Here is a 56,084-nt window from a genome sequence, read left to right as displayed (position 1 = left end):
CGAGAACGGTCGCCGTACACATCAGTAATTTGCGCAAAAAAATCGAGGCTGACCCTGCCAATCCGGAGAGAATCATTACGATTCGGGGAGCCGGATATATGCTGGTTGCCAGAACTGCGTTGTAAGCTAACACACGAACAACAAAATTGCAAGCTGAACTGATGGATCGGGGTCGGTCAAGATCCAGAAGAGATGCTTGATCAAACTAATCGGGAAATCACCAAGCTAAAAAAATCCCGCTTGAAAGGACTAGCCTCAAGCGGGATTTGATCTGATCATTACTCCTTGTATCCGTCTATCCTATCAAACACTTGCAGCGTCCGAATCAATACAACAGCGGCCTGCGCGCGTGTCGTTTCACCTTTCAGACTGAACTCGTTTTCGCCCGTGCCTGTCATAATGTGAAGCTTGACCATCAGGCGAACGTCTTTCAAGTAGGCGGAGTCCGCCTGGGCGATGTCCTTGTAGCCATTCAAGCTTACAAAATCCTTGGTAAGCGGCAGCTCCTCAAGTTTTACGACCGCCGCCAGCATATTTGCCATTTCTTCACGGGTCAGAGGTTGTTCTGGATTGAAGCTTGTACCGCTTACGAAGTCTAGCAGTCCAAGCTCCCTTGCTGTCGCTACCTCCTCGTAGTACCACGCTCCCGACTTCACACCGACATAAGACACTGCACTGCCGATCGATAGGCCGCGTCCGAGCGCCCGGATGAGCATGGCGGTGAACTCCGCTCTCGTAACGGTTTTGTCGGGTTCAAACCGTCCGTCCCCAACGCCTTCGCCAAGTCCCTTCGCCGCCGCAGTTCAACAAACGATTTGCCCCAATGTATGAGCAAAGCTAGCGGAAAGAACAAAAAATGTGTCAGTGCGAACTTAAAGATTTCTTTATGTTTCATATATAGAGCAATCTACTATGATAAATTAGAAGTAATATTTTGGGTTTTTGACGAAGAACAGCTAGCTGTCATGGGAGTGGTATATACAACCAGATACTTGGACTAAGGCATCGTTGCATGTGACGACATTTGTAATTAGGGGGGAATGGCGTGAATGTAAAATCCGTGCAGCCGGTCAGTGATTATTTCAAAGCGATGCAGCAATGCAAGGACGCACGCGCGACGAAGGATCAGTCGTGTTTGGCGTCTATTCGAAATATACTCATGCTGGGCAAGAAGCTACGCACCGACGAAATGGATTATTTACAGCGACATGATCCCCATCTACATGATCAAGCAATAAGCCTCTCGATGGAACGCCAAGCGTATGAGGATGCATTGCAGCATAGCCGTAACAAAGCGGATGCGAACTATTATAACACGTTCAAGCTGATGCAGATTGCCGGACAACTGAAGCATGGTGGTTCCGAGGAGCTGCTGATGCGCGCGAACGCGATTCAGGAAGCCCATCGCGAGTTCGTGCGATCGAGCAAGTATGCCTCACTGAGGTCAGAAGGATACGCACCCCGTAAATTACGATGATGAAACCATAGCAAATTTATATTGATCCAGAAATTAACATTATATATTGTGCGACAGTATGGAGGGGTAGACGGATGACGTTATCGATTAACTCGTATAACTTGATGAATTCGATTGGCAGAACGACGTCTTTGAGTTTCCAATCTTCCAATAGTTTGGGTGCGAACCCTTTATTCTCAAAGTTCGTTTCGAAGAGCAAGCCTAATGAGCAATATATCAAGACAGCAGCGACTGGGATTGTGAATTTTTTGAAATCTGTGCAGGATATGCAAGCATCGGCGCAAAAATTAATGCAGAAGGAATAACGATACGAACGCTCAAGCGTTGACCAAGCTAAGAGATGCGGTCCATGCAGCGAAGACGGGCGTAACCGCCGGTATTGTAACGGATGATAAAACAGGCAATAAGAAGCTTGAGTTAAGCAGCGACAAGACAGGAGCGGATCAGGCTTTCGAGGTTGAAGATATTACCGGCAACGCGATGTCGGCAACCGGCGTTAAGAATGCAACCCAATTAGCATCCAATGCGTCCTACAGCGTGAACGGCGGCGCAACTCAAACTTCGCAGTCGAACACGATTGATCTGGAGAAGGGCAAAGCTACGGCGACACTAATGGCACCGTCGATGAAAGCTGTAAAAATTCAAATCAAACCGGACGAAGACAAAGTCATCGCACAAGTTAAAGATCTGGTGTCGAGTTACAATACGATGCATGATCGCTTGAAAGAAGCCGGTGGAGTTATGAATTCATCTGTCCGTAAAAGCATGGAATCGTTAGTCAGCTCATCTAACTATGAGCGAATCGGTATTCACCGTAACGGCGATGGTACTCTCAAGCTGGATGAAGAGCAGCTTAAGATGAGCTTAAGCTCCAATTTCGATCAAACAACGAAAGCGATTAGCGGCAACTATGGCCTAGCTGACCGTCTAACATCAGCAGCAGAAAGATACAATGAAGTCCCGGCAAGCAGCCTGCTGAACTCGAAGGCTCGCCAGGTGCAGCAATTCGCTATGTACCAGTCATCGATGCAAATGGCTATGCTGACACAGGCAAGCGGGTGGGTCGTGAATTTGCTTTATTAACTAGATACAGGCAATAAACAACAATTTATAGATAAAGGATATAGTAGTTCAAAACCCGTTTGAGTAGATAAAAATCTATTCAGGCGGGTTTGTCCATGTAGTTGGTAGTGAAACCGACTCAGGCGGTAGCTGTGCAGGGCAGCGGGCTCGGGCTGGCGATTTGCAGGGAAATCGTACAAGCGCATGGAGGGACGGTTCGAGCGGAGAGCGACGGCAAGACGGGGTCGATATTTTATGTATCGCTTCCTTATATTATAAATAGAGGGAGGTGACGGTGTGGTAGACTCGCACAAAATCATGATCGTCGATGATGACCCACATATATGCGAGATTGTTCAGGCGTATTGCGAGCGTGAGGGTTTCATATCCTCCTACAGTCATAGCGGGACAGAGGCCATGAAGCTGCTTGAGTCTTTCGAGCCGGATTTGATTGTACTGGATATCATGCTGGCTAATGAAAACGGCATTGATTGGTGCATGAACGCACGTACCTACACGAATGCGCCGATCGTGTTTCTAAGCAGCCGTGAGGAAGACGAGGTGAAAATCAGCGCATTAACCTATGGCGGCGACGATTATGTGACCAAGCCGTTCAGTCCGGGAGTCCTCATGGCCAAGATCAAGGCTCATCTTCGCAGAGTGTCGACGGGCAGAAGAGAACAACTGCTGGAGTTACCGGGTTTGACACTGGATTTCTACGCACAGTCCGTCAACATGGGTAGTGAACCCATCTTTTTATCGAAAAAAGAGTTCAGTCTGCTGTCCTATATGGCACAAAACGTGAATCGTGTCGTTAGTAGCGATGCGTTGTTTCAGCTCATCTGGGGAACGGAGAGTCTGGAGGATACGAGAACGGTCGCCGTACACATCAGTAATTTGCGCAAAAAAATCGAGGCTGACCCTGCCAATCCTGAGAGAGTCATTACGATTCGGGGAGCCGGATATATGTTGATTGCCAGAAGTGCGTTGCAAGCGCGAACATAGCGTGCCACCCTGATTAAAGAATTCATGAAAAAATAGCGGCGTAGGGATTACCTCCCTTACACCGCTATTTTTCTAGTATTTTGAATGTTTGTTTAGTAGACATAGGCGTTGCAAAAGGATTGTTCTTGGTCTATGTCGATATGCTAGTGACCTTCGTAGAGCTTGAAACTATTCATCACCAAGGCCAGCCTGGGAAACCTCCGCCGCCAGATTCTGCACCAAGAATAACTTTATAGATTACGTTGTGTGCAGGCATTGCAGTTGAGCCTCCGTAACTTAATTCCGGACCTCCATTTATCGCTTCCCAACCGATAACCTCATAGCCTTCATAGTTATTTAACATAGGATGGGTAAACTGGGCCTCATATCGGTAGATCTCTTCTGATAGGACTTAACCTCTTCCGTCAAGGTACACCGTTCAGATCAAAGGTTGCCTTGTACAAACGCTCGTAATAGAGATTCCGGCTGATTCTCCCCCCAACTTTCATATAAAGAGCGGTTCAGACGGATAACCGGATGCGGTCTCCGTTTACAGTCAATCGATGAGCTTGAGCAAATCATAGGTGTAATACACAAACTCAGGACTATAAGGGAGTTGATCCAACAGTGATTTATAACAACTGAGCAGCATATACGACAGTGCAGTAATGGTAAAGTCGTGCGAACCGAGTCCAAGATATGTCTCAACAACTGTATTTTGGTCTATTCACTGTGTTGTTTGGCGATTGGTATTGGCATGTTAAGGCTAAGGATGTTGCGGGCAATACGGCGAATGCGATGTCGCTTTCGTCTGCGAGCGGCTTCCCCAGGATCGCTTTCGTATGTGCCGGATATGAAGCCTGTTATAGACCTCAACGGTACATCTCTTGTAACTAATAAATCCGATGACAAGGATATCCAGAAAGCATCGGTAGACGGTTTGCCCCGGGGCCAAGTGATGGGACCGATTGTAGATTTTAACATGGAGATCATAAATACCAAGGTTTTCCCCATGAGTTTGTGGATGCTCATGAGCTACGTAAGGGATCGGGGACAGCTTCCAGTATAACTGCGGCTAGACGTGGACGAAGGGCGTTCACTCTTCCCTTGGAGGACCGGGTGCGCGTTTCTTTATTCGCAGACTTCAGTCATGCAATTTACTGCTTGTCAACCATGAATGACACCTCATTAGCAATAACGATAGTGGTTCGCTATACTGAGTATTAGTAACAGGATGGGGGGGGACGCAAGATGAATTGGATTGCCATTCAGCCTTATTACAAAATTGAGAGGAGAGTAACCAGTTTTGAGCAGGTCACAGTCAAAGAAGATCGATTCATGTATTTGTTTGAGAAAAAAATAGTGACCGAGACTCATGATTTCCCAATTAAGAACGTTTTCGACCTATCGTATAAGCGAATTGGGAAAGAGGGGGGACTGTTTTACTTGCATACGTTGCAAGGCGTGTACTCCTATACGGTTGCTGGTGATCCGCAGAGCTTTATTGACGCGTTTAAGGCACTTGTTCATTCGTCAAAGGTGCTGTGACCGATTTTTTTCAGCTATTTTGGATGTTGGCCTATTCTCTAACCATACATAAGAAGGGAGCAAGCTACTTCTTGATTATCATACAATCCCCCGTTGGAAACTGGACAATATCCGCCGCAAACGCTTTGGCCACAGCTGTCGCCAGCCCCAGCAGTAGCGTTATCCCTTCATTCAGCTTACATCTCGTCAGGTTCAAATGCTCCAGCAGATCGGAAGTGACCGGTTCCGTCAGAACATGAACCGTATCACTGAATCCATGCCCGTATCTCGGCCAAGCCGGGCTGTCTGAACGGAGATTGCGGAGCATGCACGATTTCATGTGGATGGAGCCCCGATGAAATCTTGCCTGATGGAGCTGATATGTACATATTAAAACGTTCTCCAACCAATCAAATTTCAGTTGCAAATATTCAAGGATCAGCAGAGAGACAATAAAGATCGCAGCGGAGCCAATTGCTTTCCATAGCTCATTGTAGGCAATCGGTTGAACAATGGTCGTACCGATTGAGATCATGATTACAGTTGTAGCGACGCTCATCTGAGAAATTGATTTTCTCCCCGCAATACGAAGAAGCAGCATCCCGGCAATGACCAAAAAGGCTGATTTCCCAATCCAAGCCATATCCATTATGTAACCTCCCCATTTAGAATATCCAGAAATAGGGTAAGTACTTTTGTCTAGATTTATTCATCCTAATGATTCATTGGCGGCTGGTGGCAGCAACGCTGGGACTACTCCTTGTAGGAGCGGATAGAAAAAGGAGCGGAAACCCGCCCCCGTTATGGTTTAGCCAATCAGAATATGATCCTCGGGGTAGCCAATTTTGGATAAACGCTTTTTTTGAGCTAGGGCAAAGGCCAGTGTGAGGGGACCAAGTCGTCCGGCATACATGGTAATGGTCACGATGATTTTACCAAGCGGAGACAAATCGCTCGTCAGGCCCATGGATAATCCGGTTGTACTAGAGGCCGAAGTGGCCTCGAAGAGTACCTCCAGAAAGTGCTCCTCCAGCATGCCTTCCGAAACCGTCAGCAGTAGGGAGACCAAAAGCACAACGGCAAGGGAACTGGACCACAACAGCCAGTGCGCGCATGACCGTCTCGCCTGCGATTTTGCGCTCGAAGGCGTGAATTTGCCCGCCGCCGCGGAACGTATGAATGGTTGCCAGTACAAGAACAAACACCGTATTGATTTTAATGCCACCGCCGGTTCCGCCTGAAGCGGCTCCAATGAACATTAATATGATGATCAGGAATTGTGACGAGGCCAACATGCTTCCGATGTCAATGGTATTAAAACCGGAGCTTCTGGGCGTAGCCCCTTGGAACAGGGAGGCCCATACCCGCTCCCCAGCAGACAAGGAACCGAAGGTTGCGGGGTTCCAGCTTTCCAGCAAATAAATCAAGCAGAAGCCTACGGCAAACAAAATGCCGGAACCGAGCAAGACAACTTTGGCATGCAGCGATAACTTGCGCCATGAACGTTTGCGGAAAACATCCACAATGACAATATAGCACGGTCATAAAGCCAAGGCCGCCCACCTGAATCAGTATCATAATGACGACTTGTCCGAAGGTAGAGAACACACTTCCTGTATCCACCACAACCAAGCCATTCACACAAATGGCGGAGGTTGCCGTAAAGAGGGCATTCAACAGCCCGATCGATTGACCCGACGAGGATGAATAGGGGAGCGTCAAAAGCAAAGCACCGAACCAGATCAAGCCAAAAAAGACGATTAATATAAGTTGGGGAGGGCTCGTTCGCGTCTTCAGCCGGTTGACAATAGAGACAAGGATAGCGAATAGGGAACGGCTATGAATACGTTTTTCATTTCTGTTCATAGTCGTCTTCCAGGTCTCGAATATCTGAATTGCTTCCGATTATTACCAGAATATCCCCTGTATTCACTTCATCTTCCGCCTTCGGAGAAATATTGATATGAACCCCCTTCTTGATCGCCATAATCGTACACCCGTACTTGGCCCGAATATTTAATTGTTGTAGAGATTTGCCGTTCATCGCAGGTGGGGCCTTCAGTTCAACCAAATTGTGGTCGGGAGACAACTCGATGTAGTCAATCAGATTATCAGAGCTTAACTGCTTTCCAAGACGAGCAGCCATGTCTCGTTCCGGATATACAATATGATCTGCGCCTATTTTAAATAGGACCTGGCCATGCATTTCATTTTTGGCTTTGGTTGTTATTTTGGGTATATTTAATTCTTTAAGCAATAAGGTTGTTAAAATGCTCGCTTGCAAATCATCGCCAATAGCCACGATAGCATGAGTAAAGTTCCGCGCTCCAAGCTCTTTCAGCACCCCTTCATCTGTACAATCGGCTTGAACGGCATGGGTTGCTATGCCGGCTATGTCCTGAACAAGTTGCTCATCTTTATCAACGGCGAGCACTTCGTGACCATTTTGAACCAAAGTACGCACCAGGCTCGACCCAAATCGGCCCAGACCAATCACAATAAACTGTTTTTTCATGTCCTCCACATCCTTCTAAAGAAATTGATCCGTATGACGGTTTTTCCGGGAAAAGAACAAAAAAGCTTGGAGCAGAGAAATTCTGCTGCCAAGCTTCGGAATGTGAGGGCAGGACAAACCAAAGACGCATTCATGTTCTCTCTCATGACGCCTACGAGGTTAGCTGTCGGATTCGGGTCTGAGAGTCCCCGTTCTTTCTGCAAATGAAAGAATTTACCCCTGAAGCGAAAAACGCTTCGTTGGTTCCCCCGCTCCTTCATTAAGGATTAAGCGATGAATATGAAGTTGTTGTACCCTATCATAAAGCAGTTCATTTCCAAAGTAAACAGATGACCCGGATCATCCATTATCGATTGCCCCCATAGTTATAATTCCGCGCCGTCCCCCCTTGTTTCAGCTATGGGGATAAAAAATGCTTCGGATGCGAGGCGGCTTTAGGGTTGAATGCAACGGTACTTTCAGGTAATAATACGAAGATAAAGCTTAACCGGTTTCAGTTTATTTGAGCAGAGCTTGGGAAAGGGGATGATGGTTATGGCTGTACATCCATTCAGATCCACTGCACTTATTCATTTCACTTCATCACGAGTCATTCTCCTAAGTTTTGCCATTCCGATCTTGTTAGGGGCGATTTTGCTAGCTTTGCCCGTCTCTTCTGCATCCGGCAGCAGTATCAGTTGGTTGGACGCGCTTTTTACTTCGACGTCAGCCGTATGCGTTACAGGATTAGTTGTTGTAGATACAGGGACAGCCTACTCTTTGTTTGGGCAAATTGTTATTATGTGTCTGATTCAGATCGGCGGACTCGGATTTATGACATATAGCGTCCTGGTAGCGGTCGTGTTGGGCAAAAAAATAGGCTTGAAGGACCGGCTGCTTATTCAGCAATCGACGAATGCGCTGTCTACGCAGGGAGTCGTGAAGCTGTCGCTTGGTATTTTTGCGGCAGCTGTTGTTATTGAAGCGTTCGGTGCCATTATTTTAACGATTCGCTGGATGGGCGACATGGACTTTATAACCGCGCTTTATTACGGTATCTTTCACTCCGTTTCATCTTTCAATAATGCGGGATTTGGCTTGTGGTCAGATAGTTTGAGCCGATATGTAGGAGATCCGCTGATTAATATCGTAATTCCGTTGTTATTCATCATGGGCGGCCTGGGGTTTACCGTCATTCTTGATCTTTGGAAAAATCGGAGCTGGCGCAAATTGTCACTTCACTCCAAAATCGTGTTATCCACTTCTGCGATTTTATGTGCGGGAGGCTTTCTTGTAATCACAACCATTGAATCATTTAATCCTGACACGTTCGGTGCATTGACAGGATCAGAAAAAATGTGGGCAGGATTTTTTCAGGGGGTAGTGACGAGAACGGCAGGATTTAACACCATCGATATCGCATCGATGATGACGGCTTCTCAATTTTTTATGATTTTTCTGATGTTCATTGGGGCTTCCTCCGGATCAACCGGGGGAGGGATCAAGACAACTACCTTTGTCGTTCTGCTGCTCACGTTAATCAGCATTGTGACAGGGAAGCGGGATGTTCAAATCATGCATCGAAGAATTCCGCAATCGATTATTATGCGTGCCTTAGCTGTCATGGTGATATCAGTTGGCGTAGTCATCGCGGCCACCTTTCTGCTTACGTTAACCGAACATAGCCTGCAGAAGGATTTTATGGAAGTTCTGTTTGAAGTCACATCGGCCTTCGGCACAGTGGGCTTATCCATGGGATTGACACCGGAGCTTTCCGCGCTCGGCAAGCTGATCATCATCCTGACCATGTTTATCGGCAGGCTCGGGCCATTGACGCTGGCATTTGCTTTGTCGCAAAAGCAAAGTCGGGAGAAATTCCGTTATCTTGAGGAGAAGGTGCTTATTGGCTAGAGAGATCCCCTTTTTCGGGGAGCCTCTCTCCCAAGCATGGAGCTCCGGGTCAACGGGCCCGGAAGTCCGCGAGAATGATAAATCGTTCAGGCAGGTTAGCCCGTAATGGTAAGGTCAAAAAAGCTCTCACCTTGTTAAGGTGAGGGCTTTGTATCGATAGTAGATGCGATACCATCACAAATAAGATATTTCATTCCGCCATCAACTGCCTTAAAAACGCCAGTGTTGAAGTCTGTATGAACACTTCGGTAAAAGACGCCTTCGATCTTGCCAGGAACAAGGGAATTCAATCGCAGTAATAAGCGGTTCCCGTCTCTTACAAGATAGGCTTTAACCCCTGCTTCATAGTCTTCGTCTTGTTTTTGCCTCTCGCGCCGTACAGATACGATATGAATATCTACACCTTCGATGAAATGGAGAAGCTGATTAATAATGGAACCTTTCGTAATCTCTTCCCATTTGGTTTGAGCCGACTGCCCGATAATAATTTGTGTGATACGCTTTTCGTTTGCAATGTCTGCAATAACTTCTGCGACATTTCGGGAATCACTCTTTTCCACAATCAGTTCTGCTTGTAATGTTACGGCCATGGAGCTCCAATAAGCCATGTTTTTCTCCCGCGCCTCACTATACCGGTTATCATGAATCGGATCTACCGTAAGCAAGGTAAGCGGTGCTTGTAAAGCGGTAGCCAGCTTCCAGCCGCGGCGAATTAATAACTCTGAGCTTGGTCCGTAATACAGACAAACGAGTATTTTTTCTTCAGTTTCGGTTATCTTGGAGTCAGATGTTGTGATCATTTTACGTGTCCCCTGTCGATAAAATATTCGCAATAACGAGCAGAAGCTCGCATCAGGTTGCTTAAAATGGATGATGAAAACCAGAATGAAACAAAAAGAAGCCGGAAGGAAGAGGGAACTTTCCGCGAATGAAATACATGATTTAGTTGTTGATGGACATAATACGTTATTTCTATTGCAAAGTAAATCGCCAAAACAGACTGAATATCAATCCGTTTTTGCCCAGAAAGTATGAACCGGGTCCTATTTTAATGCGGTGACGTTCATTTTTGATATTGTACTTGCAGTGTTCTTCACATCCGTGAATGTGAGCGGTCATTCAGCAGCGAGAAAGCGATATCCAACGCCGGGTTCTGTTACAATGTACTTGGGTTCCGCGGGATTGTCTTCAAGCTTCTTCCTCAAGTGCCCGATGTATATGCGTAAATAATGCCGATTGGAATCATCGTGCTCGTTCCAGACTTGCTTCAGCAATTGGCTTTTTGTAATGACTCTCCCTGCATGGATAGCCAGAATTTTCAACAAATCAAATTCCGTCGGAGATAGCTTGACTGGTTCTCCCTTTAATTCCACACTTCTTTGCGCAATATTGATCGTTAGTTCCCTATGGTGCAGAACCGGCTCTTCTTGAGCCCTGGCTGAGTGTCGCAGCGCTACGCGAATCCGCGCCACTAGCTCTCCCATTCCGAAAGGTTTGGTCACATAATCGTCGGCCCCATTATCCAGCGCAAAGATTTTATCCGCTTCCCTGTCAATGGCAGTGAGGACGATTACTGGCAAATCGGACCGTTCCCGAATACCCCTCAGTACATCCAGGCCGGATAGATCCGGCAATCCCAAGTCGAGTATCACGAGATCCGGAGCGGCGAGAGAAACTTGCTCCAGTCCCTCTTCTCCGGTTGACGCTTCGTATACGTTGTATTTATGGGCTTGCAGCGTCACCTTGAGCAACTTCCGTATTTGAGTGTCGTCTTCCACAACAAGTACTCGAACATGATGTTCATGGTTTGACATACGTCTCGCCCTCCTATTGCTCGCTAGCCTATTAGTTATCTTGGACAAGCGGAAGCGATATTGTGATGATGGCTCCTTTAGGTGCGTTAGGCTGGGCGGAGATGGTTCCTCCATGAAGTTCGGCGATCCCTTTGCTGATGGCCAGCCCCAAGCCCGTTCCCGTGAGGTGCCCGGTTTGTTCGGAACGATAAAATTTTTCGAAAATGCGCTCCAACTCGTCTTCCTTAAGCCCGACACCTTCATCGGCAACAGTTAGTTCGACGAATTCACTGCCTGCCTTGACAGACAGGATGATCTCGCTGTAATCGGGGCTATATTTGATCGCATTGCTGATCACATTGATCAGCATTTGCTCAAGCAGAGCTTCATCGCCAAGAACGATGGGGATTTCATCGGGCAGGGCAAGGCGGATCGTGCGATGCTCCTGGTAGCCTTTCAACTGCATGAAGGTAGAGCCGATGATTTCCTCCAATTCGCACTCATCTTTCCGTAAGGTAAGCATGCCGCCTTCGAGCCGGGCCATACCCAGCAAATTCAAAACCAACCGATTCATACGAAGCGCGCCATCGCGAATGGTCACAAGAAGTTCCATTCGTTCCTCGGCGGTAAACAGTTTCTCGCCATCGATCAGCCCGGTTGCCGAACCGATAATGGCTGCGAGCGGTGTACGAAGCTCGTGCGAGACGGAGTTCAATATGGCGATGCGAAGCCGCTCGGATTCGGCAGTCAGATGGGCCAGCTTTGCCTCTTCCTCGAACTTGACACGTGCGACTGCACTGGCCGCCAACCCGCCAACCGCTTCAAATAACAAGGCTTGTTCCGGTAAGGTTTCGCTTCGCTCGTGCTTGGAAATAAGAACCATAACTCCGAATCTTTGTTCCTCAATCTGAAGCGGGATAAAATGCCCGATGAGTCCTCCGGTATGTGAAATTCTTTTTTCCAATGACGTACCTTCTTTGTAGACGCGTTTAGCAAGCGCAAGCTCGGCTTGTTCCTGTACATGATGGGAAAATGGGCTGGAACGACGGGCGAGCGTAAGCTCATTGTTGTTTTCAGCCAGATAGATCGTTACGTCCATTTTCAGGATTTCAGATAGCTGTCGGGAAAAACGGTCCAGCAATGACGGCATATCGACGGCAGAGCTAATCTGTTTACTGAGCGCATAAAGCGTGGCGGTTTGCTTCTCTTTTTGCTTGGAGTAGAGCACCTGCTGTTTGAGCCGGGCTGCCAAGCTGGCGGTTAATACCGCAACTGCTATATAAACGGCAAAGGAAATCAAATACCTAAGATCCGCGACGGTAAAACTGAGCACCGGCGGTACAAAAAAGAAATCAAAGGACAATACGCCCAGGAAAGCGGCGAAGAAAGCCGGACGCAGTCCCCAAACTACCGCATTAAGAAGCACCGGAAGCAAGTAGATCAGCGAAATATTGGCCAAATCAAAGGCGAGCCCGAAAGGTTGTATTAGGATCGTCATTCCCGCAATTAGCAGCGCGGTAGTGATGTAAGGACGCAAATCGTGCTTGGTATGAAAAAAGGGCATGGCTGAACCTCCTGCTGCGCTTATGACTAAAACTGAGACTGTCGATTCATTATGAACAACCAAGTGGAAAGTGAAAAGATTGCCTTCTGGCGAGTTTTGTTCGGAATCCCAAACCTTAAATTCCATTTAAATAAAGGGATTCCGGACAACCTGTCTGAGCAGAAGAAGGCAACTTTTCACTTGGAACGGCCAGATAACACTTCTACACATTTAATCGACAGTCTCAAACTCACCATTAGCGTACTGTAAATACTGCGCAAAAGAAATGGTTCCAGGGGGTAAAAGTTCCGTAAAAATGATGGAAAAGATCGAAAAACGGCGTGTGAAGGAGGGAGATGAAGGAAATAGAGGCCAGGGAATCAGATCGAGATGTAGAGAAGAAAATGAAACCAATTTACCTCGCGGCTCGCTTTACAATTATTTGCATGGGGAGTAACATTCGGTTCATGAATTCAATGATTCACTGTGCTGAATTGCCTTTCAGGCAAACGGGGGAACCAATCACGGAAGCTTGTGTGAGAGCGAGCATCCGTACGGGGTGAATCCTGCCGCCGGAATATGACCCGGTTGCAGGTAGGGCGACTCTCACCGCCCGAATCCGTCAGCTAACCTCGTAAGCAAGAGCAACTCTTTGGAAAATAGCGTTGCTTATGGAGAGAGGATGATGAAGCTTGTGATCGTAACTTCCGACCACAGGGCTTAGGCCTCCTGTGGTTTTTTTGTAATTAACTAACTACGCAAGCGACATAAGAGAGGCAACATTTATTATAACTAGACACGGGTTTACTCGCTTTGCCTTGGAAGTTGAGGAAGAGCAATCTCAATTCGTTAGCTTCTTTTTTGTTGCCTCCCCGTGTAGGGATAGGAGGGACACACGTGAACGATCAAGACGATTATCTTCTCGTTTCAGCGCCTACCGAAGCCGGTCTAGCATTTCTGCGGGTGCTGGCGGCAAAGGGATCGCATTATGCTGCATTAACCTACAATAAAGCGGAGAAGCAAGCTCTGGAGGAAATGGGAGTAGAGGACATTCTTATGGTGGATACAAAAGACAGTCGTTCACTACTGGTCCCCGAGCTGCCGATCGGTAAGGTTTACTTGTTTGAACAAAGCTTGGATTTGTGCTGCAGGTATATTCAAATATGCCGTTCCTGGACGGCAAAGCCGATTTATGTCATCACACAGGGGAATAATGCCCGGCTCATCTACAAAGGGCTTGGTGCGAAGTACGTAATTTTATCACAAGGGACGGACTTGTCCTTTCTGTTAAGCGAGTAAACGTAAAGCCTGTAAAGGAGACGTGAAAGTATGTTGGATATCGGAATGATTGCACTGGTTGCTATACTGGCTGCAGCCATGATAGGCCTCGCTGCTTGGGCAGGCAAGGTTGTCGAGGAAGGGCGTGAAGAAGCATGATGTGGGCGCTCGGTATCGTCGTGATCCTGTTGTTTGTTTATTTGGTTTACGCTCTGGTTAAGCCGGAAAAGTTCTAAAAAACGCCTGTTCTCAGGAAGGAGTATTGTGATATGGCTGGAATCCTTGCCGTTGTTGTTACATTGCTGCTGGTGCTGCTGCTGGCCCGGCCCACAGGGCTATATATGGCCCGAGCTTTTGAATATAACCGGACGGGACTGGACCGGTTTTACAGTCCATTGGAGAAATGGATTTATGCCATCGGAGGCATTCGTCAAGAGAATCAGACATGGCGAAAATATGCTGCCACATTAGTCGTCAGCAATACCGTCATGATTTTGCTCGTATATCTCGTGTTTCGGACACAGGCGTTTTTGCCGCTGAATCCGGCTGGCATTGCCAATATGGACCCGAGCCTAGCCTTTAATACGGCAATCAGCTTTATGACAAATACCAATTTGCAGCACTACAGCGGGGAGAGCGGATTATCGTACTTGTCGCAAATGATTGCGATCGTCTTTATGATGTTTACGGCTCCGGCTACCGCGCTTGCAGCGGTGTTCGCTTTTATGCGCGGGCTGGCAGGAAAACCGTTAGGCAATTTTTTCGTCGATATGACTCGTGCTATTACACGGGTATTGCTGCCGATTGCTTTTGTTACGGCCCTTATTTTTGTTGCGCTAGGCGTTCCACAAACGCTTGAACCGGCGGCGGTCGCTCAAACGATTCAAGGCGGTGAACAAACGATTGCCAGAGGCCCGATGGGTTCGTTCTTGTCCATTAAGGAGCTCGGGAATAACGGCGGGGGATTTATGGGCGTCAACTCGGCTCACCCGTTTGAAAACCCTAATGCAATTAGTAATTTGATTCAGATCCTGCTAATGATGTTACTTACGACATCCCTACCTTTTGCATACGGCAAGATGGTCGGGAATGCCAAGCAGGGACGGGTACTGTTTGTTTCTATGGCAATGCTCTTTATCGTTTTGCTGAGCGTTTCGCTAACGGCTGAACATGCTGGCAATCCGGCTCTGAATGCAATCGGCATTCAGCATGAACAAGGCAGTATGGAGGGCAAGGAGGTTCGCTTCGGAGTTGCACTATCTTCCTTATATTCAGTCGTAACAACGGCATCCGAGACGGGGGCGGTCAATGCGATGCATGATACGCTGACGCCAATCGCCGGGTTGATCACCATCGCCAACATGATGTTGAATACGACTTTTGGCGGCGTAGGAGCCGGCTTTATGAACGTACTGATGTATGCGATGATCGGCGTGTTTCTCTCCGGTCTGATGGTTGGGCGTACACCGGAATTTTTGGGCAAAAAAATCGAAGGCAAGGAAATGAAGCTGATTGCCGTCACGATGCTGGTTTCGCCTGTTCTCATTCTGGTTCCAACGGCAATTGCGCTGTTCAGCTATCCCGATACGCTGTCCAATCCGGGCTTTCACGGCCTGACGCAAGCGATGTACGAGTATACCTCGTCTGCTGCGAACAACGGTTCCGGATTCGAAGGGCTAGGTGACAATACATTGTTCTGGAACACGACAACCGGAGTCGTTATGTTTTTAGGCAGATATTTCTCCATTGTCGCTTTGCTTGCTGTAGCCGGGTCGCTTGCTGCCAAGAAGACGGTGCCGGAAACGACAGGCACCTTTAGGACGGACACGGGATTGTTCGCGATTGTATTTTTGGCTGCTGTGCTGATCGTTGGAGCGTTAACGTTCTTCCCAAGTCTCGTACTCGGCCCAATTGCAGAACAGTTGACATTGAAACCATAAGTTTGATTGTAATGGAGGTTCTCACGATGCAAACTAAAACATCCGGACTTAGCGGGTCGATTATCCGGAATGCTGTCAAGGAAGCGTTCATGAAGCTGGACCCTAGAGTCATGTTCCGTAATCCGATCCTGTTTGTAGTGGAGATAGGATTTAGCATCACATTATTTCTATGCTTTTTTCCCGGAGCGTTCCAAGGCTCGACACCGGCTTGGTTCAATATAGTGGTTGCCGCCATTTTGCTGGTGACGTTGTTGTTCGCGAACTTTGCGGAGGCATTGGCTGAAGGAAGAGGCAAGGCGCAAGCGGATTCGTTAAAGCGGACAAAAAAAGACATTGTTGCAAACAAATTGGTCGGCGGAGAGATCAAGCAGGTGGCTTCAACCGATCTTCGTAAAGGAGATATTGTCGTCATAACACAAGGAGAAATGATTCCGGGGGACGGCGAGGTTGTCGAAGGGCTCGCGTCGGTCGACGAATCAGCGATTACGGGAGAATCCGCGCCTGTCATTAAGGAAGCTGGCGGCGATTTTAGTTCTGTCACAGGCGGAACGCACGTCATCAGCGACCAGATCAAAGTAAGGATCACCAGCGATCCGGGAGAATCGTTTCTGGATCGGATGATTTCACTTGTCGAAGGGGCTAAACGGCAAAAAACGCCGAATGAAATTGCCCTGAATACGGTTCTGATCAGTTTGACCCTGATTTTCCTGATTGTCGTGGTGACACTGCCGTTTTTCGGGGACTACCTCAACATTGAAATTGATGTTCCCGTCCTGATTGCCCTGCTTGTTTGCCTTATCCCAACCACAATCGGAGGGTTATTGTCTGCGATCGGAATAGCGGGAATGGATCGGGTGACCCGGTATAACGTAATTGCCATGTCGGGGAAAGCTGTGGAAGCTGCGGGGGATATTAATACAATCATTCTGGACAAAACGGGTACGATCACATATGGCAACCGGATGGCGAGTGAATTTATCCCGGTTGGCGGCGCCAAACCGATTGAACTAGGCGAGTGGGCGGCGATTGGTTCAATGAAGGATGAGACGCCGGAAGGGCGTTCCGTGCTGGACTTGATGAAAAAGCTGGAACTCGGGTATAACGGATCAGTAGCTGCCGGTGGAGAGTTCATCGAATTCAAAGCGGAAACACGAATGAGTGGGATCGATTTGTCGGATGGCCGAAAAGTGCGCAAAGGGGCCGTCGACGCGATTAAAAAATGGGTAGCTGCCCAGAACGGGATCATACCGACCGATTTGGATGTGGCAGCTGATAGAGTAGCTTCTGCCGGGGGCACGCCGCTGGCCGTCGCAGTCGATAACCGAATTTACGGCGTCATCTATTTAAAAGATACGGTCAAGCCCGGGATGCGTGAACGTTTTGACCAAATGCGCCAAATGGGCATTAAAACGGTGATGTGTACAGGCGATAACCCGCTTACTGCCGCTACCATCGCGAGGGAGGCGGGCGTTGATGACTTTATCGCAGAGAGCAAGCCGGAAGATAAAATTGCCGTGATTCGGCGAGAGCAGGCAGAAGGTAAACTGGTGGCTATGACGGGTGACGGCACAAACGATGCGCCTGCATTGGCGCAGGCGGATGTGGGAATTGCGATGAATAGCGGTACGGTAGCGGCCAAGGAAGCGGCGAATATGGTGGATCTAGACTCCGACCCGTCCAAAATTATTGAAGTTGTAGCGATAGGAAAGCAGCTTCTGATGACCCGCGGCGCCCTGACGACGTTCAGCATCGCCAATGATATTGCCAAATACTTTGCCATCCTGCCTGCCATGTTTATGCTCGCCATTCCGGAGATGAATGCTCTGAATGTCATGCAGTTGGGATCGCCGATGTCGGCTATTTTATCTGCGCTTGTCTTTAATGCGATTATTATCCCGCTATTAATTCCGCTTGCGATGAAGGGAGTGGCGTATAAAGCAGTCAGTTCGGCGCAACTGCTAAAACGCAATTTGTTGATTTATGGCTTAGGCGGTGTCCTTGTTCCCTTCGCTGGAATCAAACTCATCGATCTTGTTATCCATATGTGGGTATGAAGAAAGGAATGACCTAAGATGAAATTATTGACATCCAGTCTACGAACCAGCTTGCTATTCATGTTATTATGCGGACTCGGCTATAACCTTGCAGTTACCGGAATCGCACAGATCGTGTTCCCCGAACAAGCTGAGGGGAGCTTGATTCAAGACGAAAAAGGAAATGTTATTGGCTCGAGGCTGATTGGACAGTTGTTTTCCGAACCTGAGTTTTTCCATAGCCGTATCTCCAGCATCGATTATCAGGCGGACGGATCGGGATCGCCGAACTATGCGCCGTCACATCCTGCATTGTTGGAGAGAATAACGAAATCCTTAGAAGAATGGAAGATCAATAATCCCGAAGTTCCTGTCAGCGGCCTTCCGATTGATCTGATTACCAACTCCGCCTCCGGCTTGGACCCCGATATCAGCCCGGAGGCGGCACGTGCACAAATTCCGCGGATCAGTCACTTGACCGGTATTGAACAGCAACATTTGGAAAGACTTGTGCAAGAACAAACGAGCCATCGGACGTTTGATTTCTTGGGCGAACCTGCGGTAAATGTATTGCAGCTCAATATCGAACTGCAGCGTTTGCTTACAAGGTAAACGAAATATGAATCTCCCTGCCTGCTTTTATCGGGCAGGGAATTTCCGTTTGCAAGCTGCTTCAGGGAAAAAGGAGACAAAAATGGAGCCATTCAAACGAAAAACGCCGGAAGAAATTTTATATTCCATCTCCAGGCTTCACCGAGGCCGATTAAAAATTTACATTGGTGCGGTCAGCGGTTCAGGTAAAACGTATCACATGCTTCAGGAAGGACAAATGTTAAAGCGGCAAGGGATTGATGTGGTTATTTGTGCCGTTTCAACCAGACAACGTCCCGGCACTTTGGAGCAGATCGGTGACTTGGAGCGGATTCCGAGCATCCATTGGGTGAAGGATGGTGTCGAGCACAAAGATTTAAATCTGGAGCGGTTGTATGAACGCAATCCGGAAGTTGTCCTCGTAGACGGACTGGCTCATCGTAACCGGAAAAGGGCGCTCCATCCGACAAGACTGGAAGACATTCGATGCCTTCTTGATAAAGGAATCAGCGTAATCGCTACGGTTAATGTCTATGAATTGGAAGGCGTAACCGAGCTCGCTTATAAGTTAACAGGCATTGCCGCAGAACATACCATTCCTTCCGATACCCTGGATTGGGCGGACGAGGTACGCCTAATTGATGTAACGCCGGAGGCGATACTGGAGCGATTATCGGATGGCCGTTTCCAGCATCCTGATCCTACCTTGTTCAAACGGGGAAATTTGGCGAAGCTTCGAGAGCTTGCCTTGCGGCTTGTAGCCGAAGGGGTCAATGAATCGCTGGAAAAGCATCGGGAGGAGGCAGGGTTATTTGGTCCATCCGGTGCAACGGAACGTATCCTTGTATCTGCGCAATACCATTGGAACGGTTCGATCTATGTTCGCAGAGGTCAGCAGGTTGCCAAACGGCTTGGTGGCGATCTTCTGGTCGTGACCTTTATCAATCCTAAAAAAACGTTGTCTAAGGAGGCTTCGACCTTTAAACGTTCGCTTCTTCAAATGATCAAAAAGGTAGAGGGGACATTCGAAGAAATTCCGCTCGCTTCCCGGCGCGCTCTGCCTCGGAAATTGGTTCACTTTGCGGCCAGTCATAATGTCACCCGTATCGTCATGGGGCATTCCAAGATGAGTCCATGGCAAGAGTTTTGGAGGGGATCGATCGCAAACCGGCTGTTGAGCCTAATTAAAAATGTCGACCTCTTGTTTATTGCAGACCGCTCGGAACAGGAAGGCAGGCGGATCTTGCCAGCCGGAACGCAGCAAAAGCGGGAGCCGAGCTCCTATCATCGGCTGACGGATCAGGAGATGAAAGAAAGAATACAAAAAATAAGACGCGGCAAATTTAAAGTCTATATCGGCTCTGCGCCCGGCGTAGGGAAAACGTATACCATGCTGCGGGAGGGGAACGATCTGTTAAAAAAACAGGTCGATGTCATAATCGGCCTGCTGGAGACACATGGTCGCACCGAAACATTGGAACAGGTAGGCGCGTTGCCGATGATACCCAGAAGCAACACTCACTACCGGGGGGTGGAACTCGAGGAAATGGACGTGGAAGCGATTCTGAAGCGGAATCCGGAGCTCGTATTAATTGACGAGCTTGCCCATACCAATGTACCCGGCAGCAAGAATCGCAAACGTTATGAAGATGTGCTGAGCATTTTGGATGCCGGGATTTCCGTCATTTCCACGATGAATGTGCAACACCTCGAAAGCTTGAATGATGCAGTTGAACAAATTACAGGTATTCGGGTGCACGAAACCGTTCCGGACCATATCCTGCATTTGGCGGACGAAGTCCAGCTCATTGATGTATCGCCTTCGTCCTTGCAGCAGCGCATGAGAGAAGGACGGATCTATGCAGCCAATAAAATAGAACAGGCATTGAATTCCTTTTTCAAGACAGGAAACCTGATTGCGCTGCGTGAGCTTGCACTTCGGGAGATTGCGGATGATGTAGATGAGCGATTGGAGTCCTGGGAGCGCAAAGCCTCGCTTCGTGGTCCATGGCGAAAAAAAGAAACGATTTGTGTTGGCGTGACGGCAAGTCTTAACGCGGAGCGTTTGATTCGAAGGGGATTTCGTATCGCCTATCGTTTGAAGGCCGAGTGGTATGTGATTTATGTTCACAGAGGAAGTGTAATTCCGGATGAAGTGAACAAACGAATCGAACGCATAAAAGAACTGTCCGTGCGATTGGGAGGTATATTCGAAGTGCAGTTTATTGATAAGGAACGAGATGTGGCTTCCGTTCTGATCGGCAAATCGGACGAGAAAATGGCAACACAGATGGTTTTGGGGCAATCTGCAAGGAATGTTTGGAAACTTGTGCGCCATGGCTCAGTCGTCAAAACGGTGCTCCGTCATGCCCGGCATATGGATGTTCTGATTGTTGCGGACTATGCTCCTCATGCCAAACCGCTGGACAAATAAAACTCATTTACTCTATTTTTCTTCAAATCGATATTCCGATAAGCATAATCCTGTCAATCACACGCCGAGTAACCAATTATTGACCACCTGGTCAAATGGCGATATATTAAGAATAAAACAACATTGACCAGTTGGTCAAAAATGCAAAGAAAGAGTGAAGTTATGAATAAAGCGGGCTGGGATATGACGGGGAAAGTGTCGCTTATTACCGGAGCCAACGCGGGGATCGGGAAACGGGCGGCTAAACGGCTGGCCGCGCTCGGATCGGAAGTCATTGTCGTATGCCGGAATGCCGTAAGCGGAGCGGCAGCGGTCGAAGAAATTAGACGCGACACGGGCAACGTCAAGGTAAAACTGCTGCAAGCCGATATGTCGTCGCAAAGAAGCGTGCGGATTCTCGCGGATGAGGTCCGGACCCATTATCGGAGACTTGACGTTTTAATCCATAACGCCGCCAACTTCGACCTGACCTTAAAGAAGCCCCGGATTACGGACGACGGAGTGGAAACGATTTTTGCAACCAATCATCTGGCGCCATTTCTGCTAACACATTTACTGCTCGACATGCTCAAGCGAACCGCCCCTAGCCGGATTATTACGATTGCTTCCAAGGGGCTTCTGACGTTCCCTGGACTTACAATCGAATTTGATAATCTGAACGGAGAGAAGAAGTTTTCTCCGACTCACGCTTACTATCATTCCAAACTGGCGCAGCTTATGTTTACCTACGATCTGGCCCGGAAGCTTAAGGAGTCCGGTGTTACCGTAAACTGCATACGCGTGCCAAGCGTCAAGATTGATGAGGGAAGACACGCCGAGTATGTGGCCGGATGGTTACAAGCTGTTTACCGGCTGAAACGCAGCTTTTCGATTGAGCCCGATACGATGGCGGAAACGTATGCTTACCTTGCCGCCGAACCGGCGTTAGTCGGAGTAACCGGCAACTATTATTCCGAGAAAAATAAGGTTGTGTCTTCCTCCAAGAAATCCTATGATGAAACCGTTTGGAGAAAATTATGGGAGACCAGCGCACGGATGACCGGACTTCATTCAGGGGGGATCGATCATCGAAGCTAAAGAACAGTTGGTACTCAAGTGCGCGCTCGCTGAATTCAGCGAACACGGCTATCGAAATGCATCTACCAATCGAATTGTAAAAGCGGCCGATACGTCCAAAGGTATCCTATTTCATTATTTCGGAAGCAAAAAGCAGCTGATGCTCACGGTGCTGGACCAGTCTCTGGATGTGTTCGACCAGTACTTGGAAAACGAAAGGAAGGAGCTGCCGCCGGAACTATTGGCCCGTTACTTAGCCCTTAGCAAGGCGAAGGTGAAAATGTTCGTGGAATATCCGATGATCTACAAGCTGGTTTCCGATGTGTTCCGGGAAGTGCCGGAAGAGCTGGGTGAGGAGATCGTTATACGGCAACGGCGCATGCAGGCACGATACGTCGCTACTTTCTTGGAGGATGCCGATTATTCCGCATTCTCGCCCGAATTTGAGCGGGAGAAGGTGGTTCAGCTGATTCATTCCGTACTAGACCAACTTACGCACCGATTCATGGAACAATTCAAACATTATCCGGATCGGGGACTTTCGGAATTGCCGAACATAATCCGAGAGTTCGAGGAATATACGGACATGCTGAAAAAAGGGATTTATAAGAACGATTTACGGTAAGACTTATTAGCAAGGACATCTGAATAGGGTCGGTATCGCCTTCCTTTCAATATTGTGAATAACCGTCGTTTCAAAATGGCGGTATCTCGTTGCATCATGTCGAGGGTTTTAGGAAGAGCCGCAGCCCGAATTACACATTCCGAGTGTGCAGCAAGCGGGGGAGAGGAAATCTCCCCCGCTTGACGTGCGGTTTAATGGAAGGAACTTATGAACGGCAGGCCGCTCTTCACACGGCTCGAACGGAAGCGGCGCATCGGCCAACGAACGCCTCGAACAGCGCGGCCGCCGCCGCATCGGTATCATGCATCAGCTCGGGGTGCCACTGGACGCCAAGAACGAAACGGTCCCCCTTCATCTCGATTCCCTCGATCGTTCCGTCGCCGGCGGTCGCCGTGACGAAGAACTGCGGACCAACCGTTTTCGCCGCCTGATGATGGAAGCTGTTGACGGCCATCCGGTCGGTTCCGACGATAGCGCACAGCTTCGTTTCCTTTTCGATCATCACCTGCTGAACGGCTTCATGCTTCGGGGATAATCCGGCGTAGCTGTGGTTCGCGCTGCCTTCCCGCTCGGAGGGGAGGTCCTGGTACAGCGTGCCGCCTCCGGCTACGTTCAGGAGCTGGCAGCCGCGGCATATGGCGAGAACCGGGATCGTCGTCGACCGCAGCGCTTCGCCGATCAAGGCGAGCTCATGACGGTCGCGCCCGGCATCGACCGCGCCGATTTTGTCGCTGCGCTTTGCGTTGTAATAGCTGGGGTCGATATCCGAGCCTCCGGTAAACAGAAGACCGTCGAGCGAGCGAAGCAGTTTCGAGTAGTTGCCGGACTGCTCGTATACGGGGATAATAACAGGAATGCCGCCTGCACGCTCGATCGCTTTTACATAGTCGTCCGCTACGTGCTGGATCGTTTGATCGGAGAGGGCGAGTCCTTGATTCGCTTGACGGCTTGGATCTGTTGTGCGGTTGGATGTAATGCCTATTAGAGGTTTCATCGGTGTTGACTCCTTCAGGGAATAATTGGCTCCGGCAGGGATGAGGCTTGCAGGCCGGACCGTCTGGCGATGTTGTGCTGCCTTAACTATGAGAAAGCAATAACCGTGCCAATGGAGGGAATGTTCAACGAGCGATTGAGACAACGGCTGGTTTCGATCGGAATCAAAGCAGAATTTCCGGATGCTGCACTTATGTCGGACGTGTTATTCGATTAATTGGCTAGTCCAATAACGGTGCAAAGTGTACGGAATTATTATTTAAGATAACCAATTAACGATAATGCCGGTCGTCTGTCCATATGCTTTGATTGGCACGATTATTGCATGCTTTTTTTATTGAGCGGAATTCATCCGAAGTAACGGGGGGATACAAGTGGATTGGTATAGGGAAGTGTTAAAGAGAAAGGAAGCTTTACTTGAAGATTTATGTTCGCTGCTCCGCATACCAAGCGTGAAAGATCCCGCAACCCAAAGACCGGGTCAGCCGATGGGAGCAGGAATCGCACAAGCTCTAGGCTGGATGCTGGAGCAGGCGGAAAGCTCCGGTTTCCGGACGCGCAATCTGGATGGTTATGCGGGATATGCGGCGTATGGGGAAAGCCGCGGTGAAGACTACATCGGGGTGTTGTGCCATCTGGACGTCGTTCCCGCCACCGGCGATTGGACCCATCCTCCGTTCGAACCGGCGATCGTGGACGGCAAGCTGTACGCCCGGGGAGCGATCGACGACAAAGGGCCGACGATCGCCGCTTATTACGCGCTGAAGATCGTTCAGGAATCGGGCTTGCCGTTAAAACATAATGTGCGGCTCATATTCGGAACGGACGAGGAAAGCGGGATGGCTTGCGTACGTAAATATGTGGAGGAGGAGCGGCTTCCGGTCGCCGCGTTTTCGCCCGATGCCGGTTTTCCGATCATTCATGCGGAGAAAGGACAGCTGAATCCCGTCTTCACTCTCGACTTGACTGCGGCGGGGGAGGAGCGGCATGCTCCGGCATACCTCCTCGCTTCGTTCGAAGCGGGAGAGCGCGTGAATATGGTGCCGGACAAAGCGGTAGCCCGGGTGAGTGCTCCCCGCCCGCTGCTGGATCGGCTAATCGCCGATTTTAGGCAATATGGGGAAACACTCCGTTTGCCTTGCGAATGGGACTTGGATGAGGACGCCGATCGCGCGGTATTGGCTATTTACGGCAAGTCGGCGCATGGGGCTTATCCGATGAAAGGGCTTAACGCCGCTCTCGTCATGGCGCAGTTTCTGCGCGGATATGAGCTGGATGCGGCAGGGGCTGCGTATATCGCGTTTCTGGACGGCAAGCTGGCCGGCGACTGCTACGGCGAGAAGCTGGGCATTGCCTACAAGGACGACATCTCCGGTCCGCTTACCGTAAATGCGGGCGTCCTCCGATACGAACACGGCAAAGGAGGCTCCGTCTCGCTCAATATCCGCTGTCCGGTAACGACCGACTTCCCGGCAGCAATCGCAGGGCTTGAAGCGGCGGCAGCCGTATCCGGCATGAGCATAACGAGCATCGGCAGCAAGAAGCCGCATTACATCGAGGCGAGCCACCCGCTGATCCGGACCCTCCAGCGGGTATATGAAGGCGAGACGGGGCAGGAGCCGACGCTGCTCTCGATCGGAGGAGCGACATACGCCGGCCTGATGGGCAGCTGCGTCGCGTTCGGGGCGATGTTTCCGGGGAAGGAAGGGACTGCGCACCAAAAGGATGAGTATATCGAGCTGGACGATCTGTTCAAGGCGACCGCCATCTACGCGCGGGCGATCTATGAGCTGGCGAACGCCGATTACGGCGACGGTCCGGAAGAGAGGCAGTAGCCGAGGAACCGCTGCCCCTTGGTCGTAATCCTCGCACCGCTGCGTCCGCGTCCGCTCGTTATCAGCTCGCTGCCGGCAAGCAGCTTGAGCCTGTATCGGAGCTGAGGGTCGGATAGCGACAACCGTCCGCTCAGACGAGCCAGAAGGGATGGTCGTCCCGCGGTGCCGTTCGGACTTGCGGCGAGGTTCTCTAGGATAAGCAGCATCTCGTCCAGAAAACCTTTGCTCGCCCAATCACGGGCCAAGCTTTCCGGGCGTTCCGCCTCCAGCGCCGCGTCATCGGCCGCCGCCGCATGACCGGTAGAATAGAAGGGCAGATCGTCCAAATATATCGTTCCTTCGCATACATGGACCGCATATTCGATCACATTGCGAAGCTCGCGGATATTGCCCGGCCAGTCGTAGTCGATCAGCGCCTGCCTGACGGCTTTGGAGACGTGCAGCGGAGGCGCGTTCAGCCGGAGCTGAAACTCACGGAGAAATCGCTGTGCCAGCGGCACAATGTCCTCGCGCCTCTCGCGCAGCGGCGGCAGGCGGATCGGCAGCACGTTTAACCGGTGATACAGGTCGCGGCGGAATTTCCCCTGCTCCATCAATTGCTCCAGCACCTGATTCGTCGCCGCAATCACCCGCGTATCGATCGTAAGCAGACGCTCTCCTCCTACCTTCATAATCTGTCGTTCCTGCAGGGCGCGAAGCAGACGGTTTTGAATAGAGGGTGAAGCGTCGCCGATCTCGTCCAGAAACAGCGTACCCAGATGGGCCTGCTCGAATACCCCGATATGCCCGCTTTTTTTCGCACCCGTGAACGCTCCGCTTTCGTAACCGAACAACTCGCTCTCCAGAAGACTTTCGGACAATGCGGCGAAGTTGATTCCGACAAATGGCTGATGCTTGCGGGGCGAAGCGTTGTGCAGCGCCTGGGCGAACACTTCCTTGCCGGTCCCGGTTTCACCCAGAAGCAGCACGGTGGAATGGCTTAACGCCAGCTTGCGGGCGATCCGGACCGTATGGAGAAGCGACGGGCTTTCCGTCAGGATGTCGTCGAACTGATATTTGGCGGTAAAGCTGCTTTTCTTCAGGTTGGAACGATATTCATGCTCGATATGGCGAATGTCCTCGACCTTGCGGAATACGAGCAGCCAGACGGCGGTATCGGCATCGACGTTCATGCTTGTTTTGCGAATGTAATATGCGGTTCCGTCGACGTCGCGGAACAAGTCGCGACCGGAATCGAGCAGCCGGACGGCGTCGTAAAAAGCTTGTCCGGCCCATTCCCGGAGCGGCGCGCCGGAGACTTGGAGCAGCGGAGCGTGAAGCAGCTGCCGAGCCTTCTCGTTCGCCGTTTGAACCTTCTCGTCCTGCGAGTAGATCACAACCGCATCGTCGATGCTGTTCACGACCCATTCCAGCTTGCGCTGCAACCGCTCCGAATGCATCATCTCCTCGCTTAGCTCGCGAACCATGCGGAAGAGCGATTGCATGTACCTCATCGACAGAAGATCGTTTTTGAATTGCGGCGATATGCGGAAAAAATGAAAAATTTCGAACAGTGTCGACAGCTCGATCAGCCGGTCGCCGATGTCGATCACCGTCTCGACGTGATCCGGGACGTAATCCGTCTCCCCCGGGGTCACCGCTATGGTGATGTCCGGCCTGGCGGCTTGTCCGGGATAATACGGAATAAACCGGAGCGAGACGCCCATCTCGAGCAGATTGCGGATCGTATCCTCGGCGGCGTCTCTCGTATTATTGACGAGGTATACGCTCGTCTGCGGCGGTATGCTCAGCACTTCGCGAATATTCGAGAAGTTGATCACCCTTCTCGCGATCAGGTATGAAGTGTCGGCCGAGAAAAACGGCTTCACCTTCATATACGTCGTTTGGCTTGTCAAAAGCACGAGAGCGAACCGGCTGACGCAGGCATGATCGATCTCGTCGATCGTGCGCGTCTCGATATGAAACAGCTCGTCAAATCCGATTTCGAGCAGCTGCTCGGCCAGCTTGACCAGAACGGCGCGATGATGGGCGATGATCAGAATGGACTTCGTTTCTTTCAACATTATTCTCACTCTTTTATCGTAATCTGGTAGCCTCGGCACAAGCCTCCGGCCGTACCCATCATAGCAGGAAGCGCCCGTTATGGGAAGGAGGGGGAGCCGTAGCTTCGCCAGTTTCGATAATGCTCGCCCGATTCCTCCGGGATGCAGTATAATGATGTACGGACGATTTTTTGCCGATTTTCATAACACGTTCTCGGAGGCTCCATGAAGAAACATTGGTTTAATCGTTTCCTCGTTTCCTATCTGCCGATCTTTATTTTTATTAACTCCGTCCTGGTGTTTATTTTTTTTCTCGTACTCAGCGACCAGGTAAGAAGCCAGGCGGTAAAAGCGAATCAGGCTGCGGCGGAGCAAGCGCTGCAATCCGTCGACTATTCGCTGCGCTCCGTTCACGAAATGGTGATGAAGGAGTTTCGGATCAACGAAGATCTGCAGCAGTTTTTTATCGAGACCGCCGCCCCTTCGCCGATCGTTCACGCCAAAGTTTCTTCGCTGCTCAGCGGTATGACACTGTCCAACGATTTGATTCACAATATATATCTGTACAGAGACTACGACCGCCGCGTCTTGACGAACAAGATGATGGTCGACGCAGACGAATTTGCGGAAAAGGAGTTCGTTCAAGAAGCGTTTACCGACAAAACGGCGGCGAATTGGACGAATATCCGGGAAGTGTTATCCGAACCGGCCGTGACCGAACCGGTCAAGGTCGTATCGCTGGTGCGGCGGTACCCGATATTAAGCGGCGATTCCGGCGTCATCGTTATTAATGTCAACGCCTCCCTGCTTCAGAAAAGAGTCGATGAGATGACAGGCGGCCGGAAAAGCTTCATGGAGCTGTACGACCGGGAGGGGACCCGGTTTTTCGACAAGCGGCTGCAGTTTGCCGGCAACGCGGAAGCGGAAGGGAAAGGGAAAGGCGATCCGGTGCTGTCCACAGCGGTATCGGATTTGACCGGATGGGAGCTGCGCAGCGGCTATAAAAGCATCCCGTTTTTCAGCTTCGCTTCACTCGTCTCCAACGTTTGGGCGTGGCTCGCTTTCGGCTCCATCCTGTTCGGAGCGGCGGCGATCTTCTACGTATCCAGGCGCAACTACAAGCCGATCGAGCTTATTCTCGAGCGGATCAGCGCCTCTCCCGCGCTTGCTTCGGACGCCCGTCCCGGCGAGGGCAGGTTTGACGAGTTCAAGCGGATCTCCACGGCCCTTGACGATCTGATCGAGCAGTCCGACCATTTCAAGCAGAGGCAATACGAGGATCTGGCGTACCGGAAACAGATTTTTTTCGAAGAGCTGCTGTCCGGCGAACGTCCGGTCAGTCTGGACGAATGGAACAAGGAGATGGCGCGGTTCGGTCTACGCTCGGGTTTCGGCAGCCTGATGACGGCGGTTGCGGAAATCGACAGGTATTCGGCGTTTTCGGATACGTATTCGCACAGAGACCAGCTGCTGCTGAAATACGGCCTGTCCGCCGTCATCAAGGAGATTGCCGAAAGCGAATCGGTCACTGTCGCGTCGGAATGGATGTCGAACCGCCATCTGGCCGTCATCTTCCTCATTCCGGGCGGCGCTTCCGAGCAGGCGGCGCGGGTGCCGGAGCTGTGCGAACGGGCGCGGGAATGGGTCAAGGCGAACCTGCGGATGACCGTTACATTCGGCATCGGAGACCGGGTGGAGGAGATCGGGGAGCTGTCCCTGTCTTACGAGGAAGCGATGCAGGCGCTGAAATTCAAGCCGGTGCTCGGCAACGACAAGATCATTTCGGCGGCGGACTGCATACCGGCGCGTCGCAACGGGATGGACCTGATCCTCCAGACGGCGCGGGCGCTCGCCCAGTCGTTCCGGTTGAACGAGGAGTCCTGGAAGGAGATGTACCGCCGGATTTTCGATATTCTGCGCGAAGGCAGCTTCCCGCGGGACGATATCTTACACGTGATGAACTACATGAATTTTTGTCTGGAGAAAGAAATGATGGATTTGCCCGCGGACGTGCAGCTCGTCTGGAGGGAGACGGCCCAGCCGCAGCTGCTGGCGGGGAGCGCCCGCTTCGAGCTGCTGGAAGACGTCGAGCTCGAGCTGCAGCGCGTGTTGTCTGACGCCGCTGGGCGATTTCTTGCGATGCGGCAGCAACGGCACAATCACAAGCTTATTCAGGAAATCAAGCTGTATCTGGAGCAAAATTATGCGAACCCGGACCTATCGCTCGATCATATCAGCGAGCATTTCGAGTTAAGCCCGAAATATTTCAGCCGTCTGTTCAAGGAGGAGTTCGGCGAGAAGTTCACCGAATTTCTGGCCAAGCTCCGCGTGCAGGAGGCGAAGCGACTGCTCGTCGAGACGGACGAGCCGGTTCAGACGATCTCGGTCAAGGTCGGCTATTTGCATGCATTATCGTTTATCCGCATGTTCAAAAAAATTACGTCGATAACGCCGGGATTATTCCGCAGCGAGCACCAAAATCCGGGCAAAAGCGAAAAATGAATACACTGCGAAAGTTGTATATACCTGTGAATGACAGTCGTGAATCGTGCGGTATCTGCAGTAGCGGATACGTCTTTTGCGGCTTTTTTCTGTTGCCGGGGGGGCGGCGCCAAGAGGCGGAAAGGCCGTCCGGCCAAGGCGTTTCACTGCGATGAGAATTACGTATATGGGGAAGAAACGTGTATATTGATGCGCAGCCCGGGAAGGAGGTAGATTAGGGATTGTTCTCGTAAACGACGATTCCAAATGAGGGGTGATCCACTGCATGAATCAACAAATGGCCGGTCATACGGGCGGCCGGCTGATGGAACGGACGGAGAGCGCGAGATTGCGGTCGCAGAGAAAGAAACGATTCCGGCAAAACATCCCGCTGCTTATTTTGTTCGTGCCGATTATTTTGTACTTCGTCCTATTTAAGTACGCTCCCATGCTGGGACTTGTAATTGCTTTCAAGGATTACAGCTTCCGGGACGGCATTCTCGGCAGTCCGTGGGTCGGCATCGATAACTTCAAGCTGCTGTTCGACAATCCGATGATGCTGGAGATTATCCGCAATACGCTGATTCTCAGCCTGCTGAATATTATCGTCGGATTTCCGTTCCCAATCATGCTGGCGATCCTGATTAACGAGGTGCGCAAGGCGTGGTTCAAAAAGACGGTGCAGACGCTTGTTTATTTGCCGCACTTCCTGAACTGGGTCATCATCGGCGGAATTATCGTTACGCTGTTCGCCCAGCAGGCGGGGACGATCAACCTGCTGCTGGAGAAGCTTACCGGTTCGATCTATCCGTTCCTTTATAACGAGCTGAGCTGGATTGCGATTTATGTGGGGTCCGGCATCTGGAAGTCGATGGGCTGGGGGGCGATCATTTATTTGGCGGCGCTGTCCGCGATCAGTCCCGATTTGTACGAAGCCGCCAGCATCGACGGCGCCTCGAAGTGGCGGCAGATGTGGCATATTACGCTCCCGGGCATCCGCTCTACGATCGTGCTCGTGTTTATTTTGAGCATGGGCAATCTGATGGAGGTCGGCTTCGACCACGTATATGTGCTGCAAAATTCGGCGGTATCCAGCATATCCGAGGTCATCAGCACGTGGAACTACAAGATGGGCTTGCGCGGCAATCAGTTCAGCGTAGGCGCGGCGCTCGGCTTGTTCGAATCGCTGATCGGCCTTATATTCGTCATCACCGCCAACCGGATCGCGCGACGGTACGGAGAGAGCATTTGGTAGGAGGAACACTAGTGAGAGCCACCAGAGGGGAACATCTATTTTACGCCATTACCTATACGATCCTGTCTGTCCTAGCGCTGTCGTGCCTGCTGCCGCTCGTCCATATTTTTGCGGTTTCGCTTAGCGATAACGATGCGGTGATGTCCGGCAAGGTGTCGTTCTGGCCGGTCCAGTTCACGCTGGAGTCGTATAAGCTGCTGGTCGAAGGAACGCCGATCGTGCGGTCGTTTAACAACAGTATCATCATTACGGTGATCGGGACGATCCTGAACATGATCTTCACGATTATGGCCGGCTATCCGCTGTCCCGGAAATATTTTTACGGACGCCGCTTTTTCAGTATGGCGATTGTATTTACGATGCTGTTCAGCGCCGGATTGATTCCGAACTTCCTGCTCGTGAAATCGCTGGGCCTGCTCGACTCGTATTGGTCGCTTTGGCTGCCGGGCATCGTCAGCGCGTGGAATCTGCTCGTTCTCCGGTCGTTTTTCGAGAACATTCCGGAGGAATTGGTCGAAGCCGCACGGATCGACGGATGCTCGGAATGGGGACTGCTGGGACGTATTTTTCTTCCCTTGTCGCTGCCGGTTTTGGCCGCCCTGTCGCTTTTTTACGGAGTGGGACACTGGAACTCGTTTTTCAGCGTGCTGATGTACATCAACGATTCGGCCAAGCATAATTTGTCGGTTTTGGTGCAGAACATGATTCAGAGCCAACAATTGCTGAATGAAATCAATCATCAGATGAACATGGGCACCGCTGACGATTCGATCAACAAAATAACGCCCCAGTCGATTCGCGCGGCGGGCATTATGACAATGGTTATTCCGATGGTAATCGTATATCCGTTTCTGCAGAAGTTTTTCGTCAAGGGCATGCTGATCGGCTCGATAAAAGGTTAGCTTCAACGTTTGCCTTATCCGGCAAGCGATCGCAATAGAAGCGAATGATAACGACGGGGGAGAGATTCGAATGAAGAGGAAGTCGTGGAAAAAGGCAAGCGTCACTACATTGGCCGTAGCGTTGGCCGCCGGCTCGTTGCTGGCCGCCTGCTCGAGCGGCGGCTCGGGAGGCAAGGAAACCGCTGCCGGCAAGGAGGGCGAGAAGGCGCCTGAGAAAAAGCCGAAAATTACGGTCACGATATATGACCGGGGACAAGTGCCGCAAGGGGAAGGCGATTATGTCAATAACCGCTGGACGAAGTGGATCAACGAAAACGCGCCGGTCGAGGTCGAATTCGTTCCGGTGCCGCGCACCGGGGAAGCCGCTAAGCTGAATACGCTGTTCGCGTCGAATACGGCTCCCGATCTGATCCAGACTTATTTGCCGTCGTACCGCAACGATCTGTACACCTCCAAGCAGATTATTCCGCTGGACGATCTAATCGAGAAGCACAGCACGAATTACAAGGCGCTGATGAAGCAGTATCCGCTGCTCAAGAAGCTGGGCTACAAAAGCGACGGCAAAATTTACGAGATGGGCCGCGTAACCGGTCTGCAGCAAAACGTGACGGTCGTCATCCGTCAGGACTGGCTGAAAAAGCTGAACCTGGACATGCCGAAAACGACAGACGATTTGTTCAAGGTGATGAAAGCGTTCGCCGAAATGGACCCGGACGGCAACGGCAAGAAGGATACATTCGGTTATAACCTGAGCGGCAACGGCAACGAAGTGATCAATGCGATTTTCGGCAGCGACACGTGGCATTTTGACGCAAACGGCAAACTGTACCACGATTACGAACGGGCGGAAGCGGCGCTTGCGTACAAGAAGCAAATTTACGACGCGGGCATCGTCGACAAAGACTATTTGACCGACAAAGGCGGCACGAAGGCGCAGCAAGACTGGGTAAACGGCAAGCTGGGCATATACGCCTCGGTCAAAATCACTTCGAATCTGGCGCTGCATCAAACGTTCAAGAAAAACAATCCGACTTCCGAGGTGGCCGTACTGGAGCTTCCGAAAGGACCGTTCGGCCAGTTCAGCCCGCAGGTCGATACGCCGGCCGGCTCGGTGGGCGTTGTCAACGCGAACGCCAAAGATCCGGTGGCGGTGATGAAATACATCGACTGGCTGATCTCTGAGAGCACGCTGCGGACGCTGAAGTACGGCTTCGAGGGCGAGCATTGGAAGATGGGCAAGAACGGATGCCCGGAGCCGATCGATCTGGAGAAAAACAAAAAAGAGCTGGACTGGAACTACGAATATTACACGCTGTTCGGCAACACGGTGCTGCTCGGCAAGTGCGGAGATCCGTCCAGCAGTTACGATTTGAGCGATCCGGTTCAGAAGGAGCTCGCCGATCTGTATGCCAAAGGCAAAGAGGTATGGCTGTCGAAAAGCCGGCCGGTCTTTAAGGACGTAGGCTTTATGCCGGCGCTTCCGAAGGACCTGCAGTTGATCAGCACGAACGGCTTCAAGTACGACGATCTGTTCCAGAAGGCGATCGTCAGCGGTCCGAGCTATACGGTGGAGCAGGCGGTCAAGGAAGCGAAAGAGATGTGGGAGAAAGCGGGCGGCCAGAAGGTCGACGAATTTTATACGAAGTATTACGCCGAGAACAAAGATAAGGTGTACATGGCGAAAATCGACGCTTACGACATCAAGTAGCCGGCAGCTTGTACAAGGGGGAACGGATATGAAGCTGGGCATGATCGCGCCCAAGCAGGAGTCGAGCTTTCGCACGGCTGCCGAATGGAAGCTGGATTTTCTCGAATTTACGTTTAATGTGAACCGGCAAAACCCTTCCGATTATACCGAGACGGATGAATTCGTTGCTTCGGCGGAAACGATCAAAGGATGGAGCGAGCAGTACGGGATCGGAATCGGCTCGATCGGCAGGTGGGGACACGATCGGCTCGATGCAGACGGAGGAATTATCGAAGCCGAGCTTCATAAATGCTTCGAGCTGATCGACGCAACGAGCGAGCTGGGCTGCGGCCACTTCGTCACCGGCTGCAACCGGGTCGAGGGCATGTCGTTTCTCGACAATTGCTCCGCCGCCGTCAACTATTTCGGCAGGCTGATCGATTATGCGGCTCCGAAGGGCGTGCGCGTGTGCGCCTACAACTGCGGCTGGAACAACTTCGTAGACAACGCCGAGAGCTGGACGGCGGTGCTCGGTCAACTCCCGCGGCTCGGAATCAAATACGATCCTTCCCATTCGCGGTATGCGGGAAGAGATTATTTGAAGGAAATGCGGGATTTCGGCAGCCGGTTCCACCATGTTCATATTAAAGGCTCGCTGCTGATCGACGGGAAGCGGTTCGACGATCCGCCCGCCGGGCTCGATCAGACGGACTGGGGTTCGTTTATGGCGGTACTGTACGCATCCGGCTACGACGGAGGCCTGAGCATCGAGCCGCATTCCAGTACGTGGAAGGGCGAGCTCGGCGACAGAGGCATCCAATATACGATCCGTCATATGCGGAACCTGATGCTGTAGCTTTGAACCGCAGATCCAATACCGATCGCCTATCTTCCGGCTCCGCTGGGGATAGGCGATCCGTTATGAAAGAAGGGAAGAAGCATGGAAAAGCCGCTGCGCCAAACTTGGGATTTGGACGTGTTCTACCCGGGAGGGAGCGATTCGGCAGAATTTGCTTCGTTTCTCGGGCTGCTGGAGTCGGATGTGTCAAGGCTCGCTGACGAACTGAGCGGACACACAGTGCCGGAGGAGCGGGAGCTTGGGCTTTGGTGGGAGCTGCTTCAGCAGCTGCAGGAGCGGGTCAGGCAGGCGGGGGCATTCGTCAGCTGTCTGTCGGCACAAGATCAAGCCGATCGCGGCGCTCTTCGGCTCAGCAGCAGGATGGACGGCATCCAGGCGGCGTATAAAACCGCATGGAACCGGTTCGACGGCAAGCTGGCCGATTTATCCGAGGATACGTTTCGGGAGATGCTCTCGCGTGAGCCTTGGTGTGTGGCGTCCTTCAACCTGGAGGAACACCGGAAGCAGGCGAGAGACAAGCCGGCCCCAGCGCTTGAGGCGCTTATGAACGATCTCGCGGTCGACGGTTATCACGGCTGGAGAGCGCTGTACAACACGACGGTCAGGCAGATGCGGATTCCGTACATGTCCGGCGGAAGGGAAGAGCTGCTGACCGTCGGCCAGTACGCGGGCAAGCTGCGGGAGCCGGACCGTGTGAAGCGAAGCGAGCTGTTCCGCCGGTGGGAGCAGGCCTGGGAGGAGCGGGAGCATCTGTGCGCCGACGCTTTGAACCGGATTGCCGGCTTCCGGTGGCAGATGTACAAGTACCGGGGCTGGGATCATCCGCTGCGCGAGCCGCTGGAGCAAAACCGGATGAGCGAAGCGACGCTTAAGGCGATGTGGGGCGCCGTCTCGGACTGCAAAGGAACGCTCGCCGCTTATCTGGACCGGCTCGCCCGGCTGAACGGAGTGCGGAAGCTGGCCTGGCACGATTTGCACGCTCCGCTGGCAGAAGACGGCGAATCGATCGGCTATGAGGAGGCGGCGGAGAAAATCGTCGGACTGTTCGGGCGATTTTCGCCAAAGCTGGGCGATTTTGCCGCTCGCGCGTTCGCGGATGGTTGGGTCGAGGCGGACAATCGGCCGGGCAAACGTCCCGGCGGATTTTGTACGTCGTTCCCACTTAGCCGGCAGAGCCGGGTGTTTCTGACGTATTCCGGTGGCGGGAGCCTGTCGACGCTTGCTCACGAGCTCGGCCATGCCTTTCACCAGCAGGCGATGATGGAGCTTCCGCCCATGTCCCGAAAGTATGCGATGAACGTGGCGGAGACCGCTTCGACGCTGGCCGAGCTGATCGTCGGCGACTCGGCGCTGGCGGAGGCTGAGACGCCGGCATACAAGTTGGCGCTGCTTCAGGAGAAGGCGGGACGGGCGGTTACTTTTTTTATGGACATTCACGCCCGGTTTTTGTTCGAAACGCGTTTTTACGAGGAGCGGAAGTCGGGGCTGGTGACGGCAGACCGCCTGAACGAGCTGATGATCGCCGCCCAGGAGGAGGCGTTTTGCGGCGCTTTGGGGGACTATCATCCCCGGTTCTGGGCGTCGAAGGGACATTTTTACAATACGGCAGTGCCGTTTTATAACTTCCCGTACACGTTCGGGTTTCTTTTCGCTTCGGGTCTGTATGCGGCGGCGCAGCGCGACAAGGAATCGTTCGAGGAGCGGTACACGGCGTTGCTGCGGGATACGGGCAGGATGACGGTTGAGAACCTGGCGGAAAAGCATCTCGGCGCCGATCTGACCCAGCCTGAGTTCTGGCGGGAAGCGGCCGAACTGTCCATGCGGGATATGCGTTTGTTTTTGGAGCTTACCGAAGGGGGAGCCCAAGAAAGCTGTACCGGGGTTTAATCGGAGATTCGTTTAGCAGCAAGAGGGAGAGTGGGACCATGAAGTCGTCAACGAGTATCATTTTTAGAATCGAGCTGGATCACTGCATCGCGAACTTCGGCCAGGTAGCCTCAACGATCGGCAACGCCGGAGGAGATGTTACGTTTATCGACGTCATCCGCTCCGGCAAGGACGTGTCGATCCGCGACCTTACGGTTGATATGGCGGAACAGTCAGTCAAGCAGCTGGCCGATTCGCTGAAGGAGCTGGAAGGGGTCAAGCTGATCAACGTCTCCGACCGGACGTTTCTGATGCATCTGGGCGGCAAAATTACGACGCAGCCGACCGTGCCGATCAAAAACCGGGACGATTTGTCCCGGGTCTATACGCCCGGCGTCGCGAGAGTGTGCTCGGCCATCCACGAGAGTCCGGGCAAGGCGTTTTCGCTGACGATCAAGCGCAATACGGTCGCCGTCATTACCGACGGTACCGCTGTGCTCGGTCTCGGCGACATCGGCCCGTACGCCGCCGCTCCCGTTATGGAAGGCAAGGCGATGCTGTTCAAGCAGTTTGCCGGCGTGGACGCGTTCCCGATCTGCCTGGACACGACCGATACGGAGGAAATCATCCGGACGATCAAAGCGGTAAGTCCGATATTCGGCGGCATCAATCTGGAGGACATCAGCTCCCCGCGCTGCTTCGAGATCGAGAGAAGGCTTGTCGAGGAGCTGGACATCCCGGTGTTTCACGACGACCAGCACGGCACTGCGGTCGTCGTCACCGCGGCCATCCTGAATGCGCTGAAGGTGACCGGCAAGCGGATCGGGGACGTCCGCGTCGTCGTCAACGGCATCGGTGCGGCCGGAGTGTCCATCTGCAAGATGCTGCTGGAAGCGGGCGTAAGACGGCTTGTCCCGGTTGACAAGGAAGGCGCGATCGTCCGCGGGGGAAGTTACGATCACCCGATGTGGCAATGGCTCGCGGAGCAGCCGCAGGTCGGGGATACCGGCGGCTCGCTGCGCGATCTGATCGGCGGCGCCGACGTGTTCATCGGCGTATCGCGGGGCGGCGTGCTGAGCGGCGAGGATGTGCAGCGGATGGCAGGCGATCCGATCGTCTTCGCGATGGCCAACCCGGTGCCGGAGATCGTGCCGGAAGAGGCGCTGCCGCATGCGGCCGTTTATGCTACGGGACGAAGCGATTACCCGAACCAGATCAATAACGTGCTCGTATTTCCGGGCTTGTTCCGGGGGGCGCTCGATTGCCGGGCCAGACGGATCAACGAGCCGATGAAGCTGGCGGCGGCGCAGGCGATCGCCTCGGTCGTCACGGAGAGTGAGCTGCACGCCCAGTACATTATTCCGAGCATCTTTAATGAAGACGTCGTAGCGAAAGTGCGGCGCGGGGTGATCGAAGCGGCGATTGCTTCGGGAGAAGCGAGACGCGTGCCGCCGGACTTCCGTTCGGAGGCGTAAGCGGGAAATATCTTACTCCATGGGATTGTAAACGTATCGCCTGGTCGAACTTCTCGCAGTGGTTCTTGACTGAGGCCAAACGAAAATAGCCAATCCAGCCGATGAGGTATCGGTTTAGCTGGGTAATGCGGCTTTCCATCGACATTGATCGCGTTCGGTTCGTTAGCTCTCGGACTTTCTCTTTGAATCGTGAGAGCGTTTGTGAAGCTAGACGAATCGTCGCTTTCTTGTCCCTCAGAAAGCTAAAGCCCAGAAACTTGCGGTTCGAGGGCCTGTCTACCCATTTACCACCAACCACAGCGTTTGTCATGGTGGATTCCAACCTGCGACCTGCTGTTTCATTGGAAGGTATGGCAGACGGTCGTATTGAAGCTCATCCGCCGGACATTGACGGAGGAAAAAAAGAAACAAGTACAGCCGTTACTGCAAAAAGCTTACAACGAAAACGCGGAAGGCTTCTATGGGCATGCCCCGAAACTAAATGGGAACGTGAAAAAGCAGCTAGGCTATATAGGTCGATACATCCGTCGTCGGCTGGAGCCCGATACCCATTTCCTTCTACACGCATACATATGGGTTAGCACGTCAAAGGACCGTCCGGGAGCTTTCCAGTCTTGATTTTCCGCCTCGGTTCTAGCAATCGTACAGTTGCAAAAGGGAGATTCAAGTCGATTCCAGTGCTCTCCAGCGCGGAGAGTATATCCTCATTATCCTCACCGGCATTAATCAGATCTCTAAAAAAGCTGTTCCTGGAGCATCAACTCCGCAGACGAAGAAAGCTGTTTCAACTTTTCTATCTCCATACGCTCTTGTCTTTCTTTATCTAATTTTTGAACGATAGCTGCGAGGCTGGCCTCCAGCTCCTTTTCCTCTACTGGCTTCAATACATATTGCTTGATCCCGAGTTCAATTCCCTTCTGAGCGTACTTGAAATCAGAATACCCGGAAAGAATAATGAACTGGACATGGGGTTGCGTACGCTGAATCGCTTCGATCATTTGGAGTCCGTCAACGTAGGGCATTCGAATATCCGTCACGATAATATCTGGTTGGAGCAGAGCGGCTTGCTCTACTCCCACCTGCCCATTGTAAGCAGAGCCTATGACCTCGCAGTTCAGCCTACTCCAGCTAATTATAGCCGATAACCCTTCAATAATGGCTTTCTCATCATCAATTAACAAGACCTTAAACATGCTGTTCCACCATGAATGGGATTTTAATTGTGACTTGTGTTCCAAACCCGAGTGAAGACTCTATTTGCAAGCTGTATTTGGAGCCATACTGCAGGTGCAATCGTTCCTGAACATTGATAAGCCCAATCGATTGATGCTCATCCTCTGTATCAATCATCGATCTCAGTTGCTGCTGTAAAGGAGCAGGCTTTTTTCGGGCATCCCATCTTCATCGTCTTTGATTCGGATAATCAAGAATTCATGCTCTACGTAAGCACTAATCCTTGGAAAGAGCCATGTGAAATAATCGTCCCAAGGTTTTAGTCATGGAAGCCACCTCAGGGTTTCGGCTTAGCTGTGCCTTCATCCGAATAGATTCCAATGTATTATATAGCCATTTCAACAAAAACGGGGCCTTCGGAAGTCAGTTTTCACTGACTTTCTGGACAGCCCCACTCTATTTACTGGCAGTATTGTAGATTTATTTTTTAAGAAAGTGTCGACTAATATAAACAGCGTAGTATAATAGCTGTCCTACGATTTCGTCGGAGTCAGGCCTTCCGCTTCGATTTCTTGCCTGATATCTGCGGCGACATTTTCCAGTCCGGGGAACAAGTCGTGCTCGGTCAGCCCATAATGGAACAACTGGTCGTTCATGGCATCCCTTGCCGCTTTGTTAATTATAATTTTATACAAATATTTGGAGCTATCGGGAAGAAGATTCAAAGGAACCATGGTGGGTGTAATGGGGAATACGGTAAAGGTGCCGGCCTGCTTAATAATTCTCGGGTTGTTAAGCGGGCCGACCGCTGCGGCGGCTTTTACATTGTCGTTTTTGGCGTTGGGGCCAAAGCGCGCAGTAAAGGCAGGCTCCGTAACATTTGGGATATAGCCGGGCTTGAGAAACGGATAAAACCGGAACGCTCGATTCAAAACTACCGGATTCAAAACCCAGACAACCTTGTCATGGGTCTCTTCCGTCGCATTTGCCGGCATGCCCAGCGCGAACAGCAGGGCAACCAGCGCTTCCCGGGACCAATCCAACAGACGGGTGGGCACGCTGTAATGCTGCATCAGGAAAAGCCAGCCCCAGTAGGAGTGCGTTTTGTCTTCGGAAAAGGGGAAATAGGGGACATTGCCCAAGTAAGGATAGGCAAGCGAGCGAAATTTGGACAAGTAGACAATTTCGGATTGGGCCCCGAGCCCTCTGGCGATAGACGGCTCGAGGTTGAAGGTCGTACTTTTGGTTCCTCTGAACCAAAGCTCGCAGGACCGGGGCTTTTGGGGCGGGCACACCATCCGATAAATTTGATCGACGGCCTTTAAATATTTCTCCACGGTATCTACGCCGGTAATTTCGAAAATATTGTTTTGTAATACTTGAACAGGTTTGGCGGGCTTCAACATGCTGACGTTCCTCCTCGGCTCATATACACCCAGACTATGTGCGAATGCCTATAGAGGTTCGTCGGAATATGGGGATCCGGATACGGATAGGGAGAAACGGCCCCTGGCAGGAGCACAAGAATTATTGGAGTGAGCCTCATACGATGCAGGATCAAGAGTAAGGAGTGAGGTTCATTTGGCTACTATAAAAGCTGGGGATTGCGTCGGCATCCTTTACTTTACTACGATGGGGGCGCCGGCTACCGTCCACGATGGCGTTTTGGTTTCCCCCAATAGCCTGAATCCGACAACGTATAGTGGACCTGTTACCATTCTGCATTACAACATCAACAGGAAAACGGGACATCTGTTCCGCCAGTTGATCACGGTTACGCCTATTGAAATTCGAAAAACACCCTTTAAAAAGAGCGATCAGAAAGGGCGCTGCACCGGTACGGTCCCTTCGCCCGCCATACCGGCTGGCTCATGCGTTGCCGTCAAATTCAAAGTGCCTCAATCACCGGCATTCCCGGCAGGAAGGGAAGTGAAAAATGGCAGATTACTTTGTCCGATCAAAAATGGGAATACGCCCCCAAATGAAGTATGGATCTATCATTGGTTAGTACGAAATCCGAACAGCGATTCTCCGAGCTTAAGATTGGAATTGAAAAAATATACCGGTGTTACGTACGTGGAAAAAGCAAGGGTATTTCCTCTCCCGAAATCCGGAAAACGGATAACTCGAATGGTCAAGAAAAGAATCGGTTGAAATAAAAATAAATCCTCTCCCGGTCTAAGGCCGCAGGGGATTCTCTTTTTCATCGCCGGGAAAGTTGTCAGAGATATGGTTATAAAGTCAGTCAAGAGTCTTAATCCTACAGATGCTTGATGCTTTACATAATCTGATCGTTAAGTAATGAAGCAAAATTCTGGTGGACGAATAGAAAATGCGGCCTCCCTTAAAAAGGGAAGGCCTCTTTTTGCTGCGAATAACAGGTGCTCTTAAACCAAAGCCGACTCGGCTGCATGAATAGTAAATTTTTTGTATTTGTTCTGTCATCATGTATTAGGCTATAGCCTGTTATTGTAAATTTTGCAGTCCATTAAATAGGTAAACGCATAGGATAAAAAGTAAACAATGAAATCATAAGAGGAGAATGAATAAGCATGTACTATAATTCTTGCCGTCGTTATCAAGGGTATAATCCTATGCATAGCAGCTGGAGCAACCACTATTGGGGTTATAATCCTTATTATTACAATTGGTACAGGAACGACAATAATCACACTGGAAATATAATAATGCTAAGAGATTACGGTCCGAAGCCTTTTGTAGTGAATATAGACCAGGCAACAAAGCAAAATCATACTTACCGTACCGCTTTATGGACAGGGAAGCATCTTCAAGTGACTCTGATGAGTATTAATGTCGGTGATGATATCGGACTGGAAGTCCATCCGACGACTGACCAATTCATACGGATTGAAGAAGGCCAGGGGCTTGTTCAAATGGGGGATAGGAAAGACAAATTAGATTTTCAAGAAATGGCCTACGATGACTACGCCATTATGATACCTGCTGGAAAATGGCACAATGTAACCAATACAGGCAACACCCCCCTTAAAGTTTACGTGATCTACGCGCCGCCGGAGCATCCGTTTGGCACCGTTCATGAAACCAAAGCAATGGCGATGTCTGCTGAAGGATAGTTAAATCGAATAGGAAAGCTGCTATAATATCCCGGCGCGGAACCCATGCCGGGATAATTGCATGAAGCGGGCCCTCCATCATTTTGAGAGTTTTTTGTGAGAAGTAGTTGATAAATTAGAATACAAGTCCATATAGAAGTGGATAAACCAATAGAAAAAGGTGAGGGAAATGTCGCGTTTATTGAAGCGCATGCTGATCTTCGGTCTGGTAATGGTATGGGCATTCGCCGGATTGAAGGCGGCACCGGTGCAGGCAGCATCCGAGTGGAAGGATGTGAGCAGCATTCACGAAGGGGGATACATAACAGACAGTGCGATCGCTACATACGACGGCAGTCCTTATGTCGCCTATATCCAGACGGAAAACAATATCCCAAGGGTGAAAGTGAAGAGATTCAACGGGAGTACCTGGGATCCGGTAGGCAGCGAATCCATCTCAGATGATAATCATAGCCACATCTATACCGTCCAAATGAGCATTAGTAATGACGGGATCATTTATGTTGCCTATACGGCCAATACGAATCAAGGGGATAGGTTGTACGTGAAAATGTATGACGGAAACGCTTGGTCTTTGGCGGGAAATACCACATTCTTTATAGGAGCCGTAATGGAGCAGTACTCTCTTTTTGTTGACGGAAGCGTTCCTTATCTTTCTTATTCGACGGGGAAAGTGACCGTTATGAGGTTAGAGGAAGGGACCTGGAAGATGGTCGGCAACGCGCAGCTTGGCCAGCAAACTCAGGCTAACGATCTGTATGTCTACCAAGGAACACCCTATGTGGTATACCAGGAAATAAGCCCCATGTCCATTGTAGTGGAAAAGCTGAACGGCAATATATGGGGGAGAGTAGGGGGCAGCTATGCCCAGGCACAGTTACCGTCGAGCCACCCCTTTTTTCCTGACTTCGTGCAGAATCCCAAAATTTTCGTTGATAACGGAACGCCTTACGTTGCCTACAACCATCAAAATTCTTCAAACCAACAGTATGTTAACGTACGGAAATACAACGGAAGCGAATGGGAGAGCGTAGGTGCAGCTAATTTTTCGGAAATGTCGCCCATGAACATCAACTTCGTAAAGGCAAAGGATTCGTTATACGTATCCTATTACAAGATTGACATGCAAGGCGCAACATTCGTTTCAAAAACGTTTATTCATCAGTATGCAAACGGGAACTGGACGATTATCGGCAACCATGAGACGTTTCCCAATAACAGCGGCGAACTCCCCCTTTATGGAAACAACAGCGCGCTTTATGCCGCATACAAACCTTATGACAATGCCAATCCGAACTCAGCTCTATTGGTGCTTAAGGCAATTCCATTTGGCCTGCAAGTAAGCAACTTCAGTCCGTCCGCGAACGCGACCGGCGTTCCACTGAAGATGGAACTGAGCCTCACCTTCAGCGAGAACGTAACGGCCGTGAGCGGGAAAAGCATCATCATCCGCAAATCGACGGATAACAGCGAAGTGGAGAGAATCGGGGTTCATGATGCGCAGAAGGTGAGCATTTTGGGAAATATGGTAAAAATTCAGCCCAAACTGCTGGAGAGCGGTACCAAGTTTGATGTATATATTGAGGCTGGCGCGTTTCAGAATCAGGACAGCAGCATCTACGAAGGGATATCGTCCCCCGGGGTATGGAGCTTTACGACTCTTGTTAAGGGAGATATGAACGGGGACGGGAAGGTTACGCCTGCAGATATTCTTCTTGTCAATCAATACATACTAGGGAAAATTTCCTTGACTGCCGAACAACTCGAAATAGCCGATCTGAACGGCGATGGAGCAGTGAATGCGGCAGACACGGTGATCATGATGAACATTTACCTGGGAAGGCAGTGAAAGAATTGGATATACGTCGATATGGAACCAGACAATGGTTGCACCAAATGCTCATTTTTATCGTGGTCTTGTGCATGACGGCTTCATTCGGACCGATGGGCGGCGCCGAGGCTGCTATGGCGACAGGAGTGAAAGCTGAAGCAGTCGGGGCGTCAGGCGAACCAGGAAGTACAGTAAGTGTATCGGTCTACATGGAGCCGGGAACAACACCCGGTGTAGACGATTTTATTCTGGGATACAACATCGAATTGTCTTACGACACTCAGGTGTTTGAGCTTGTTCAGGGGAATTCAGCGGTAACGAATGAAGCGCCGATGCCGCCGCCGTCCCATTCTCCATTTCATACAGATACATCCGTGGCCGGAACGATTAAGGTTGCGGCTACGGGTTTAACCGACTTTGGGTTTCTTAGTTCCAAACAAAAGATATTCACGGTTCAACTGAAAATTAAAGATAACGCGGTACCGGGCGATTCCCTTATAAACTTCACCTCTGCGAAATATACGGTGGACGATACGGCTTTCACCGCTATTCCCGGACTTGCCGCCGGTACGGTACGCGTCAATCCGCTTGCGCCCGGAATGGTGAGCCTTGTGATCGGCAGTGTCAGTGGAGCGCCCGGCGAAACAGTCGATGTGCCCGTATCTGTAAGCGAGGCTTCGAGTGGAGTAGGTTCTTACGGAATGGAAATCGGCTATGACGCAGCCTCGCTGGAAGTGACCCGAATAACAGGCCAGTCAGGCGATACCTTCGATTCCGTATACGACAACACTTCCGGCTCGCTCAAAGCCGCCTGGGCGGATCAGAGGGGCGGCGATGCTCTCATAACGGCAGGCCAAAAGCTGTTTACGGTCTCCTTTCGTATTAAGGACGGGGCTATGACCGGGGATAAAGCTATAACCTTGAAGGGAAACCTTCCGGAACAATTTACCGTGACCGACGGATCGGCGAAGGAAATGACGAAAACGCTGCAGTCCGGTAAAGTTGAAGTTGCGTTTCATTTGAAGGCGGCTGCGGGCGACGGCACCGCGCTCTTGAACTGGAACAGCGTAACTGGAGCGACCTACTACAATCTATATATGGGTACAGCAAGCAGCGTTTACGACGCAACCTACAAAGCTTCCGTTACACAAACAACCTATAGCGTGAACGGCTTGACGAACGGGAGCACTTACTATTTCGTAGTCAAAGCCTACAATGCCGGCGGATGGATAGCCGATTCCAATGAGGTCAGCATCAAGCCGGACACGGCAGTGGCGCCGACGCTGACGAAGGTGGGTATCGCCAGCAGCAATGCCACCCCGTCTGTTGCCAAGAAAGGGGACGCAGCGACTCTAACCTTCACCGCCAGCGAGAGTTTGCAGAATCTGCCCGCAGTCACCATTGCAGGCCAGACGGCCAGCGTGACCAGCTTGGGCGGTAATGTCTACCAAGCGGAATATTCGTTTACAGGCGAAGAAGCGGAAGGGCCTGTTCCGTTCACCATCAATTTCGCCAATTTGTCCGGAAACATGGGGGCGAGCGTACATACAACAACGGATGGCAGCGGCGTATTGTTCGATCAGACGGCACCTACAGGTACAATGAGCATTAACAGCGGAGCAGAGAGCACCAGCTCGGCTTCCGTCAGCTTGATGATTGCGGGTAGCGACGGTGCGGGTTCGGGCGGTGTCCGGATGCGCTTCTCTAACGACAATGCGGTCTGGAGCTCATGGGAAGCGATTGCCGGTACGAAAGCATGGACATTGAGCCCGGGCAGCGGCGCCAAGAGAGTGTACATGGAATTGGCGGATGCGGCGGGCAATGCAACAACACCCGCGATTAGCGCCGGGATTACTTTGCGTCATTCGTCCGACGGCGGGGGCGGTTCATCGTCCGGCTCTTCGCAAGGCGAGACCATCACCGTTCATGTAGAAAACAGCGGCAACGGCGGAATTGTGTCCACGGCGGTCATCCATCGTACGACTGGAGCGGACGGACGGAAGAAGGATGAGATTTCCTTTACACCGGGACAAGCGGACAAACTGGTTGATCAACTGAAAGCTGCCGGTTCCGACTCTGCCAGGATCGTCATTCCCGATCCCAAGGATGAGGTTTCTGAGCTTAAGGTAATATTGCCGAAGGAATCAACAGGCAAATTGGCGGACAATCAAGTGGATCTGGAGATCAGCACGAATAACGTGCGCCTGGTTATTCCGGGCGAGTCGTTGCAGGGATGGAAGGAAGACATCTACTTCAATATCGTGCCGCTCAAAACAGAAAGCGAGCGCAGTGAAGCAGAACAACGCGCAAGAACGGAGCCGATTGTGCGTGAAGCCGCAGGAGATGCAGTAATCAACGTTTTGGGTCGTCCCATGAAAATCGAGACGAACATGCAGAACCGTCCGGTTACACTGGTAATGCCGCTGCCCGAGACGGGTCTGAGCGAGCAGCAGCTTAAAGAGTTGGGCATCTTCATCGAGCATAGCGACGGCACAAAAGAGCTGATTCGAGGGGAAATCGTCCCGTACGATGCAACAGGCAAGCCGGGCATTCGATTTACCGTGACTAAGTTCAGCACGTTTACGGTCGTTCAGCTAGGATCGCAAGCAAGCAAAGGGCATCAAGCGTATATGACGGGCTATCCGGACGGCACATTCGGACCAGACAAGCCAATAACGCGCGCAGAAATGGCAACTGTGTTATCCCGGCTGTTCGGTAAGGATAAGGGCAGCGAGCCGTCTGCCAAAACCTTTACGGATACCGCGCCTTCTCACTGGGCGAAAGCGGCCATCGATTTGACAGCGGACAGCGGACTGATGGACGGTTATCCGGATGGCAGCTTCAAGCCGGAACAAGCAATTACGCGCGCTGAAGCGGCAAGCATTGCAGCTCGTTTGATCACAGCCGCGGAAGGCGGAGGCAGCTTTTCCGACACTGCAGACCACTGGGCGGCGGCAGCGATTGGGAAAGCGATGGCAGCGGGAATCGTCAGCGGATACGGTGACGGCACGTTCCGTCCGGAGCGGACTCTAACCCGCGCCGAAGCGGTAACGATGCTTAACAAGCTGGCAGGTCGCGAGCCATTGTCCGTATCAAATGCGAAGTGGAGCGACGTGTCTGCACATCACTGGGCGTTTAAGAACATTCAAGAGGCATCCGTGGATCATGCTCATGAGACGGCATCAGGTCACGAAAAGTAATAGAGCAAGGCAGTCTCAGCTTGGAAGTCGGGTAAAGCGGCACATGAAGAGACATGCACGGCAGGGAGATGACATTCTCTCTGCTTTTTTTTGCCTCATACTTGCATGATCGGATCAACCCGAAGCCGTTGTCTTCAGCATGCTGCGTTAGGTATTTGCTTTCGATTGCTTTGTATCTGTCGTTTTTTTAGGAAGCCTTATATTGAAGGAGTGTTTACAATTACTTAACTTTTATAGATAATCATTTAATTATATAATCATTTACAAATATTAAGGAGTGTGAGAAAATGAACAGCAAAGCGACTCGAATTTATTTTCTTTGCGGTCAAAACCGTTGTCGCAGCCAGATAGCAGAAGCTTTTGCCAAGTATTATGGCGGAGAGCATGTCGTCGTGGAAAGCGCCGGGTTGGAGCCACCCAATACACTGCATCCTTTTACGATTGAAGTCATGCAGGAGGTGGGGATCGATCTTTCGCAGAATGTTAGTAAAAAAATAGATATGAAATTTTTTATTTCCGCTAACGCGATTGTCAAACTATGTGAGCAAGTCGTCGAGCGTTGCCCGATCGTACCATTTCATATCCGAAACGAAGAATGGAACATTACAGACCCCTTGGCGATTGAAGGTTGCACTCTACAGGATGTTAGGGCGGCACGTGATGAAATCCGGGAAAAGGTCATTGGTTTATTAAAAGGGATGAATATCCCTGTCGTTTAGAAAGGAGTGGCAAGCATGATTTCGATTGAAGAGATGGCCGATGTACTAAAGCTGCTGGGCGATAAGAACAGGCTTACGATTGTCGCCCTGCTGAATGAGCAGGAACTGTGCGTGTGCGAGATCGTTGACCTGTTACAAACGAGTCAGCCGAACATTAGCCAGCATATGCGCAAATTAAAAGACGGCGGCCTCGTCAAAGAGACCAAAAGAGGGCAGTGGGTATACTACTCCTTACATGTTCAAGACAAGCCCTATATCGCAGAAATTCTGAACCGGATTCCTTCGCAAAAAGAAAAAATTCAAACGACGATCTGCGAGCAGAATGATTGTTGCAATTAATTCAGGAGGGCTTTTATGGTTTACATCGCTTTTCTTATTTTTTTACTCACCTTAACGTTTGTGATTTGGCAGCCAAAAGGATTGAATATCGGCTGGTCTGCTAGCGCCGGAGCCATTCTCGCATTAATTTTCGGTGTAGTCAGCTTCGCGGACGTCGGTACCGTTACCGGCATTGTTTGGAACGCCACTTTGGCGTTTGTTGCCATAATTTTAATCTCGCTGGTGCTCGATGAGATCGGATTTTTCGAATGGGCAGCGTTGCATATGGCGCGGCTTGCACGCGGTAACGGACTGCTCATGTTCGTCTTTATCGTGTTGCTGGGATCGGCTGTCGCAGCTCTGTTTGCAAACGACGGCGCGGCCTTAATCATAACACCGATCGTGCTTGCAATGGTACGCGCGCTTAAATTTGAAGAAAAGATGATTCTTCCGTTTATTATGGCAAGCGGCTTCATTGCCGATACAGCTTCTTTGCCGCTTGTCGTAAGCAATTTGGTGAATATCGTATCGGCCGATTACTTCAATATCGGTTTTGTAGAATATGCGAGCCGTATGATCGTTCCGAATTTTTTCTCGATCCTGGCCAGCCTCCTGGTGCTTTATTTGTATTTTCGTAAAAGCATTGCGAAAAGCTACGATCTCTCCGAGCTAAAAAAGCCGGAAGAAGCGATTAAGGACAAGAGATTGTTCCGGCTATCCTGGGTTATACTAGCAGCTCTCCTCATAGCCTACTTTGGCAGTGAATTTTTATCCGTTCCCGTGTCGATCGTTGCCGGGATTGCGGCGATTGCTTTCCTTATGGCTGCGAGAAGAAGCCCTGTCATTCAGACGTGGACGCTCGTCAAGGGGGCTCCTTGGGCTGTCGTCATCTTCTCCATCGGTATGTATGTCGTCGTGTATGGACTCCGGAATGTCGGTCTTACCGATGCATTGGGCAGTGTCATTCAAGCAGTTGCGGACAAAGGACTATTCGCTGCTACCGTGGGCATAGGTTTCTTAGCGGCAATCCTGTCCTCGATCATGAATAACATGCCGACGGTCATGATTGACGCACTTGCCATACAAGGTACGCAAACGGAAGGCTTTATTCGCGAGGCACTGATCTATGCGAATGTGATCGGATCGGATCTGGGGCCGAAAATCACCCCGATCGGGTCTTTGGCAACCTTGCTCTGGCTGCATGTGTTAGCGGCGAAAAACGTGAAGATCGGTTGGGGGATGTATTTTAAGATCGGCATCCTTTTAACCGTCCCCACTTTGTTTTTTACTCTCGTCGGTCTTTTTGCGTGGCTTTATTTGCTTCAATCCACGAACGTTAATGTATGGCTAATCATCGTGACTATCACAGTAGTTCTTGCGATTGCTGCCATGATCGTCGTGAAGTGGGCATTAGGTAGAGGAAGTCAAAGAGTCTAACCCAAATCGGAAATCAAAAAGGAGACATGTACGATGGAGAAGAAACCTCTTGTTTATTTTTTATGCACCGGCAATTCGTGCAGGAGCCAGATGGCGGATGGATTTTTAAAAGCGTTGGGCAGCGAAAAATATGAAGTGAAAAGCGCAGGGCTGGAGGCGCATGGCCTAAATCCGCGTGCGGTCCAGGTGATGAAGGAAGCCGGCGTAGATATAAGCCGGAATACGTCCGATGTGATCGATCCGGAACTGTTGAATCGCGCCGATTACGTGATTACGCTGTGCGGACATGCTGACGAGCATTGTCCCGTGATCGCTAACAAGAATGTAACCAAGTGGCATTGGGGTTTTGATGACCCAGCAAAAGCAACCGGAACCGAGGACGAAATCATGGAACAATTCCGGACTGTCCGGGATTCGATTCAAAACCGGATTAAGCAATTTGTAAAAGAAGGGAAGTGAACGTCTCCTATGATCAAAAGGATGCATGTTGCTTTGAACTGTACCGATCTGAAGAAGTCTCTTGACTTCTATCGGGCTTTTTTTGGAGCAGAGCCAAGTAAAATCAAGGATAACTACGCTAAATTCGAGCTCGGGGAACCGGCCCTTCATTTTTCATTAAATGTCCGCCCTTTCGAACAAAAGGGTGTATTGAACCACCTGGGTTTCCAAGTCAATAACACCGAAGAAGTGCTCGCTATGGGGGAACGGCTGCGTCAAAGCGGGCTTCTGCTCATTGACGAGATGAATACGACTTGCTGTTATGCGGTTCAGGATAAAGTTTGGGTATACGATCCCGACGGAAATGCCTGGGAGATTTTCTACACAAAAGAGGATTCCGAATTTGAATCGGCGGGAGAAGCCCGGGACTTGTCATTGTGCTGTGCTCCGCCATCGGCACCGGTTCAGGTGAAGTTCGAATCTTTTAAAAAAGGGGTATAGTCCATGATTATCGAAAAATCGTACCATGCTCTAATTCCGAATCACATATTTATGGGTGGAGCAGCAGACGTGGAATCCATGGTAAAAAACGAAGGCATTGATGTTGTTGTTGATCTCCGAGGCGAAGCGACTGAAAGCGCCTATCCGAGTGACCGGGTGCAATGGGTTCAGATCCCGTTAGCGGATCGTTCCAGCCAGCCCCAGGAAGAAGCATTTCGACAAGCTATCCAAGCGGTGACAGAAGCATACCGCCAAAATAAAAAAGTAGCCTTTCATTGCGGTGGAGGAAAAGGAAGAACCGGTACTGTCGCCGCTGGAACATTGCTTGGTCTAGGGTTATGCCAAACGGTCGATGAGGCTGAAGCCAAAGCAAAAGAAATACGAAACGTGATCGAATTGAAACCGGCACAGAAAGAATCGCTGTTGAGATTATACCCAAACCAATAAACTTGAATGAAACCACTTGTATGAGAAAGTGGTTTTTTCTTTTGGTACAAAACCAAATCACAGGTAAAAATAATAATTGCAATTTGCAAGTATGTACGATATAACTATTGCAGGAGGCGAAAGATCATGGAAAATACTCGCGAGCTGTTTCAAATCATGACCCGCCGATTTGGTTTTCTAAATAAAAACTGCTGTACAGCCGGTGGTATGGACATTTCCTTGATCCAGAGCCACATTCTTTATGAGATTGATCACCAGCATAAGCCGTCCATGCAACAGGTAGCAGAAGCATTAGGCACCGACATTACAACTTTTAGCCGTCAAGTCCAGTCGTTAATCAAACTGAATATGGTGAAAAAGGTTCCCGATCCGGAAGATCGGAGAGTGTACATTCTTTCATTGACCGTACAAGGGAAATTCGTTGCAACGACGATCGACCAGCAAATGAATGCATATTTAAACGAGATTCTCTCACACATGAACGATTTTGAAAAAGAGACTGTTATTCGTTCGATCAAGCTGCTGAATGAGGCGATGGCAAAATCCAGTTTATGCTGCACAACCCCTATGGGGTAATCTTTTTTATTAATAGTTGCAAAATGCAAATAAAATGAGGGTGATGACAGTGGCTGAGGTAGTATGGGACACAATCGTAATCGGGGGAGGGCAGGCCGGTCTAGCTTCCGGATATCATTTGAGCAGGAAGGGCCTAAAGTTCCTGATTCTTGAGGCGAGCGATCAGCCGGCAGGTTCGTGGCCTCAATATTATGACAGTTTAAAGCTATTTTCACCGGCACGATTTTCCTCTTTACCCGGAATGAAGATCCAGGGGGACCCCAATCGGTATCTCGGGAAAGAGGAAGTCATTCGTTACTTACAGGACTATAGGGAAAAGTATCAGTTGCCAGTTAGATTAAATAAACGTGTGGTGTTCGTGGAGAAAATCGGTGATGTGTTCACAGTCCATACAATGACCGGGGATATGTACCAGACAAGAACGATAATTAACGCGACGGGTTCCTTTCACAATCCGTATACCCCCGTCATTCATGGGAGAACTGAGTTTAAGGGCGCGATGATGCATTCCTCTGAGTACCGCAATCCCGATCGTTTCAGAAATAAAAGGGTGCTGGTGGTTGGACGCGGCAATTCCGCCGTGCAAATTGGCGTAGAACTGGCAGAGGTAAGTAACACCTCTTTAGCTGTATTGCAGCCGGTGCAGTTTATGAAACAAAGGATATTGGGCCTGGATCTGCATGTTTGGATAAAAGCAATCGGCTTTGATACTTTTCCATTTTGGCGTTTAGGGAAAAGGGCCCCTAGCCCAAGCAACGTGATCGATTTGGGGTTATATCAGGAGCGGATTAAAGCAGGTAAGCCTGATCAACGGCCGATGTTTACGTCGTTTTATGCCGATGGCGTGATCTGGAGCGATGGGACAAAGGAGCCGGTAGACTCCGTTATCTTCGCCACCGGGTACCGCCCGAATCTCTCTTATTTCAGCGGGATAGGGGCGCTTGATTCCGCGGGAAGGCCCTTGCAGGTAGCTGGCGTAAGCAGTTCCGTGCCTGGACTTTATTATGTAGGTTTGGAAGGTCAACGCTCATTTGCTTCAGCTACTTTGAGAGGGGTGGGGTCGGACGCAAACTACGTAGTACGGAAGTTACGGCATCATTTAAGGAGCCTCTCTAAAAAGAGCAACTGATACCGACCTGCGCGGAAAATGGTCATGGAATATCCGATGGTCTGCAAGCCGGTTTCCGGTCTCTGGAACGGGGACTTTCGGAATTGCCGACGTGTAAGGAGCTCGCAGGACACGTTGTCCGCCAGGCCGTTCCTGGCTAATCCGTCTTTCTAATAAAACGAACGAGCAGCATCAGAAACAACAGGATGTGGTAAAGCGTTCCCGCCACCGCAAGCAGAAGCGCAGCGAGCGGGTCGGACGCGAACCCGGCGAAGTAGGCTTTGGACGACCAGTAGGTCGGAAGGACGGCGCCCAGCGCCTGGATCGGGAACGGAATAAAATAAGCGATGACAGGGCCGAAAACAAGCAGTCCGACTCCCTTGGACAACGCCATGCCTTCCACTTTGTTGGATGCGTAAGCGCCCAGAAACAACGACATAACCGGTGCGGACAGCGCCGCCATCGGCAGGATCGTCAACATACTCCACAGGCGCACCGGGACTAACCCGGAACAGGTGAGTATGAAGACGCTGTAGACGACGGACAGGAGCACCGGCAGGAAGAGCCGATACCGCAAATATCCTCGTTTCGATAAAGGCGTAACCGCATAATAGTCGATCAGCTTCTCGTCCCGCTCGTCGAGCATCAGGAAACCCGTCATGACCCCCAGAATGAGCGGTGTCAGAAACAGCGCGATACCCAGGATCAGATCATAATGGACGGCCAGGTCGAAGCCGGTCCGTTCCTCCAGAAGCATGGCGCCGGCCGGGACTCCGAACCGGAGCACAACTAATAGAAGCAGCGGCGCGAGCAGATAAAAGGCGAGCATAGGGTCCCGGGTCACATGCCGCAGATCCCCGCGAATCAGATGAAACGTTCGGTTCATCGTCCTTCGGCTCCTTCCCCGATTTTATAAACGAGAAACCGGTAAACAGAGTTCCGGGTCCAGCCATAAGCGAGCCCGATCCAAGCCAATAGCAAAACCGCGCTATACAGAAGCTGAGCCGGACTTGGAGCGGAGAAGGGCGCGCCGATGAGCAGAAGCGATCCGTAGGTCGGCAATACCGCAAGCAGCGGGCTGCTCCATATTCCGGCCGTTTCCAGGACTGGCAGCATGAACAGTAGTGTCGCAAAGGTAGACAGGAAGAAAAAGCCGTTTAACGTCTTCACCCGCACCGCAACCCCGAGACCGATAAACGTAAAAAACACCGAGGTCATGGCTACGCCGATTAGCAGCCATATGGGATTCGTACCGAAGCCGAAGGCAGAGGCGTGGATGATCCAACTGGTAGCAACAGACAGCACCGATAGCGATAGCGTTTTGGACCAAATATACTCTTCCGGCGTATAAGGTGTCACAAATAAGCTGTCGTGGATGCCTTGCCCTTTCTCAAGCAGGACGAGTCCGCCGATAAAGAAAAAGCCGAGCATGCTCGGGTCGGAGAACGTGAGCAGGATGTTCGTTTTCTCCAGGTAGCTGTCCGGCAGCAGCTGCATCAGGACGATATAGGCCACAGCGACGAGGGAATAAGCGTAATAAAAGCCGTGACGGAATTGCAGCAGAACATCGTATCGGAACGCCGCAGCCAACCTCATCCCAGACACCTCCCCGTAATGTTCACAAATATATCTTCCAGGGAAGCTTCCTGGGTATGCATCGTCTCGATAGTTCCGCTGCGGAGCAGCCGGATAAACGCGGGATCGTTGCCGATCGCCCGCAGATCGAACGAGGCTCGCTTGAGCGACGAATCTTCCTTGTACTCGATTTGGACTTCCTTCCGGCCTTGGCGAACCTTCAGCTCGCGGGGGGAATCGATCAGACGGATGTCTCCGTCTACGATGAAAGCGACGCGGTCGCACAGCTCTTCGGCGGCGCTCATGTTGTGGGTGGTCAGAAGAATCGTTGTGCCTTCGCGTTTTTTCCGGAGGATCAGCTCCTTCAAGCTTTTGGCATTCACCGGGTCAAGTCCCGATGTCGGTTCGTCCAGAAACAGCAGGCCCGGTTTATTCAGAAGAGCCCGGCACATGTTCAGCCGCATTTTCATTCCTTTGGAATAATCGGCTACTTTCCTATGAGCGTACGGTTCCAGCCCGAGCATGGCCAGCAGGTTCTTCGGATCTTCCGTCTCACCGGAATATAACGAGCGGAATAAATTCAGATTCTCGATGGCCGTAAACCGGGCATAAAAGTTGGGGAACTCGAAGGCGACGCCGATATTCTCATAATAATCGCTCCGGACCTCCCTAAGCTCTTTGCCCATGACGCGAACGCTTCCTGCATACGGCTTGAGGACGCCGATCAATATTTTTTGGATCGTGCTTTTGCCGGCTCCGGACGGGCCCAGAAATCCGAAAATTTCCCCTTCGCGAATCAAGAAGTCGAGCCCTTTAAGCGCAGGCTCCTTAACTCCCGGATACCAAAACTGCAACTGTTGCACCTCAATCATCGGTTTCCTCCTCTTCGGCAATCAGGCCGTCCGCCACAAGACGGATGAGCAGTTCGATCGTATCCTCGTATTTGTCCTCGCCGATATGACGTTTCTGCAGGGCGAGCAGCACAAGCGAACGAAGCAGACTAACGATCGTTTCCGGATGTGCCTGGATCATGACCCCGTGTTGCTGAGCCAGCTCGAAAATCGGAATGAAAAAACGGGAGTCGCTGTCAAAATGCTCCTTCAGCTTCTCCTCGGGTATCCCGCGGAACAACGTCTCCATGCTGTCGTTGTCGTAAAGTTGGCGGATGAGCGGATGGGTCTCCATAACGGCGAACGATTCCCGTAAAAACCGTTTGAACAGCGGCCGGGTCAGCTTCTCTGCAGATATAAGCAATTCCAGCAGACGGCTGCGGATGGCATGCTCCTCCAGCTGGAGAATTTCCAGATACAGCTCCTCCTTGGAAGCAAAAAACATATAAAACGATCCTTGCGCGATTCCTGCGGATTTGGTCAGGTCCGTGACGCTCGTTTTCTTAAGCCCGTGCACCGAGAACAGCTGGCGCCCATTCTCCAGCAACCTGCCGCGGATAAGCTCTTTTTCTTTGTCGGTGAATTTGCGCATATGCGGATGACACCTCTCTTGAAAATATATGAATATATTTA

At 51.0% G+C, this 56,084-nt stretch carries 50 protein-coding genes, 5 pseudogenes and 2 riboswitches; of the genes and pseudogenes, 37 read left to right on the top strand and 18 right to left on the bottom strand.

What is annotated here, in order from left to right:
- Positions 1-125 (top strand): winged helix-turn-helix domain-containing protein (locus AC3Y2E_RS29870; RefSeq protein WP_379214987.1); only part of this gene is annotated, 125 nt, incomplete at its 5' end.
- Between the two features lie 153 nt (positions 126-278).
- Here the strand turns inward: AC3Y2E_RS29870 and AC3Y2E_RS29865 are convergent.
- On the bottom strand, positions 279-716 hold the full coding sequence (locus tag AC3Y2E_RS29865; RefSeq protein ID WP_379216959.1) for an S-layer homology domain-containing protein: 438 nt from the start codon (positions 714-716) through the stop codon (positions 279-281).
- Between the two features lie 18 nt (positions 717-734).
- Positions 735-788: pseudogene (locus tag AC3Y2E_RS29860) on the bottom strand (hypothetical protein); the annotation flags it as partial.
- Positions 789-1,045: 257 nt separating this feature from the next.
- Here AC3Y2E_RS29860 and AC3Y2E_RS29855 point away from each other — a divergent pair.
- The 6 genes and pseudogenes from AC3Y2E_RS29855 to AC3Y2E_RS29830 all read left to right on the top strand — a co-directional run.
- Entirely contained in the window at positions 1,046-1,477 is a 432-nt protein-coding gene (locus AC3Y2E_RS29855) for a hypothetical protein (protein WP_379216958.1), read from the top strand.
- A gap of 324 nt (positions 1,478-1,801) precedes the next feature.
- Positions 1,802-2,560: a flagellar filament capping protein FliD gene (fliD, locus tag AC3Y2E_RS29850; protein WP_379216957.1), complete on the top strand. Its 759-nt coding sequence runs from the start codon at positions 1,802-1,804 to the stop codon at positions 2,558-2,560.
- Positions 2,561-2,667: 107 nt separating this feature from the next.
- Positions 2,668-2,832, top strand: a complete 165-nt coding sequence (locus AC3Y2E_RS29845; RefSeq protein WP_379216963.1) for a sensor histidine kinase — start codon at positions 2,668-2,670, stop codon at positions 2,830-2,832.
- 4 nt (positions 2,833-2,836) lie between these two features.
- The gene (locus AC3Y2E_RS29840; RefSeq protein WP_379216956.1) at positions 2,837-3,544 is read left to right on the top strand and encodes a response regulator transcription factor; all 708 of its coding nucleotides are present in this window, start codon (positions 2,837-2,839) and stop codon (positions 3,542-3,544) included.
- A 1,230-nt stretch (positions 3,545-4,774) separates the two neighbouring features.
- On the top strand, positions 4,775-5,071 hold the full coding sequence (locus AC3Y2E_RS29835; RefSeq protein ID WP_379216955.1) for a hypothetical protein: 297 nt from the start codon (positions 4,775-4,777) through the stop codon (positions 5,069-5,071).
- A gap of 270 nt (positions 5,072-5,341) precedes the next feature.
- A pseudogene (locus AC3Y2E_RS29830) lies at positions 5,342-5,423 on the top strand ((2Fe-2S)-binding protein); the annotation flags it as partial.
- A 435-nt stretch (positions 5,424-5,858) separates the two neighbouring features.
- Here the strand turns inward: AC3Y2E_RS29830 and AC3Y2E_RS29825 are convergent.
- The 4 genes and pseudogenes from AC3Y2E_RS29825 to AC3Y2E_RS29810 all read right to left on the bottom strand — a co-directional run bounded on the left by AC3Y2E_RS29825 (position 5,859) and on the right by AC3Y2E_RS29810 (position 7,565).
- On the bottom strand, positions 5,859-6,125 hold the full coding sequence (locus AC3Y2E_RS29825) for a potassium transporter TrkG (RefSeq protein WP_379216954.1): 267 nt from the start codon (positions 6,123-6,125) through the stop codon (positions 5,859-5,861).
- Positions 6,034-6,573: a potassium transporter TrkG gene (locus AC3Y2E_RS29820; protein WP_379216953.1), complete on the bottom strand. Its 540-nt coding sequence runs from the start codon at positions 6,571-6,573 to the stop codon at positions 6,034-6,036. The genes AC3Y2E_RS29825 and AC3Y2E_RS29820 overlap by 92 nt, the downstream gene beginning before the upstream one ends.
- 67 nt (positions 6,574-6,640) lie before the next feature.
- Positions 6,641-6,916 (bottom strand): annotated as a pseudogene (locus AC3Y2E_RS29815) (Ktr system potassium transporter B); the annotation flags it as partial.
- Entirely contained in the window at positions 6,903-7,565 is a 663-nt protein-coding gene (locus AC3Y2E_RS29810; RefSeq protein ID WP_379216952.1) for a potassium channel family protein, read from the bottom strand. The pseudogene AC3Y2E_RS29815 and the gene AC3Y2E_RS29810, both read right to left, overlap by 14 nt.
- 132 nt (positions 7,566-7,697) lie before the next feature.
- Positions 7,698-7,848: riboswitch (cyclic di-AMP (ydaO/yuaA leader) on the bottom strand.
- Positions 7,849-8,099: 251 nt separating this feature from the next.
- Here AC3Y2E_RS29810 and AC3Y2E_RS29805 point away from each other — a divergent pair.
- Positions 8,100-9,455, top strand: a complete 1,356-nt coding sequence (locus AC3Y2E_RS29805; protein ID WP_379216951.1) for a TrkH family potassium uptake protein — start codon at positions 8,100-8,102, stop codon at positions 9,453-9,455.
- A 134-nt stretch (positions 9,456-9,589) separates the two neighbouring features.
- Here the strand turns inward: AC3Y2E_RS29805 and AC3Y2E_RS29800 are convergent, their stop codons facing one another.
- From AC3Y2E_RS29800 to AC3Y2E_RS29790, 3 genes are all read right to left on the bottom strand, one after another.
- Complete coding sequence (locus tag AC3Y2E_RS29800) at positions 9,590-10,255, bottom strand: universal stress protein (protein ID WP_379216950.1); 666 nt, start codon at positions 10,253-10,255, stop codon at positions 9,590-9,592.
- A gap of 315 nt (positions 10,256-10,570) precedes the next feature.
- Positions 10,571-11,269 carry a response regulator gene (locus tag AC3Y2E_RS29795; protein WP_379216949.1) on the bottom strand — a complete coding sequence of 233 codons (699 nt, stop codon included), beginning with the start codon at positions 11,267-11,269 and terminating at the stop codon, positions 10,571-10,573.
- Between the two features lie 31 nt (positions 11,270-11,300).
- The gene (locus tag AC3Y2E_RS29790) at positions 11,301-12,812 is read right to left on the bottom strand and encodes an ATP-binding protein (RefSeq protein ID WP_379216948.1); all 1,512 of its coding nucleotides are present in this window, start codon (positions 12,810-12,812) and stop codon (positions 11,301-11,303) included.
- A 456-nt stretch (positions 12,813-13,268) separates the two neighbouring features.
- Positions 13,269-13,443: riboswitch (cyclic di-AMP (ydaO/yuaA leader) on the top strand.
- A gap of 245 nt (positions 13,444-13,688) precedes the next feature.
- Here AC3Y2E_RS29790 and AC3Y2E_RS29785 point away from each other — a divergent pair.
- The 8 genes from AC3Y2E_RS29785 to AC3Y2E_RS29750 all read left to right on the top strand — a co-directional run bounded on the left by AC3Y2E_RS29785 (position 13,689) and on the right by AC3Y2E_RS29750 (position 22,748).
- Positions 13,689-14,090: a hypothetical protein gene (locus AC3Y2E_RS29785; RefSeq protein ID WP_379216947.1), complete on the top strand. Its 402-nt coding sequence runs from the start codon at positions 13,689-13,691 to the stop codon at positions 14,088-14,090.
- Between the two features lie 134 nt (positions 14,091-14,224).
- Positions 14,225-14,305, top strand: coding sequence for a K(+)-transporting ATPase subunit F (kdpF, locus tag AC3Y2E_RS29780; protein ID WP_379216962.1), 81 nt, complete (start codon positions 14,225-14,227; stop codon positions 14,303-14,305).
- Positions 14,306-14,338: 33 nt separating this feature from the next.
- Positions 14,339-16,009, top strand: a complete 1,671-nt coding sequence (gene kdpA, locus AC3Y2E_RS29775) for a potassium-transporting ATPase subunit KdpA (RefSeq protein WP_379216946.1) — start codon at positions 14,339-14,341, stop codon at positions 16,007-16,009.
- 26 nt (positions 16,010-16,035) lie between these two features.
- Positions 16,036-18,063: a potassium-transporting ATPase subunit KdpB gene (kdpB, locus tag AC3Y2E_RS29770; protein WP_379216945.1), complete on the top strand. Its 2,028-nt coding sequence runs from the start codon at positions 16,036-16,038 to the stop codon at positions 18,061-18,063.
- Between the two features lie 18 nt (positions 18,064-18,081).
- Positions 18,082-18,654 (top strand): potassium-transporting ATPase subunit KdpC, encoded by a 573-nt coding sequence (gene kdpC / locus AC3Y2E_RS29765; protein WP_332074721.1) that lies wholly within the window; start codon positions 18,082-18,084, stop codon positions 18,652-18,654.
- A gap of 82 nt (positions 18,655-18,736) precedes the next feature.
- Positions 18,737-21,067, top strand: coding sequence for a histidine kinase (locus tag AC3Y2E_RS29760; RefSeq protein ID WP_379216944.1), 2,331 nt, complete (start codon positions 18,737-18,739; stop codon positions 21,065-21,067).
- A gap of 162 nt (positions 21,068-21,229) precedes the next feature.
- Positions 21,230-22,144, top strand: a complete 915-nt coding sequence (locus AC3Y2E_RS29755) for an SDR family NAD(P)-dependent oxidoreductase (RefSeq protein WP_379216943.1) — start codon at positions 21,230-21,232, stop codon at positions 22,142-22,144.
- 7 nt (positions 22,145-22,151) lie between these two features.
- Positions 22,152-22,748, top strand: coding sequence for a TetR/AcrR family transcriptional regulator (locus AC3Y2E_RS29750; RefSeq protein WP_379216942.1), 597 nt, complete (start codon positions 22,152-22,154; stop codon positions 22,746-22,748).
- A gap of 226 nt (positions 22,749-22,974) precedes the next feature.
- Here the strand turns inward: AC3Y2E_RS29750 and AC3Y2E_RS29745 are convergent, their stop codons facing one another.
- The gene (locus AC3Y2E_RS29745; protein ID WP_379216941.1) at positions 22,975-23,742 is read right to left on the bottom strand and encodes a gamma-glutamyl-gamma-aminobutyrate hydrolase family protein; all 768 of its coding nucleotides are present in this window, start codon (positions 23,740-23,742) and stop codon (positions 22,975-22,977) included.
- 373 nt (positions 23,743-24,115) lie between these two features.
- Between AC3Y2E_RS29745 and pepV the strand changes: the two genes are divergently transcribed.
- Positions 24,116-25,576, top strand: a complete 1,461-nt coding sequence (gene pepV, locus AC3Y2E_RS29740; protein WP_379216940.1) for a dipeptidase PepV — start codon at positions 24,116-24,118, stop codon at positions 25,574-25,576.
- On the opposite strand, the gene AC3Y2E_RS29735 is transcribed toward pepV, so the two are convergent.
- Complete coding sequence (locus AC3Y2E_RS29735; protein ID WP_379216939.1) at positions 25,546-27,639, bottom strand: sigma-54 interaction domain-containing protein; 2,094 nt, start codon at positions 27,637-27,639, stop codon at positions 25,546-25,548. The genes pepV and AC3Y2E_RS29735 overlap by 31 nt on opposite strands.
- A gap of 204 nt (positions 27,640-27,843) precedes the next feature.
- Between AC3Y2E_RS29735 and AC3Y2E_RS29730 the strand changes: the two genes are divergently transcribed.
- The 7 genes from AC3Y2E_RS29730 (at position 27,844) to AC3Y2E_RS29700 (ending at position 38,143) form a co-directional block, all read left to right on the top strand.
- A complete protein-coding gene (locus tag AC3Y2E_RS29730) occupies positions 27,844-30,120 on the top strand; it encodes a helix-turn-helix domain-containing protein (protein ID WP_379216938.1) in 2,277 nt (758 codons plus the stop codon).
- Positions 30,121-30,424: 304 nt separating this feature from the next.
- Complete coding sequence (locus tag AC3Y2E_RS29725; protein WP_379216961.1) at positions 30,425-31,354, top strand: ABC transporter permease; 930 nt, start codon at positions 30,425-30,427, stop codon at positions 31,352-31,354.
- Between the two features lie 11 nt (positions 31,355-31,365).
- A complete protein-coding gene (locus AC3Y2E_RS29720) occupies positions 31,366-32,256 on the top strand; it encodes a carbohydrate ABC transporter permease (RefSeq protein ID WP_379216937.1) in 891 nt (296 codons plus the stop codon).
- 70 nt (positions 32,257-32,326) lie between these two features.
- Positions 32,327-33,964, top strand: a complete 1,638-nt coding sequence (locus tag AC3Y2E_RS29715; protein ID WP_379216936.1) for an extracellular solute-binding protein — start codon at positions 32,327-32,329, stop codon at positions 33,962-33,964.
- Between the two features lie 28 nt (positions 33,965-33,992).
- Positions 33,993-34,799 (top strand): sugar phosphate isomerase/epimerase family protein, encoded by an 807-nt coding sequence (locus tag AC3Y2E_RS29710; protein ID WP_379216935.1) that lies wholly within the window; start codon positions 33,993-33,995, stop codon positions 34,797-34,799.
- An 84-nt stretch (positions 34,800-34,883) separates the two neighbouring features.
- Complete coding sequence (locus AC3Y2E_RS29705) at positions 34,884-36,689, top strand: M3 family oligoendopeptidase (RefSeq protein WP_379216934.1); 1,806 nt, start codon at positions 34,884-34,886, stop codon at positions 36,687-36,689.
- Positions 36,690-36,727: 38 nt separating this feature from the next.
- Positions 36,728-38,143 carry an NAD-dependent malic enzyme gene (locus AC3Y2E_RS29700; protein WP_379216933.1) on the top strand — a complete coding sequence of 472 codons (1,416 nt, stop codon included), beginning with the start codon at positions 36,728-36,730 and terminating at the stop codon, positions 38,141-38,143.
- Positions 38,144-38,174: 31 nt separating this feature from the next.
- On the opposite strand, the pseudogene AC3Y2E_RS29695 reads toward AC3Y2E_RS29700, so the two are convergent.
- Positions 38,175-38,426 (bottom strand): annotated as a pseudogene (locus AC3Y2E_RS29695) (group II intron maturase-specific domain-containing protein); the annotation flags it as partial.
- A 62-nt stretch (positions 38,427-38,488) separates the two neighbouring features.
- Here AC3Y2E_RS29695 and AC3Y2E_RS29690 point away from each other — a divergent pair.
- Positions 38,489-38,674, top strand: a pseudogene (locus AC3Y2E_RS29690) (IS91 family transposase); the annotation flags it as partial.
- Between the two features lie 203 nt (positions 38,675-38,877).
- Here the strand turns inward: AC3Y2E_RS29690 and AC3Y2E_RS29685 are convergent.
- Together AC3Y2E_RS29685 and AC3Y2E_RS29680 are read right to left on the bottom strand one after the other, a co-directional pair.
- Positions 38,878-39,336, bottom strand: a complete 459-nt coding sequence (locus AC3Y2E_RS29685; RefSeq protein WP_379216932.1) for a response regulator — start codon at positions 39,334-39,336, stop codon at positions 38,878-38,880.
- Positions 39,337-39,849: 513 nt separating this feature from the next.
- On the bottom strand, positions 39,850-40,722 hold the full coding sequence (locus tag AC3Y2E_RS29680; RefSeq protein WP_379216930.1) for an FRG domain-containing protein: 873 nt from the start codon (positions 40,720-40,722) through the stop codon (positions 39,850-39,852).
- Between the two features lie 175 nt (positions 40,723-40,897).
- On the opposite strand from AC3Y2E_RS29680, the gene AC3Y2E_RS29675 reads away from it, so the two are divergent.
- The 12 genes from AC3Y2E_RS29675 to AC3Y2E_RS29620 all read left to right on the top strand — a co-directional run bounded on the left by AC3Y2E_RS29675 (position 40,898) and on the right by AC3Y2E_RS29620 (position 53,007).
- Positions 40,898-41,470, top strand: a complete 573-nt coding sequence (locus tag AC3Y2E_RS29675) for a hypothetical protein (protein ID WP_379216928.1) — start codon at positions 40,898-40,900, stop codon at positions 41,468-41,470.
- Between the two features lie 398 nt (positions 41,471-41,868).
- Positions 41,869-42,411: a cupin domain-containing protein gene (locus tag AC3Y2E_RS29670; protein WP_379216926.1), complete on the top strand. Its 543-nt coding sequence runs from the start codon at positions 41,869-41,871 to the stop codon at positions 42,409-42,411.
- A 169-nt stretch (positions 42,412-42,580) separates the two neighbouring features.
- Positions 42,581-44,260, top strand: a complete 1,680-nt coding sequence (locus AC3Y2E_RS29665; protein WP_379216924.1) for a dockerin type I domain-containing protein — start codon at positions 42,581-42,583, stop codon at positions 44,258-44,260.
- Between the two features lie 47 nt (positions 44,261-44,307).
- Complete coding sequence (locus AC3Y2E_RS29660; RefSeq protein WP_379216922.1) at positions 44,308-47,442, top strand: S-layer homology domain-containing protein; 3,135 nt, start codon at positions 44,308-44,310, stop codon at positions 47,440-47,442.
- 287 nt (positions 47,443-47,729) lie between these two features.
- The gene (locus AC3Y2E_RS29655) at positions 47,730-48,161 is read left to right on the top strand and encodes an arsenate reductase ArsC (RefSeq protein ID WP_379216920.1); all 432 of its coding nucleotides are present in this window, start codon (positions 47,730-47,732) and stop codon (positions 48,159-48,161) included.
- Between the two features lie 15 nt (positions 48,162-48,176).
- A complete protein-coding gene (locus AC3Y2E_RS29650) occupies positions 48,177-48,500 on the top strand; it encodes an ArsR/SmtB family transcription factor (protein ID WP_379216916.1) in 324 nt (107 codons plus the stop codon).
- Between the two features lie 15 nt (positions 48,501-48,515).
- A complete protein-coding gene (locus AC3Y2E_RS29645; protein WP_379216914.1) occupies positions 48,516-49,916 on the top strand; it encodes an arsenic transporter in 1,401 nt (466 codons plus the stop codon).
- Positions 49,917-49,949: 33 nt separating this feature from the next.
- The gene (gene arsC, locus AC3Y2E_RS29640) at positions 49,950-50,375 is read left to right on the top strand and encodes an arsenate reductase (thioredoxin) (RefSeq protein ID WP_379216912.1); all 426 of its coding nucleotides are present in this window, start codon (positions 49,950-49,952) and stop codon (positions 50,373-50,375) included.
- Between the two features lie 9 nt (positions 50,376-50,384).
- Positions 50,385-50,855: an ArsI/CadI family heavy metal resistance metalloenzyme gene (locus AC3Y2E_RS29635; RefSeq protein WP_190927003.1), complete on the top strand. Its 471-nt coding sequence runs from the start codon at positions 50,385-50,387 to the stop codon at positions 50,853-50,855.
- A gap of 3 nt (positions 50,856-50,858) precedes the next feature.
- Positions 50,859-51,302: a protein-tyrosine phosphatase family protein gene (locus tag AC3Y2E_RS29630; protein WP_379216909.1), complete on the top strand. Its 444-nt coding sequence runs from the start codon at positions 50,859-50,861 to the stop codon at positions 51,300-51,302.
- Between the two features lie 126 nt (positions 51,303-51,428).
- Positions 51,429-51,878 carry a MarR family winged helix-turn-helix transcriptional regulator gene (locus AC3Y2E_RS29625; protein WP_379216907.1) on the top strand — a complete coding sequence of 150 codons (450 nt, stop codon included), beginning with the start codon at positions 51,429-51,431 and terminating at the stop codon, positions 51,876-51,878.
- A gap of 49 nt (positions 51,879-51,927) precedes the next feature.
- Positions 51,928-53,007, top strand: coding sequence for a flavin-containing monooxygenase (locus tag AC3Y2E_RS29620; protein WP_379216905.1), 1,080 nt, complete (start codon positions 51,928-51,930; stop codon positions 53,005-53,007).
- Positions 53,008-53,143: 136 nt separating this feature from the next.
- Here AC3Y2E_RS29620 and AC3Y2E_RS29615 read toward each other — a convergent pair whose 3' ends face one another.
- From AC3Y2E_RS29615 to AC3Y2E_RS29600, 4 genes are all read right to left on the bottom strand, one after another.
- On the bottom strand, positions 53,144-53,872 hold the full coding sequence (locus AC3Y2E_RS29615; protein ID WP_379216903.1) for a hypothetical protein: 729 nt from the start codon (positions 53,870-53,872) through the stop codon (positions 53,144-53,146).
- Positions 53,869-54,582: a fluoroquinolone export ABC transporter permease subunit gene (locus AC3Y2E_RS29610; protein WP_379216901.1), complete on the bottom strand. Its 714-nt coding sequence runs from the start codon at positions 54,580-54,582 to the stop codon at positions 53,869-53,871. Before AC3Y2E_RS29610 ends, AC3Y2E_RS29615 begins: the two co-directional genes overlap by 4 nt.
- On the bottom strand, positions 54,579-55,433 hold the full coding sequence (locus tag AC3Y2E_RS29605; RefSeq protein ID WP_379216899.1) for an ABC transporter ATP-binding protein: 855 nt from the start codon (positions 55,431-55,433) through the stop codon (positions 54,579-54,581). Before AC3Y2E_RS29605 ends, AC3Y2E_RS29610 begins: the two co-directional genes overlap by 4 nt.
- Positions 55,426-56,084, bottom strand: a 659-nt coding sequence (locus tag AC3Y2E_RS29600; RefSeq protein ID WP_379216897.1) for a TetR/AcrR family transcriptional regulator, incomplete at its 5' end; no start/stop codon positions are given. The genes AC3Y2E_RS29605 and AC3Y2E_RS29600, both read right to left, overlap by 8 nt.

The organism is Paenibacillus sp. MAH-35 (assembly GCF_058135425.1).
Note: the sequence above shows the minus strand (reverse complement) of the source record. Positions and strands in the feature narration are given on the sequence as shown.

Coding starts and splice junctions, on each gene's coding strand:
- AC3Y2E_RS29865 (WP_379216959.1), bottom strand. CDS start 716: ATGCTCATCCGGGCGCTCGGACGCGGCCTATCGATCGGCAGTGCAGTG.
- AC3Y2E_RS29835 (WP_379216955.1), top strand. CDS start 4,775: ATGAATTGGATTGCCATTCAGCCTTATTACAAAATTGAGAGGAGAGTA.
- AC3Y2E_RS29810 (WP_379216952.1), bottom strand. CDS start 7,565: ATGAAAAAACAGTTTATTGTGATTGGTCTGGGCCGATTTGGGTCGAGC.
- AC3Y2E_RS29805 (WP_379216951.1), top strand. CDS start 8,100: ATGGCTGTACATCCATTCAGATCCACTGCACTTATTCATTTCACTTCA.
- AC3Y2E_RS29800 (WP_379216950.1), bottom strand. CDS start 10,255: ATGATCACAACATCTGACTCCAAGATAACCGAAACTGAAGAAAAAATA.
- AC3Y2E_RS29795 (WP_379216949.1), bottom strand. CDS start 11,269: ATGTCAAACCATGAACATCATGTTCGAGTACTTGTTGTGGAAGACGAC.
- AC3Y2E_RS29790 (WP_379216948.1), bottom strand. CDS start 12,812: ATGCCCTTTTTTCATACCAAGCACGATTTGCGTCCTTACATCACTACC.
- kdpF (WP_379216962.1), top strand. CDS start 14,225: ATGATGTGGGCGCTCGGTATCGTCGTGATCCTGTTGTTTGTTTATTTG.
- kdpA (WP_379216946.1), top strand. CDS start 14,339: ATGGCTGGAATCCTTGCCGTTGTTGTTACATTGCTGCTGGTGCTGCTG.
- kdpB (WP_379216945.1), top strand. CDS start 16,036: ATGCAAACTAAAACATCCGGACTTAGCGGGTCGATTATCCGGAATGCT.
- kdpC (WP_332074721.1), top strand. CDS start 18,082: ATGAAATTATTGACATCCAGTCTACGAACCAGCTTGCTATTCATGTTA.
- AC3Y2E_RS29760 (WP_379216944.1), top strand. CDS start 18,737: ATGGAGCCATTCAAACGAAAAACGCCGGAAGAAATTTTATATTCCATC.
- AC3Y2E_RS29755 (WP_379216943.1), top strand. CDS start 21,230: ATGAATAAAGCGGGCTGGGATATGACGGGGAAAGTGTCGCTTATTACC.
- AC3Y2E_RS29745 (WP_379216941.1), bottom strand. CDS start 23,742: ATGAAACCTCTAATAGGCATTACATCCAACCGCACAACAGATCCAAGC.
- AC3Y2E_RS29735 (WP_379216939.1), bottom strand. CDS start 27,639: ATGTTGAAAGAAACGAAGTCCATTCTGATCATCGCCCATCATCGCGCC.
- AC3Y2E_RS29730 (WP_379216938.1), top strand. CDS start 27,844: ATGAAGAAACATTGGTTTAATCGTTTCCTCGTTTCCTATCTGCCGATC.
- AC3Y2E_RS29725 (WP_379216961.1), top strand. CDS start 30,425: ATGGAACGGACGGAGAGCGCGAGATTGCGGTCGCAGAGAAAGAAACGA.
- AC3Y2E_RS29715 (WP_379216936.1), top strand. CDS start 32,327: ATGAAGAGGAAGTCGTGGAAAAAGGCAAGCGTCACTACATTGGCCGTA.
- AC3Y2E_RS29710 (WP_379216935.1), top strand. CDS start 33,993: ATGAAGCTGGGCATGATCGCGCCCAAGCAGGAGTCGAGCTTTCGCACG.
- AC3Y2E_RS29705 (WP_379216934.1), top strand. CDS start 34,884: ATGGAAAAGCCGCTGCGCCAAACTTGGGATTTGGACGTGTTCTACCCG.
- AC3Y2E_RS29700 (WP_379216933.1), top strand. CDS start 36,728: ATGAAGTCGTCAACGAGTATCATTTTTAGAATCGAGCTGGATCACTGC.
- AC3Y2E_RS29685 (WP_379216932.1), bottom strand. CDS start 39,336: ATGTTTAAGGTCTTGTTAATTGATGATGAGAAAGCCATTATTGAAGGG.
- AC3Y2E_RS29680 (WP_379216930.1), bottom strand. CDS start 40,722: ATGTTGAAGCCCGCCAAACCTGTTCAAGTATTACAAAACAATATTTTC.
- AC3Y2E_RS29670 (WP_379216926.1), top strand. CDS start 41,869: ATGTACTATAATTCTTGCCGTCGTTATCAAGGGTATAATCCTATGCAT.
- AC3Y2E_RS29665 (WP_379216924.1), top strand. CDS start 42,581: ATGTCGCGTTTATTGAAGCGCATGCTGATCTTCGGTCTGGTAATGGTA.
- AC3Y2E_RS29660 (WP_379216922.1), top strand. CDS start 44,308: ATGCTCATTTTTATCGTGGTCTTGTGCATGACGGCTTCATTCGGACCG.
- AC3Y2E_RS29655 (WP_379216920.1), top strand. CDS start 47,730: ATGAACAGCAAAGCGACTCGAATTTATTTTCTTTGCGGTCAAAACCGT.
- AC3Y2E_RS29650 (WP_379216916.1), top strand. CDS start 48,177: ATGATTTCGATTGAAGAGATGGCCGATGTACTAAAGCTGCTGGGCGAT.
- AC3Y2E_RS29645 (WP_379216914.1), top strand. CDS start 48,516: ATGGTTTACATCGCTTTTCTTATTTTTTTACTCACCTTAACGTTTGTG.
- arsC (WP_379216912.1), top strand. CDS start 49,950: ATGGAGAAGAAACCTCTTGTTTATTTTTTATGCACCGGCAATTCGTGC.
- AC3Y2E_RS29635 (WP_190927003.1), top strand. CDS start 50,385: ATGATCAAAAGGATGCATGTTGCTTTGAACTGTACCGATCTGAAGAAG.
- AC3Y2E_RS29630 (WP_379216909.1), top strand. CDS start 50,859: ATGATTATCGAAAAATCGTACCATGCTCTAATTCCGAATCACATATTT.
- AC3Y2E_RS29625 (WP_379216907.1), top strand. CDS start 51,429: ATGGAAAATACTCGCGAGCTGTTTCAAATCATGACCCGCCGATTTGGT.
- AC3Y2E_RS29615 (WP_379216903.1), bottom strand. CDS start 53,872: ATGAACCGAACGTTTCATCTGATTCGCGGGGATCTGCGGCATGTGACC.
- AC3Y2E_RS29610 (WP_379216901.1), bottom strand. CDS start 54,582: ATGAGGTTGGCTGCGGCGTTCCGATACGATGTTCTGCTGCAATTCCGT.
- AC3Y2E_RS29605 (WP_379216899.1), bottom strand. CDS start 55,433: ATGATTGAGGTGCAACAGTTGCAGTTTTGGTATCCGGGAGTTAAGGAG.